Genomic DNA, 57,671 nt, shown 5'->3' on the forward strand with positions numbered 1-57,671 from the left:
ACCGGCGATTACGCCCGGCAAAAGGGTGCGACCACCGCCGGCGTGCGGCCCGAGCACCTGACGCTGTCGAAAGAAACCGGCCTGTGGCAGGGCAAGGTCACGGTTGCCGAACATCTCGGCTCCGACACCTTCCTCCACCTCGACGTCCCCGGCATCGGCCCCATCACCGCCAGAACCGACGGTGAATTCGAATGCAAACACGGCGATACCGTCTTCATCACACCAGATGATGCCAAAATCCACAGGTTCGATGACAAGGGCATCGCGATATGACGCCTTAAGTTCAGGCCTCGTCGATCCTGACACCGTTTCGGTCAAAAACATGAAGCCGTTCCTGCGGGAAACCGACCCGCAGGGACTTGCCCGGCTGCAACAGCGCCCGATCAGACGAAAACAGCTTGAAGGGCAATCCATGCACGGTCAGGTGCAGGATGATGCCGAGACCCGTCGGCTCGACGAGATCGACGGTCGCCTCGACAGCACCATCCGCAGGCGAGACTGTGACATGTTCCGGCCGGATACCGAGTGTGACCGGCTCACCATCGGCAAGCTTCACGTCGCGGCCGAGTTCGAGGCGTGTGCCATCGCCGAGCACGACGAAACTACCGCCATTCTCCCGTCCGAGCCGTCCTTCCAGAAAATTCATGCCCGGCGAACCGATAAATCCAGCGACGAACAGATTGGCTGGGCGATCGTAAAGATCGAGCGGTGCGCCGATCTGCTGCACATGGCCGGCATTCATCGCGACGATCCGGGATGCGAGCGTCATCGCCTCGATCTGGTCATGGGTGACATAAACCGAGGTAGCGCCGAGATCAGCATGCATGCGCTTGATTTCGGCCCGCATCTGCTCGCGAAGCCGTGCATCGAGGTTGGAGAGTGGCTCATCGAACAGAAAAGCCTTAGGCTGGCGCACGATGGCCCGGCCCATGGCGACGCGCTGGCGCTGGCCGCCGGAAAGCGCCTTCGGACGGCGTGCCAAATAGGGATCGAGACCGAGTTTCGCCGAAGCACCGGCCACGGCCGCCGCGATTGTTTCCTTGGTGCTGCGGCGCAGGCGCAGGCTGTAGCTCATATTGTCGGCGACGCTCATATGCGGATAAAGCGCATAGGACTGGAACACCATGGCGATATCCCGGTCCTTCGGCTTGCGGTCGTTGACGCGCTCACCGTCGATGGTCAATTCGCCTGCTGAAATCTCCTCCAGACCGGCAATCATTCGCAGCAGTGTCGATTTTCCGCAGCCGGATGGGCCGACGAGGACGATGAATTCGCCGTCCTCGATCTTGAGATCGACCCCGTGCAGGACCGCGAGGTCGCCATAGGTCTTGCCGACATTCTTCAGCTCGATGGAAGCCATGGGATTATCCTTTCACCGCGCCGGCCGTCAGGCCCTGCACGAGATAACGTTGAATGAGCAGGAAGAAGAGACAGGCCGGAATGAGCGCCAGAACACCCGCCGCCATCATCTGCCCGAAATCGACGGAAAATTTTGAAACGAAGGTCAACAGCCCGACCGGGAATGTGGCGCTCTGGTTGCCCGAAATCAGCATCAGCGCAAACAGCAACTCGCTCCACGCGGCGGTGAAGACGAAGCCCAGCGTCGCAGCGATGCCCGGCAATGTCAGCGGCAGGATGATCTGGCGGAATGCCGTGAAGCGGCTTGCCCCGTCGATCATCGCCGCCTCTTCCAGATCCTTCGGAATACCGTCGAAGAATGACTGCATGAGGAAAGTGGCAAACGGCACGTTGAAGGCGGTGTAGACGATGACGAGACCCGTCAGGCTGTTGGTGAGGCCGAGCGGCGACAGCATCTTGAAGATCGGCGCGACCAGCATGACCAGCGGAAACATCTGGGTAATCAGCATCAGCGCCACGATCCAGTATTTGCCCTTGAAGCGGAACCGCGACAGCGCATAACCGGACAGTGACGAGAGTACCGTAACGGCAAGTGCCGTGGAGCCGGCAACGATGACGCTGTTCTTAAAAAATGTCGGGAAGGCACTGTTTTCTATGACATATCGATAATGATCCAGCGTCGCGTGCGACGGCCACATTCGCACGCCTTCGCTATAAAGCAGGTCATTCGGCGTGACCGAGACCTTGAGCAGCCAGAACAGCGGAAACAGCGCAAAGACGATATAGGCGAGGATCGCCAGGCGATGGGCAAGGGTGAGGAATATCCTTGATGTCATCGGTCAGTCCTTCTCGATAAGGCGTTGGCGCAGGAGCACGATGAGCATGGAATAGGCCAGAAGCAGCACCAGAAGTACCAGCGCGATGGCCGAGGCATAGCCGAAATCAAGCCGCCGGAAGGCCTGCGTGAAGATGTAGCTCGCAACGATCTGGGTGCGGTCTGCCGGTCCGCCATTGGTCATGACGATGATGAGATCGGCAAAATTGGCGATCCAGACGGTGCGCAGCAAAACGGTGATGGCGATGGTGGGTGCGAGAAATGGGAGGGTGATGGAGGTGAAGCGCTGCAACGGGTTTGCCCCATCGATGGAAGCGGCCTCGTAAAGATCACGCGGGATCGCCTGAAGTGCGGCAAGCAATGTGATGGCGAAGAAAGGAATGCCCCACCAGACATTGGCGATGATCGGCCCCCACATGGCAAGCTGCGGATCGGCAAGAATATTGTTGGGCGCGGAGAGAAGCCCGAGCGAGACCATCCAGTGCGGCAGCGGTCCTATGACCGGATTGAACAGCCACGCCCAGTTGAGACCGGCAAGAAAGGTTGGCACGGCCCATGGAAGAAACACCAGCGCCTGGGCCAGCCCCCTGCCCGCGAACGGCTTGTCCAGCAGCAGCGCCAGAATGAGACCGAAGAAAAACTGCAGGAATACCGAAGCCCCCGTCCACCACAGCGTATTTTTCAGCGCCCGGTAAAAGGCCGCATCCTGCGACAGTGCCTCCAGATGTTTCAAGCCAACGAAACCGCCGGAAAAAGGATTGAGCAGCTGCACGTCGCGAAACGCATAGGACAGGCCGAGCACCAGCGGCACCAGCATGACGGCAACAATGAGTACGAGAACCGGCGCACTATAGAGCCAGGGTTCGGCCCAGTCGGCAAAACGCTGCATTGCCGGCTTGCCGGCGCGGTTGCGCGCGGCCACGGGTCCGGCGCCATGGGCATAGGACATGATTGATCGCTCCTGATCGGACGGCGGGGCGGACAGGTTTTTCTAACGCTTCTGGCCAGCCGGTCCGCACGTTTTGAAATGGGGCCTGCCGTTGGTGACAGCCCGCAAGAACGGCCGCGCGGGTTCAAACCTCGCGCGGCCAACCGTGTGGTTTATTTGGAGGCGAGGAACTTCTGCTGCGCCTTCGTCATGTAGTCAGCCCATTGCTTGGCGAGGTCTTCCGGTGAGATATCACCAAGAAGCGCTTCCTGCGATGTCTTGATAACCAGTGAATCCTTGAAGAATGCGAATTCCTCAAGATAGGTCGGCATCTTCGTCGGCACGGCGTTCTTGTCCGCCAGTTCGTCGAACCAGCCCTTGAACTGCTCGCTGGCGTAGAAGGGGTCCTTCTCCGCCGACTTGTGCACCGGCAGCGCACCCGTCTTCTTGTTCCACTCGATATTGCCTTCCGGACCTTCCAGCGTCTCGACCAGTTTCCAGGAGAGGTCCTTATTGGCGGATGCCGACATGATCGACCAGCCGGCGAAACCGATGGTCGGGAAGGTCTTGCCGTCAGGTCCCTTCGGCATGGTCATGACGCCGAAATCTTCCGGCTTCATGCGCTGGGCAATGGCGATAAGGGCGTCCGGATCCTGATCGAGGAAAGCGCAGGTGCCGGAATAAAATCCCGCGACGATCTCGTTGAAGCCCCAGTTGACGCTGTCTTTCGGCGCCAACCCGTTCTTGTAGAGATCGATCACATAGGTCAGGCCTTTCACCCAGCCAGGGCTGTCAAAGGTGGAGGTGCCGTCCTTGGTGAAGAACTCGTTCGATCCCGCCATGGACGCGCCGAACATGACCCAGCCGTTAAGTCCGCCCGGCCCGCCACGCAGGCAATAACCGTATTTGCCGGGAAGTGCTGCAACCTTCTTGGAGGCATCGGCGAATTCGTCGAGCGTCTTCGGCGGCTCCTTCACTCCAGCCTGTTCCAGCAGTTTCTTGTTGTAGAACATGGCCCGGAGATAAAAGCCGTAGGGAAGCATATAGGCCGTGTTCTTCACATCACGGCCGAGTTCCAGCGTGCGTTCACTCAGACCCTTGGTGTATTCCCATTTGGCGAGGTAGGGTTCGAGACTTTCGAGCATGCCGTTATTGGCATAAAGCGAAAGCCAGGTGTCGGGCATTTCCATGACATCAGGCACATCGCCGGCGGAGACCATCGTGGCGAATTTCTGGAAGGCCTCGCTCCAGGGCAGCGAGATGATCTCCACCTTGGTGCCGGGATTGGCGCTTTCGAACTTCGAGACGATGCCCTTCAGCGTTTCCGTCCGTTCGGGACTTGTAATGACCTCGACCAGTTTCAAGGTCGTATCCGCCAGCGCCGTTCCGGTCATCAGGGCGGTAAAGATTGCTGCTGCTACCAGTTTTTTCATGTCGTTCTCCCCTTTTTGTCGTCAGTTTTAAGACGCGTCAGACGGACGAGGCCGCCTTGATCGCGGGTTCGAGATCGTTCCAGAGCGCTTCTGTGCCCTCCAGTCCGACATGCAGGCGCACGGAACGCGCGCTGATGCCGAACGTGTGGGCGGAGTTTGGCTGCGCCTTCTGTTCAAGCACCACTTCACCCGGGACGATCAGGCTTTCATGCCCACCCCAGGAAACACCCAGTTTGAAAAGTTTGAGGCGGTCGGCAAAAGCGCGCACATCCACCCCTTCCTTGAAAATGAAGGAAAACAGGCCAGACGTACCGTTGAGGCCGGGCGGCAGGCGGTTCGCCAATCCCGGATGGCAAACCTTTTCCACCACATCGAGCGCCTGCAGGCGGCTGGCAATATCCAGCGCCGATGCCTGATGCGCCTTCATGCGCAGCGGCAGGGTGCGCAAGCCGCGGATGAGCAACCACGCATCGAAGGGCGACATCTTGCCACCGAGATAAGGATAGGTCTCTGCACGAATGCGGTCGATCATTGCCTTTGAACCGGCAACCACGCCGGAGACCACATCGCTGTGCCCGCCGAGATATTTCGACGCCGAATGCACGACGAGATCGACACCGAGCGAGATCGGCTGCTGGAAGACAGGGCTTGCCCAGGAATTATCGATGACGGTGACGGCGCCATGGCGCTTGCCGATCGCGGCGAGCGCACCGACATCATGGGCCTCCATCACCCAGCTAGTCGGGCTTTCCATGTAGAAGAGTTTCGCGCCGGGCATAGCCTTTTCAACCGCCGCCTCGTCGCGGCCGTCGACATAGACCACCTCGACATTCATGCGCTTCATGAAGGTGCCAAACAGGCGAAACGCATCGGGATAGACATGGCGCACCGCGACGATGCGGTCACCCGGCGAAACGAAGGAGAGAACGGTGGAGGAAATGGCCGACATGCCGCTGGCGAAGCCAAGCGCATCTTCCGCGCCCTCAAGCTTTGCCAGCATTTCCTCAAACATCCTGACGGTCGGGTTGAGCCCTCGCGTATAGACCGGCCGCACCTTTTCGCCGCGATAGGTGGAAACCATTTCGTCGTAGCTGGAAAAGGTGAAAAGCGAAGTCTGCACAAGCGGCGGGACCACAGCTTCGAAAGCGTGGGTCTCGTCATGGGCGACGATCAGGGAGGCGGGATCGAAGAGATCGTTGCCTTGGTTCATTTCGACATGTCCTTGATATCCTCCTCGACGACAGCGAGGATTTTCAGTGTTTCTTCACGGGCGGTCTCCGCATCGCCGGCGGCGATGGCGTTGAACAGCGTGCGGTGAAAGGGGAAGGAGCGGCTTGCAAAGTCCGGCCGGTCGAAAGGCTTCAGCCAGAAACGTTCGAAACCTTCGCGCATCTGCTCGAGCAGCTGCTTGAACAGCGAATTATGCGTGGCGTCATAGATGGAGAGGTGGAAGGCAAGGTCGGCCTTGCCGGACGTGCCTTCAGCCAGATGCACCCGCTCCATCTCATCGAGCCGCGCTTCCATCGTGGCGATATCCTCCACCGTGCGCCGGCGCGCCGCAGCCATCGAGGCCTCAACCTCGATGCCACGCCGGACTTCCAACGTCATTAACAACGCATCGCGCAGGCTTTCGGCATCGATGGAGATAGGCATATGCACGGTTGCGGCGGAAATCGGCTTAAGCAGATAATTGCCGCTGCCCTTGCGGCTGTCGATAACGCCCAGCGCCTGAAACTTACGGATGACCTCGCGAATGGTGGAACGGCCGACACCCAGCGCCACCATCAGCTCTCGCTCGGCCGGCAACCGATCTCCAGCCTTCAGTCCCGCCCTCTCGACGTAATCGGAGAGTGCCGCCTCGACCTGGCGCACACGGTCGCTGGGTGGAATAGGCTGCATCAGTTCGCGGCTGGATCTATCCAAGACTTACCCTTTGAATTGGTCTGACATCTTACCATTTCAAACGGTCGGTCGATTGTCAACGGGGAACGCAAGCAGCCTAAACAGGGAGATCACATCCCTGTTGAACCGCGTATTCGGGAAAAAATAGAAGGAAATTAGAGATTTGGGCGTTGGTAACGCTGGAGAAGGCTTACCGGCTGGGCAAAATTTGCGAGACGGCACAATCGACCGTGGGGCCTAGGACAGAAGGAAAAAACTTCTCCTCCGTCGCGCTCGGGCCTATCGCGAGCATCTGCCAGCTATTGATTTTACGATACGTGACTGGATCCTCGGAACGGGCCCGAGGATGACATCGAGTGTTGGGATACGTTAGTCAGGTGTCTGAGGGTGGCTGGTGCCACCCTCGCCCGTTTTGTCTTCTTACTGGCTAAGCACGGCCGCCTTGATGGTATCGATGTTGTGGTTGACCATATCGATATAGGTTGCGGCCGGGCCGTCGGCTGTCGAGAGCGCGTCGGAATAAAGCGTTCCGCCAACTTTCAGGCCGGTTTCCTTGGCAATCTGGTCCATCAACCGCTTGTCGGTGATGTTTTCGACGAAGATCGCCGAAGCCTTGTCGTGCTTGATCTGATCCACCAGCTTGGCGACGTCGGCGGCAGACGCTTCGGAATCCGTCGAGATACCTTCCGGCGCCAGGAATTCGAGACCATAGGCATGCTCGAAATAACCGAAGGCATCATGTGAGGTGATGATGTTGCGTTTTTCCGGCGGAATGGCGGCGATCTCGGTCTTCACCTTCTCGTTCAAAGCCGCGAGCTTGGCGATATAGGCCTGTGAATTGGCGGTGTAAGTTGCGCAACCGGCCTTGTCGACCTCGCAAAATGCGCCGGCGATGTTCTTCACGTATATTTCCGCATTCTTGATTGACTGCCAGGCATGCGGATCGAATTCACCGTGATTGTGTCCCTTATGGTCATGCGCTTCCTCTGCCTTGTGGTCGTGACCCGCCTCTTCCTCGGCTTCCGGATGTGCGTGACCGGCTGGCTCGTCGGAAATCCTGAGGGGTTTCACGCCCTTGGTCAGCTCCACCACCGGCGCCTTTGTGCCGCTGGTATCGATCAGCCGCTTCAGGAAGCCTTCGAATGCAAGGCCGTTCACCAGCACAACATCCGCCTTGCTGACGGCAACGGCATCGGCCGGGCGCGGCTCGTAGACATGCGCGTCGCCGTCAGGTCCGACGATCGTGGTGATTTCGACGCGGTTGCCGCCGACATTCTTCGCGAAGTCGGCAATGATCGAGAAGCTGGCCACGACCTTGAGTTCAGCCGCAGAAGCCTGCGCCATCAGGACTGGGGAAAGGGAGAGAAGGCTTACGCAGGTAGCAAGACGTAGGGTTTGGAACATGAAGGGTTCTCCTTTTTTCAAACGCTGTTTTCAGGCCGTTCTGTGACGACCGGAACCGAGAAGATCGCGAAGCACACCGCGTGTGCCGACGACGATGGACAGGACATAGATGACGCCTGCGGACAGGATGATCGCCGGACCTGATGGCAGCGACGCGTGATAGGACAGAAGCAGGCCTGCAAAACACGAGACCATGCCGATGCCGATCGAGATGAAGCACATTGGCGCGACGCGATTGGACCAGAAGCGGCTGGCGGCAGCGGGCAGCATCATCAGGCCAACCGAAAGCAGGGTTCCGAGCGCCTGAAACCCGCCGACCAGATTGAGGACGACGATGGCGAGGAAGAGGAAGTGCACGGGGCTCCCCCAGTTGCTGACCGAGCGCAGAAACAGGGGATCGAGGCATTCCGCCAGCAGCGCGCGCCAGAAAACCATCATCACCGTCAGTGTGACGACACAGATACCGCCGATCAGGCCGAGCGCTTCATTGTTCAGTGCCAGCACCGTGCCGAAAAGCACATGCATGAGATCGACACTGGAGCCGCGCCAGGAGACGAGCAGCACGCCGAGCGCTAGAGAAATGAGGTAAAAGGCTGCAAGCGAGGCATCCTCCTTCTGGATGGTGAAGCGCGAAACCGCACCGGCACCCAATGCCACCAGAAGACCGACGACCAGCCCGCCGATGGTCATCGGCAAAATCTCCAACCCGTAAAACAGAAAGCCCACCGCCGCCCCCGGCAAAATGGCGTGCGACATGGCATCACCCGTCAGGCTCATGCGGCGCAGCATCAGAAACACCCCGACCGGCCCGCAACTGACAGCAAGGATCAAGGCACCGGCAAGCGCACGCTGCATGAAGACATACTGGATGAATGGCTCGATGAAGAAATCAGACATGGATATGCGAATGCGCCTGCGAGTGTTTGGGGAAATCCTGCGGCTTTTCCGCCAGGTCGGCGTTCACCGTCGCTGCTGCGGGTTCGCACCATGGGGCGTCGCCGTCCCATGCCTCGTGAAACCGTCGTGCCTGCTGCATCATTTCGGGCCTTAAAACCTCCCGTGTCGGGCCAAAGCCCACCAACCGTCTGGCAAGCAGAAGCGTTTGCGGAAAATGCTGACGCACCAGCTCGTAGTCATGAAGAACGGCCAGAACCGTGCGCCCCTCGGCAACCCATGCTTTGATCAGCACCATGAGATCGGCGACGGTGCGCTCATCGACAGCGTTGAAGGGCTCATCCAGCAAAATCAGCTGCGCATCCTGCAACATGGCGCGGGCAAAAAGGGCGCGCTGCATCTGGCCGCCGGAGAGTGAATCGATATTGCGTTTTTCAAAGCCAGAAAGTCCGACCGCTTCCAGCACATGAGCCATGGCCGCCCGGTCCGACTGGCGATGGCGAGCGAGCAGGCCGCGTTTGGGCCAGAGACCAAGCGCGACCAGATCGCGCACCTGTGCCGGAAAGGAACGGTCGAGTTCAGACTGCTGCGGTAGATAGGCGACGGAAACGCCTGGAGTAACCCGGCATTCACCGCCAAGTGGCTTCAAAATGCCGGCGATGCCCTTCATCAGCGTCGACTTTCCCGACCCATTGGCGCCGACCACCGCCGTGAGCGACCCTTTGGCAATATCGCCATCCAGATGATGCACCGCCGCGCGGCCGGCATATCCGAGTGTCAGATTTTGAAAGGCAAGGCACGGATCGTTCATCGATCCCTCCGGGGCATGATGTCATTTGATGACCCCTCATATGTAATGTTATTACATTCGTCAAACGAATATGTAATGAAATAACATTAACTATCGGAAAGGTAGGTTCCATCTCACATTGGACGAAACCTCCAGGATCACCTCGGGGGTATGGTCGTGCCAGGTTCTGGATTCCCGGGACAAGCCGAAGGAAGCATCCGGCAAGCAATTTTTCTAAAGCCAGTTGACACGCTGCGCTTATGTAATGTTATTACGTTACAAACAACAAGCGAGGTGACCACTAGCCCCGTCGTTCTCTACCGCAAGTCGTGACGACGATGACTCCCACGCTACCACCGCTAATAAAACGAGGCCCGCATGTCGAAAAAACTTCCTGTCACTGTCCTCTCCGGCTTTCTTGGTGCCGGAAAAACAACGCTTCTCAACCATATTCTCGCCAACCGCGACGGTCTGCGGGTCGCGTTGATCGTTAACGACATGAGCGAGATCAATATCGATGCGGCACTTGTGCGAGATGGCGGCGCCAATCTTTCGCGCACCGAGGAACAGCTTGTGGAAATGACCAATGGCTGCATCTGTTGCACGCTGCGCGACGACCTTCTGAATGAGGTACGCGCGCTCGCCGAGCAGGGCCGGTTTGATTATCTGCTGATCGAATCCACCGGCATCGCCGAGCCGCTGCCGGTGGCCGCCACTTTCGATTTTCGCGATGAAAACGGTCGCAGCCTTTCCGATGTCGCGCATCTGGACACGATGGTGACGGTGGTGGATGCCGCCAATCTTCTCAACGACTACGGTTCCTCTGACTTTCTTGCCGACCGTGGTGATACGGCAGGCGAAGGCGACAACCGAACCATCGTAGACCTCCTGGTCGAGCAGATCGAATTTGCCGATGTCGTCGTCCTCAACAAGATCGGCACTGCCACGCCGGATGAGCGGGACGCAGCCCGCAAGATCATCGTCGGGCTGAACCCGGATGCGAAACTCATCGAGGCCGATTTCGGCAAGGTGGAACTGAAGGAGGTGCTGGGCACCGGCCGCTTCGATTTCGCCAAGGCCGAAGAACACCCGCTGTGGTTCAAGGAGTTGCACGGTTTCAAGGACCACATTCCCGAGACCGAGGAATATGGCATCCGCTCCTTCGTTTACCGCGCCAGGAAGCCTTTCGATCCCGTGCTGTTCCAGCGTTTTATCGACCGCGCCTGGCCGGGTGTGGTGCGCGCCAAAGGCTTCTTCTGGCTGGCCACGCGGCCAGCTTATGTCGGCGAGATAAGCCAGGCCGGCGCACTGGTGCGCACCGGCAAGATGGGCCTTTGGTGGTCCGCCGTGCCGAGCGAGCAATGGCCGCGCGAGCAGCAGTTCCTCGACATGATGAAGCCCTATCTCGACCCGGTCTTTGGCGACCGCCGTCAGGAAATCGTCTTCATCGGTTCCGATCCCATGAGCGAAGCGCGCATCCGCGCGCAGCTCGATGCGTGCCTGATCGACACAGATGCCTTCACCCCGGACGCATGGCGACACCTGCCCGACCCCTTCGCCAGCTGGGACAGGCAGGCGGCTTGATTGGTTCTCAACTCCGACCTTTTTGACCAGCGCATGCCTCTTTCGCCTTCTCCCCGCCGGGGAGAAGGTATCGGCAATGCAATTCAAAGAAAATTCAGTGTCACCAGCGTCAGCACAAGATAACGCCCAACCTTGGCAATGGTAACAAGCAGAAGGAAAACCGGCAGCGGCTCCTTCATGATGCCGGCCGCAACCGTCAGCGGATCGCCGATCAGCGGCGCCCAGCTGAGCAGCAGCGACCACTTGCCGTAACGCCTGTACCAGTTCTGGGCACGTTGCAGCGCGGCTTCCCCCACAGGAAACCACCGCCGATGCCGGAAGCGTTCGATGCCACGGCCGAGCAGCCAGTTGGCGAGAGATCCGGCGACATTGCCGGCGCTGGCAACAGTAACCAGCAGCCAGACCGGCTGGGACTTCAAAAGGATCAGGCCGGCAAGTGCGGCCTCCGACTGCATGGGCAGGATGGTTGCCGCGACAAAAGCCGTCAGAAACAAACCCGCATATACCGCCAGATCGGCCATTCCGTACCCTTCACCTTTAGCGAATCCCGCTGCTCCTGAAGTGCCGGATGACGACACCTGTCGTCAAGCGCCATGGCGTTCGATACAGATGGCCTTACGGCGGATTGGCGGCGACGGCTCTGACGATATCATCACGCTCTATATCCAGCAGCGCCTGGTGAATTGAGAATTGCCGGGTTTTGCCGGATGCGGACAAAACGAGGATTACCGTTTCCTTCGGCGGGCAATCCGGCTGTACGCAGGCAGTCTCGTTGACGGAAACGATCTCGTCTTCGCGGAGGGCAAGCAGTTCCCGCGTCCAGTGTTTCACAAGACGGGCCTTAGAGACTATCGCAGAGCCGCTGCGCGCAAGCGGATTTGCTCTTGCCGTCATCGGGAAACCTTCCTTGCTGCCTGCGAGGCCAATGCCTCGAAAAGATCGCGGATCGGCTGCTGCGGCATATCCATGCCGATGAGGACAACACGGGTTGCACGGTTGCCATCCGGCCAGCTTTCCAGACGGCTCAGCGGATAAAGCCGGTGCTGTACGGCATGGGCGACCACTGGACGGTCCAGATCATCCGTCGCACCGAAAATTCCCTTGAGCCGCAGCAGACCGGAATGCACGTTGCTGGTTACGAGTTCGAGAAAGGTAACGATCGCCTGCGGATCGAAAGCGCCATCGAACGTCAAATCGAACGCCTCGACCCCCGCACCATGACGATTGATATCGTGCCCGTGCGCCGCATGCAGGCTCAGCCTGTCGGCGGCAAGCCAGCCCGTCACGTCTTCGGGCTTGTTACGCAACGAATAATCCGCCGGCGCAAACAGCGACATCAGATTGAAGTCGCGCGCGTTGCGGTCATGCAGACGCGCGGCAGGATTGAGATCGGAGAGGCTCTCACAGCCCATCTCCGCCCCGTCAGTGAGATCGGTTTTGGTTAAAACAATGTGATCGGCAAAAGCAAGCTGTTTCCAGCCCTCGATGAAACTGTCGAGCATCGCCTGGCCGGAGGTAATGTCGAAAACAGTAACGACACCGGAGAGATGAAAGTGGCGGGCGACGATATGGTCGCGCAGGCCGGCGGCAGGCGTACCGCCGGGAATCAGGCTGTTGATGATCGGCGCAGGATCGGCAAGGCCGGTGGTTTCAATGACGACACGAGATATTTCCGGCACCACCCCTTCCAGAAAGGCCTGATGCAACTCGTAAAGCGAGGTGCGGATATCGCTGGTGGCGGTGCAGCAGATGCAGCCGGTCGTGGTCCTGAAATAACGCTCCGAACCGGTGCGGACCAGGCCGTGATCGATCGGCACCGAACCGAATTCGTTGACGATGACGGCGGCACCACGCATTTCCGGTTCGCTCAAAAGCTCGTTCAGAAGCGTGGTCTTGCCCGCCCCCAGAAAGCCGGTAAGCAGTGTGACAGGCACCGTTCCGGTGGATGGGGTGACGGACGAGACGTCTTCTGGTGCAACCGCCTTCTTCCGCTTCATTCCGAACACATCCGCACCTTTAAGCAACAAATCTTGGAGAGACTTAATACGTAATGTAATAACATATCAATGCCCCTTGTTAGAAGTTCCCCTTGAACATGGCCTCGGCAGACCGCTTCCGGTATCCCGTCCCGAGCCTTGCCCGCAAGCACACGAAAAAACCAAAGCGGACCCAAAATGGAATAATAAAACCGTTTCGTTCACTTTCGTTTTTTTCGTTCCACCGTCTATTGCATTTTCATTAGAGTTCGCTTTAAATCAGGCCGCTAATACAGAAAAGCTCGCCCGCAGCTATATCGAGGAGGATAGGCTGCAATAAGGGGCTGTATCTTTTACTGTTTTTAAAATGGGAGGAATCGCCTTGAAAAAACTCAGCTACCGTCTTGCTGCGGCATCTGCGCTTTCGTTTTTTGTCACATCGAACGCATTCGCCGCGACGGAAATTCAGTGGTGGCATGCCATGACCGGCGCCAATAACGAGGTCGTGGACGCGCTCGCGAAAGAGTTCAACGATAGCCAGACAAACTACAAGATCATGCCCGTCTTCAAGGGCACCTATCCGGAAACCCTGAATGCAGGCATTGCGGCCTTCCGCGCCAAGCAGCCGCCGGCGATCATTCAGGTCTTCGACGCCGGTTCCGGCGTGATGATGGGTGCTGCCGGCGCAATCAAACCGGTGGCGGAAGTACTGAAGGAGGGCGGCTACACCTTCAACAAGGACGAATATCTGGCCGGCATCGTCGCCTATTATTCCAAGCCTGACGGCACCATGCTGTCCTTCCCCTATAATTCGTCCTCACCGATCCTGTATTACAACAAGGACACCTTCCAGAAGGCAGGCCTTGACCCGGCAAATCCGCCGAAGACCTGGCCGGAGGTTTTCGAAGCTGCCAAGAAGATCAAGACAAGCGGCGCTGCCCAATGCGGCTTCACCTCAACATGGTTGACCTGGATCCAGACCGAAAACTTTGCCGCATGGAACAACGTCTCCTATGGCAGCAATGAAAACGGGCTGGGCGGCACCGATGTGAAGCTTGCCGTCAACGCGCCGCTCTTCGTCGAACACTTCCAGGCCATTGCCGACCTTGCGAAAGACGGCACCTTCCGTTACGGCGGGCGCACTTCGGAAGCCAAGCAGCTGTTCATGTCCGGCGAATGCGGCATCCTTACCGAATCCTCCGGCGGCCTTGGCGATATCATCAAGACCGGCATGAATTACGGTATCGGCCAGCTTCCCTATTACGAGGGTCATGGTCCGCAGAACACCATTCCCGGCGGCGCGAGCCTCTGGGTCTTCGGCGGCAAGAGCGATGCCGAATACAAAGGTGTGGCCGAGTTCTTCCATTTCCTTTCCCAGACCAAGATCCAGTCTCGTCTGCATCAGGTCTCTGGATACATGCCGGTAACGATCGCGGCCTATGAGGAAACCAAGAAATCCGGCTTCTATGACAAGAATCCCGGCCGAGAAACGCCACTTCTGCAGATGATGGGCAAGCCTCCGACAGAAAACTCCAAGGGCGTGCGCCTCGTGAACCTGCCGCAGGTCCGCGACATCATGAACGAAGAGTTCGAGGCGATGCTGGCCGGCAAGCAGGACGCGAAATCCGCACTCGACAAGATTGTCACGCGCGGTGATGCGGCCATCAAGCAGGCAACCGGCAACTAAACGATCCCTGCCCCCGCCCGCATCCTTACCCGGTGCGGGCGGTATTCCCATTTCATCAGGAGATCGCCGTGCAAAGCGTCGTATTCCCCAACAAGATCCTGCCCTATCTGCTGGTCGCGCCACAGATCATCCTGACGGTGATCTTTTTCTTCTGGCCCGCAAGTCAGGCGCTCTACCAGTCGACCATGCGCGAGGATGCCTTCGGGCTGAACAGCAATTTCGTCGGGCTGGCCAATTTTTCCGCCGTACTTTCGGATGAAAGCTATCTGAACGCGCTGCATGTCACGGTCATTTTCAGCGTCCTGACCGCACTCGTCTCGATGGGGCTGGCATTACTTCTGGCGACGGCGGCAGACCGCGTGGTGCGCGGCAAGGGTTTTTACCGCACCATGATGATCATGCCCTATGCTGTGGCACCCGCCGTGGCTGGCATGCTGTGGCTGTTCATGTTCAATCCGGCCATGGGAACCTTCTCCTATATCCTGCGCCGCAACGGCATCATGTGGGACCCGCTGCTCAACGGCAATCAGGCCATGCTGCTCGTGGTCGCAGCCGCCGCATGGAAGCAGATCAGCTACAATTTCCTGTTTTTTGTCGCAGGCTTGCAGGCAATTCCGAAATCATTGCTGGAGGCGGCCTCCATTGACGGCGCACGCGGCTCGCGGCGCTTCTGGACCATCGTTTTCCCGCTGCTGGCGCCGACAACCTTCTTCCTGCTGGTCGTCAACACCGTCTATGCCTTCTTCGATACGTTCGGCATCATCCACGCAGTTACTGGCGGCGGCCCTGCCAAGGCGACAGAAACACTGGTCTACAAGGTCTACAATGATGGCTTCGTTAACCTGAACCTCGGCTCTTCCGCCGCGCAATCCGTCATCCTGATGGTGATCGTCATTGCGTTGACCGCCTTCCAGTTCCGCTTCGTCGAGAAGCGCGTGCACTACGGCTGAGGATTTCCTGATGATTGAAAATCGCCCGGTCGCCCGCGTGATCGCCCATTTGATGCTGGTTCTCGGCATCATCATCGTGGCCTTCCCGATCTACTACACCTTCATCGCGTCATCCATGACGTCGAATGACATCATTCGCCCACCGATGTCGCTGCTGCCCGGCGACCATCTTGGTGAAAACTATACAGATGCCATGGTCGGCGGCGTCGAAAGAGTGGTCGGCGTCAGCCTTGAACGGCTGCTGTTCAACAGCTTCGTGGTGGCGCTCGCCATTGCCATCGGCAAGATCGTCATTTCTTTCCTGTCGGCTTTCGCAATCGTGTTTTTCCGTTTTCCCTTCCGCATGGGCTTCTTCTGGATGATCTTCATCACGCTCATGCTGCCGGTCGAGGTGCGTATCCTGCCCACATACAAGGTCATCGTCGACCTCGGGCTTATCGATACCTATGCGGGACTGACGCTTCCGCTGATGGCGTCCGCGACGGCGACGTTCCTGTTCCGGCAGTTTTTCCTGACCATCCCCGGCGAAATGGTCGAGGCGGCTCGTATCGACAATGCAGGGCCGTTCCGCTTCATGCGCGATATTCTGCTGCCGCTGTCGAAAACCAATATCGCCGCTCTCTTCGTGATCCTGTTCATCTATGGCTGGACCCAGTATCTCTGGCCGCTGCTCGTGACCAACGACGCCAAGATGAACACGATCATCATCGGCCTCAAGCGCATGGTGGACTTCACCGACGCTTCGACGCCCTGGAATTATGTGATGGTGACGGCGATCCTCGCCATCATCCCCCCGATTATCGTTGTGGTGCTGATGCAGCGCTGGTTCGTCAAAGGTTTGGTGGAGACCGAGAAGTAATGGCAAAAATTGCGCTGAAAGACGTCCGCAAGGTTTACGGCGGCAATGTCGACGCCATCAAGGGCGTATCGATGGATATAGCCGATGGCGAGATGATCGTATTGGTCGGCCCCTCCGGCTGCGGAAAATCGACATTGCTGCGCATGATCGCCGGGCTGGAAAGCATATCGGGCGGTGAGATCGTCATCGGCGACCGCGTCGTCAACGATCTCGAACCGTCAGACCGTGATATTGCCATGGTGTTCCAGAACTATGCGCTATACCCGCATATGACAGTGCGGCAGAACCTCGCCTATGGCCTCAAGAACCGCAACACGCCGAAGGACGAGATCGACCGGCGTATCACCGAGGCAGCCAAGGCGCTGGAAATCGAACAATATCTGGAGCGCAGGCCGCGCCAGCTCTCGGGTGGCCAGCGCCAGCGCGTGGCAATGGGCCGTGCCATCGTGCGCAAGCCCGCCGCATTCCTGTTCGATGAGCCGCTGTCCAACCTCGATGCCAAGCTGCGCGTGCAGATGCGCGTCGAAATCCGCCGCCTGCAACGCTCTCTCGCCACCACCAGCGTCTACGTAACCCATGATCAGATGGAAGCCATGACGCTGGCCGACCGCCTCGTTGTGCTGAATGCCGGCCGCATCGAGCAGATCGGCACTCCGATCGAGCTTTACGAAAAACCGGCCACCACCTTCGTCGCCACCTTCATCGGTTCGCCCTCCATGAACCTCCTGCCCTACGGCACCCCATCGGCAAACGGCGCATCCGGGTGGTCGGTGAATGGATCAGGCGCGCTGCCGCAAACCACCGCAACACTGGGCATCCGTCCGGAAGACATCACGCTCGCGGAAACAGAAGCTCCCGATGCCGCTTTCACTGGCACCGTGCGGGTGGACGCCGTGGAACTGGTGGGCGCGGAAAGCTACGTGCACGGCTCCTTCACAGACGGCACCACCATCGTCTTCCGCGTTCCCGGCCGCTCGCAGCTTGGCATCGGCGAGAACCTGCGGATTGCCGCCCAGACGAAGGACTTCCATCTGTTCGATGCGGCGGGGAAGCGGATTTAGGGTCTGTGTGTCGGCATTGCCGTTACCTGCGGCAATGCCCGGCCTATTTTACGCCGATGAGACCACCTCATGAGCAGACTGGCGGGACGCCAACTTCTTTCCGAACTTCTGGGACGGCAATTCAATGAAGTTATAGCTCAAATAAGCCATGACCACCGTTAGAACCCAAGCCAATACGATCATGACATGAACCGGATAGGGAGCCAGTTGTCTGTACGGAAGAATGTATTCCACGACAGGCTGGGCTACGGGCCCAAGTAGATAGACAGAATAGCTTATCGCGCCAAGCCAGACAAATATCGGATGCGTGATACGAAGTTTTGTCGTGAACAGAGCAAAAAGTGCCATTCCTGAATAATAGGCGATGGTATAGCGATACCAAGTCTCACCAAAGCCCATATCAACATTATAGCTCAGAAAACTGACGAGCGGCACCGTAAAGACCACAAGAAGGGAAGTGAATATGATAAGCCGCCGCATATACACATCAGCCTGATCAACGGCTCCGTGACGCCACAACAAACCCCAAAACATCACAGTAAGCCCAAGCGGAATAGCGACCGGTAACTTGATGCCCAAAGCATAACGCGCAGCACCCATGGCAACCGCGCACAGCAGGAAGAACACCACCGCGCCGACCGCACCCTCCGGCTTATGGAGGAGTCTAACATAAAACAGCATTGCGCTGACGACATAAAAAACGATTTCTATCTGTAGCGTCCAGTAAACACCGAGAATATTTTGCTGTCCCAGAAATTGCTGCAGCATCGTTACATTGGCGAGGATTTGGGTGATCGTAAAAAGATCTCCTCGCACGAGTGGAATGATTGCCACGGCAAGGGCTATCGACACCCAATATGCGGGATAAAGCCTGAAAAATCGGGAAAATGCAAAGCTGCGCAAGGGCGCTTTGCTCGCCTTCAGAAGAGAAAATGGGATAACAAAACCGGAAACAGCGAAGAACATGACAACGGCAATTTTTCCGATATCAAAGTATTCACTAAAAATATTAAACAAAAAATACTCAACCTCATTATTTGTGTAGTTATTTTTGTAAGCTACTTCTGCAATGTGAAAATACACCACTGCCAAAGCCGCTATACCGCGAATAGAATCGACATATAGCCAACGACCAGGAACACGATCTTCGCTCATAAATACCTCATTTAGAAAATATATAAAATATAATAAATGTATATTTATAACATACTACAATGCGCTCGAAACGCAAATAGCGGGCAGTCGTTTCTTTCATCTACTTCAGCGAATGACGACGTGCAGGCACTATCAAAGTCCACTCTCCACGGGCACAATGACATCAGCGACGCGAGTGTAGCACCTGTTGAATGCATCCCGGCCCACGACCGGAATGCAGTGCTATCCATGTTGGCCCAGCCTGTGAGGCATCACAACAGCCTATGCCCGTTTCCCTACCAGACCAGCTCAACCTGTGGCCTACCGTTGGAGGTTTTCTCCACCGTGCGTCCGGACGTATCGATATTGCAGTGGATACGCTGCCGGAAAGCCGAGAAGCTTTCGAAGGTCACCACATCCACGGGATCGTCGAGATGCAGGGTCAGCCGATAGCGTTCCGGGTCGCCGCCTAGCGTTTGCACGCCCAGAACGGAGGCTACGAAGGGTTGGCCTAGATAGAGGCCTTCCACCCGCGAACCAAGAAGATAGGGATTGAATGCGGGACGGTTTCCCGCCGTGGCATGCAGGGTGTTCCAGTCGCGGAAGCCATATTGCGCGGCGATGAGTTCCAGCGCCTTTGAATGGGTGATTGCCTGCCCCTGCCCTTCAAGGGCGGCGCGCAGCCGTTTTGCCTGCTCTTTCAGTCCCTCAAGCGCGGGAAGCGGTTTGGACACGTTCATAACGGTTCTCCAACATGCGCATGCCGTATTTTTCCGAAGGGGTCCGCGTTGCCATCGACGACATGCAAAACATGGGGATGACCGTTATTCCAAAAAGAGCTTCACCAAGGGCGTAAACGCCTGCGGACGGCCGGGGCTCTTCTGCCCGTGGCCGTCCATATAGCTTAGAAAGCGCCGCCCGTCAAAGGCAGCGACGGCGCGAGGCCAAGGGGTCAGAAGCGATAGGTGATACCCGCACCGATCAACCAGGGATCGAGTTTCGCTTTGCCACTGATTGGCGTGCCGCCAAGTTCTGCGGTCCAGTCGGTCTTCAGGAAAATCTTCTTCACGTCGAAGTTCACGCCCCAATGTTCGTCCAACATATAGTCGAAACCCACCTGCACGGCCGCGCCGAACTTGTTCTTGACATCAAGATTGCTGAAGCCGGGTTTTTCGGACTGGTTGTAGAACATCGAATAGTTCACGCCCGCGCCGATATAGGGCTTGAAGGCGCCGAAATCAGTAAAGTGATATTGCAGGGTCAGCGTCGGCGGCAGCAACCATGTCTTGCCCACCGGCGTGCCGGCCAGCACACCCTCGCCGTTGATCTTGGCGTATGTGGTGCCAAGGATGAGTTCGGCAGCGATATTCGGGGTGAAGAAATAGCTGATGTCGAGCTCAGGAATAACCGTATCCGAATAGGAGAGACCCGCACCCGGCACACCGTCAACGCTGCCGCTGTCATGGGTAATGACCCCGAGACCACGCACGCGCAGCATCCATGGACTCGCCGCCGCAATCGCCTCTTCAGCGGTGGGGGCTGGTGCCGGCGGGGCCAGATCTGCCGCCATCGCGTTGGCCGACATCAGCATCGCCGCGACACTCACCGTCACACTGGCAAGCAAGGCGGTTTTTTTCTTTCTGTTCGTCATTCCATCTCTCCTATCGCGCGCCGCAGCCGGGCAAGCCCGGCAAACCGGCTGATGGCGGCGGGCCTTCGCGAATCCTCGCTTGCCGCAGCCGCTACGGCCACTATCGCCAAGGGAGAGGTGAGCGGATTGAGATGGATCAAACCGAAAGGCGAACGATAAGCCCGGGCAGCTACCCGGTGCTTGGTGTGACAAATACGCAACGGATAGCCATGACAACGGTCAAAATAGCGGGGCCGGCAGTCGGAAGTTGGCCTGTTTCACAAGCCTTCTCCTTTGCAATCTCAGGCGGCCTGCGGTGCCAAAGTCGCGGAACCCGGCTTTTTGAGAAGCAGCACCGAGACAGCAGCGATCATGCACATCACGCCGGCAATCTGCAGTGCGGGCATGTATGTGTCGAAGTCGCTCTTGAAGAACCCTGCGCCAAAGGCAGCGGTGGCGGCCCCCAACTGATGCCCCGCAAACACCCAGCCGAAAACCAGGCCCGCTTTTTCGCGGCCGAAACTCTCAGCGGCAAGCTTCACCGTTGGCGGCACGGTTGCCACCCAGTCCAGCCCGTAAAATACGGCGAAGACCGAAAGCTCCACGAAGCTGAAGCCCGAGAAGGAGAGATAGATCAGGGATAGCCCGCGCAGACCGTAAAACCAGAAGAGCAGGAAGCGATTGTCGAAACGGTCGGAAAGCCAGCCGGCAAAGATGGTGCCGAAGAAATCGAAAATGCCGATCACAGCCAGCGTGCCGGCCGCCGTGACCGCCGCCATCCCGAAATCACCGCAGATGGAAATCCAGTGTGTCTGGATAAGGCCGTTGGTGGAAAGTCCACAGACGAAGAACGTGCCGAAAAGCACCCAGAAAACCGGGTTTCCGGACACGCTCTTCAACGTCAGTATCGGGGATGCCAGTGTTGCAAGAAACTTGTGGTCCTGCTTCGGCGGTTTTACCACCACCGTCTCGCCATAGGCTGGCAGGCCGACATCGGCGGGATGGTCACGCATCAAGAGCAGCACGAGAATCATGGCGATAGCAATCACCGCAACGGATAGCGTCAGCGCGGTGCGCCAGCCATAGGCCTCCGTCAGCGCCGCGAGCAAAGGCAGAAATACCAGCTGGCCGGTGGCGTTACTGGCCGTCATCAGGCCGATCACCAGTCCCCGGCGCTTTGAAAACCAGCGCGATGCCACGGTCGCGCCCAGCACCAGTGCCGTCATGCCGGTGCCAACACCGATCACCACGCCCCATAACAGCAACAGCTGCCACACCTCAGTCATGAAGAACGAGGCGACGATGCCGCCCATGATCAGCGCAAGGGCCGTCGACACGACCTGGCGAATACCGAAATGGTTCATGAAGGCAGCGGCAAAGGGCCCGAGCAGGCCGAAGAGCACCAGCCTGACCGCCATGGCAGATGAAATATCGGCAATATCCCAGCCGAACTCCTGATGCAGCGGCTGGATCATCACCCCGGCCGATCCCATCGCGCCGGCGGTTGCCAGCATCGTCAAAAAGGTGGTTGCAGCAACAAGCCAGCCATAATGTATGTTTCTGTCGGCCATCCAGCTGGCAAGGCGTGTGGAGAGCATGTTCAAAATCCCTTTCCAGCGGCCAGCGGCCGAAATTTTACGGGTATATACCCTATATTGCGGGCAGATACCCGTTTTATCATCAAAAAAATTACAGGGCTGCGAGTAGTTCCTGCAATTGAGCGGTTTTTTCCGGGCCAAGCCTGGCCTCGATTTCGTCCTGTACTCCGTCCCAGAGGGGCGCGCCTGTTTTCAGGATCTCCTGTCCCTGCTCCGTCACGGTCAGCATCGCTTCGCGCTGATCCTCGCCATGGCCGATGGCCACCAGCCCCATGCGGGCTAGCACCTTGGTATTGCGTCCAACGGTCGAGCGGTCCAGTTCCACCCGCGCGGCGAGATCGGTGAGCGACACCGGCGCCATGCGGTTGATGTTCCGCAACAGGCTGAACTGGCCGATATTGACGCCAAGCGGCGCCAGCGCCTCATCGTAATAGGACGAGACCTTACGGGACGCTTTGCGCAGCAGGATGCAGTGACAACTATCGTTTGGCATTTGTCTCGGGTATATACCCGCAAAATGCCGAATGCAAGAGGCACTATAAGATCATGCAGGGACAATGACCGACTACAGCGCCGCGGCACTTCAGAAACGCAGCCGGAGAAGACCGTAGACCGCCAGAACCGCACAAACAGCGGCTCCAATCAGATAGGGCATATGCAGCGCCTCGATGCGGCCGAAGGCCGGTTCGGCAATGGTGACCAGAACGCCAGCGGCAAATGCGCCGAACGACATCGCACCCCAACCGAAAAACCGATAGACGGAATTGACGCGTCCAAGCAACTCGTCCGGAATGAGCCGTTGCCTGTAGCTCACGGTCACCACATTCCACAACATACCCGCCGCAGCCTCGAGAAACAGGCCGACTGCTACCAGTGGCGCGGAACTCGAAAGGCCGAGCACCAGATTGAACAGCGCAAATGTGCATAGCGCCAGAACGAGGCTTGTCCTCGCGCCCAGTCTACGGGCGAACCACGGCGAGGCCAGCCCGCCAAGAACACCGCCAACCGCGCCGCATGTCAACAACACGCCATAGGCTATCGCGGAAAGATCGAGCACCTCCTGCGCGTAGAGAACGAGGACCGTCATTCCCCCAACGAATATGGCGTTGACTGCCCCCAGCATGATGGCAAGCCGCAGGATCATCGTATTGCGCCGCATCCAGCCAAGCCCCTCTCGCAATGCGGGCCAGAAAGAGACTATGCCGGACGGTTTGCGTGGCGGCAGCACGATAAGCCAAACCAATGCCGCCGAAACCGCGTAAAAACTGGCATCCAGACCAAAGGGAATGGCAATGCCCGCGGCAATCAGCAAGCCTGCCAGTGGCGGGCCGATGAATTGGCCAGTGACCTGTTCGGCGCTCCACATCTGACCATTGGCATGTTCGAGATCGCTCGGTGCGACAAGTGAAGGCAATATCGTCTGGGCTGCATTGTCCCGCACGACCTCAGCGCAACCGAGAAGGAAAGCGATTACCGCCAGTGAAAAAATAGCCGCCGATCCCGATTCTGCCGGTGACGGCAGGTTTGCAGTGGTGGAGATCATGCCGACCGCGCAGATCATCAGCGCCAGCCGAACCACATCGGCCCGCACCATAAGCAGGCGCCGGTCACTTCGATCCGCCCAGACACCGACGGGAAGCGCGAACAGCAGCCAGGGCAGCCGTTGCGCCACCGCAATCATAGAGATCAAGAGCGGATCGCTGGTCAGCAGGGTTGCAAGCCAAGGTATCGCCACCATCGAAATGCCATCGGCAAGATTGGATACGGCGCTCGCGGAAAACAGAAGACGGTAGTCACGGTTCGTTCTGAGTAGAGCTGCCTGCATAGCTGATCTCCGCTTTTGAAATCACGCGGGTGCAGACATACCCGATGCAATGTCCAAAAAAGCCAAATGCAACTTTGTCGCCGCCCGAACCGGTATCACGTCCGAACCCGCAGCTTTGCATAAAAGAACATTTTGCAGCAATCCAATTTCAGCCGGATCAACCCCGGCCGTTCAGCCGGGGCATTAGATACGGATATCGTCTCAGGCAGAGAGCCTGCGGCCGCTTGCGACCAGCATACCAGCCGCACCTTCCAGCCAGCCGGCTTTGAGTTCAAGCGCCAGAAAACGGCTGCGCTCGAACGGGCCGGGCATGATCAGGTGCTGGGCCTTATCGGCAAAAAAGCCGAAGCGCTCATAATAGGCGGCGTCGCCGACCAGAAGAATGCCGCCATGGCCACGTTTGGTTGCCTCGGAGATTGCCGCACGCATCAGCGCCGAACCGATGCCCTTGCCCTCATGGGCAGCATCAACCGCAAGCGGGCCAAGCAGCAGCGCTTCGACAGCGCGGCCTTCGCGCGAAATGCCAGCTTCGACATTCCACAGGCGCACCGTGCCGATGACATGGCCGTCCTCGTCACGGGCAACGAGCGCCAGACCTTCCGCTGGCACGCGGCCGGCGCGCAGCTTTTCGGAAGACTTGCGGCGGCGGCCAGCGCCCATGGCGCGGTCAAGCAGGTTTTCACGGGCAACGACATCGCCCGGATTTTCCTGATCGACATGAAATGTCTGCGGGGTGAAAAATGCACGTACCGAATTCATAAGAGCGGCCATCTCTCGGCCCTCCATCACACAACCGCCCACACGCGGCCCTTGATCAAAAATGGTGGAGCCGTTCCGGCCCGCCGACACGCTTTCCTCGGCTGGAAGAGGAGCAGCAAGCAGGGATTTGCGCAACAGCACAATCGGCAAAGCCGGAACGGAAGCTTGTTCGAGACGCCGCCTTACTCAGCGGGCGGCGTTCGGATCAGATGACGTAGGCTTTCAGCGGCTCGAAACCGTTGAAGGCAACCGCCGAATAGGTCGTCGTATAGGCACCTGCGCCTTCGATCAGAACCTCGTCGCCGATGGTCAGAGAGACTGGCAACGGGTACATGTTCTTTTCGTACAGCACGTCGGCGCTGTCGCAGGTCGGACCGGCCAGAACGCAAGGCTCCATCTCGTCCTGATCGCGCTCGGTGCGGATCGGGTAGCGGATAGCCTCATCCATCGTCTCGGCGAGACCGCCGAACTTGCCGATGTCGAGGAACACCCAGCGATGGTTGTCGTTGTCGGACTTGCGCGACACGAGAACAACTTCCGCCTTGATGACGCCAGCGTTACCCACCATGCCACGGCCCGGCTCGATGATCGTCTTCGGGATCTGGTTGCCGAAGTGCTTGCGCAGCGCCGTGTCGATAGCCTGGCCGTATTCTTCGGCAGCAGGAACGTCGCGCAGGTACTTGGTCGGGAAACCACCGCCCATATTGACCATCTGCAGGTGAATACCCTGCTTGGACAGCGAAGCGAAAACGCGCTTGGCATCGCCCAGCGCTGCATCCCATGCGTCGAGATTCATCATCTGCGAACCGACATGGAAGGAAACGCCGTAGGATTCGAGGCCCAGCTGATGTGCGTAGACCAGAACATCAACAGCCATCTGCGGTACGCAACCGAACTTGCGCGACAGCGGCCATTCGGCACCTTCACCGTCCGTCAGCACGCGGCAGAACACGCGCGCGCCAGGAGCGGCACGGGCAACCTTCTCGACTTCCTCATGGCTGTCGACGGCGAAGAGATCGATGCCGAGCGCGTAAGCGCGGGCGACATCGCGTTCCTTCTTGATGGTGTTGCCGAACGAGATCCGGTCGGACGTCGCACCTGCATCAAGCGCCATCTGGATTTCAGCCACGGAGGCGCAATCGAAGTTCGAGCCGAGCGAAGCAAGCAGCTTCAGGATTTCAGGAGCCGGGTTTGCCTTGACCGCATAGTAGATCGCGCTGTTCGGCAGAGAATGCCGGAACGCGTTGAAATTGTCGCGCACGACGTCGAGGTCGACGACGAGGCAAGGGCCTTCGGGACGTCGGGTCTTGATGAAATCGAGAATGCGTGCAGTCGTCATCGATATATTCCCTATAAAACCGGCTCCAGAAAATCCGGAGGACAAAGGACGCTCGAGATATGCATACGAATCAGCCGGTGGAGGCGCAGAATCGATAGCATACGCTCAAGGCGCAAATATGAATGACGCCCTGCCAGAGCATCATTCGGCTTTGTCTGCCATCGATTGGAGGGAATGACCCGACCGCACTTCAGGCAATGATGGTGTGCCTCTTCAGTACCCCGGCTGATGGAAAGCCGGCAGAGAACCAGAAAGGCCCGCACCGTCGTTGCTTCATATGTCCTCGCATTTCCCGGTTGGCCGGAATAGCGACTGGAGGGGTTAGTTCCAGGTACCTTACCGAACTCCTCACCACATCGAGGACTCGGCGGACACACATGGGCACGTGCGACTTTGGGCAGCACGGGAGATAAGAATATTCGCCGTCATAATCAAGAGGATTTTTTCACCATATAGCGGATTTTTTCGGCAACCATTTTACGGGTTGAACAGTCACGCCTCAGCGTTCAATTATATGGAACGAACCGGAGGATTTTTATGGACACTCTCACCCGCATCCGCGCCTTTATCGACGTTGTCGAAGCGGAGGGTTTTTCCGCCGCTGCCCGCAAGACCGGGCGTTCCAAGGCGCTTTTGTCCAAATATGTCCGGGAACTGGAAGATGATCTCGGTGCACTGCTTCTCAACCGCACCACCCGGCAATTCTCGCTGACGGAGGCCGGCCATACATATTACCGCACCGCCTCCGACATTTTGAAGGAGATCGACAACCTCGCCGATCTGGTGCGCGAGAAGAATGCCGATCTGAAGGGCAAGCTTAGAATATCCGTTCCGCGCACCTTCATCGACGCCGATGTTGGCCAGAGCCTCATCGATTTCGCCAAGGAAAATCCGGAACTGTCGCTGGAAATCGTCGCCGATGACCGATTCGTGGATCTGATCGAGGAAGGGTTCGACCTTGCGATTCGCATAACGCGTCTGGAAGATTCAGGCCTCATCGCCCGCAAGATCTCCGATTTCCGGGTCTATGCAGTAGCAACGGCGGATTTTGTCGCCAGACACGGCCCGCTCAATGGTCCGCAGGACTTTTCCCGCGTGCCCTTCATCATCGACACCAACACCCGCTTCCACAACACCGTGCGTTATCTTGAAGCGGATGGCGGCTCGAACTCCGTTACCATCAGTGGACCGATCGAGGTGAACAGCCCGCAGGCGACACTGCGCGCCGCCCGCGCAGGGCTTGGCATCGCCATGGTGCCGGACTTCATTGCAAGACCCTTCATCCAGTCCGGCGAGCTTGTGACCCTGTTCGACGACTATATTTCAAAAGACCGCGGCATATATGCCGTCTACCCCCACCGCCGTTACCTTCCCGCCAAAGTGCGCAGCTTCGTGGATTATCTCTCGGCGTGGTTCAGGAAAAATGGATGAAGAGCGGGGGAGCGGTATAGTTTCCGCCGACCTTCCCCTCGTCATGCCGTATTTAATCCGGCATCGAGCCGCGGCGCGCCCGCGCTATGAAGGACTCTATCGCGATCAACGACCTGATCGCGCTGCACCCCGAATCTGGTCCGGGGTGCAGGAGTGCGGATGCAACGCCTGCCTTTCAGCGGGCGTTGCTTAGCCGGAAACGGCTTATCAGAACGGCGAATCCGGGAAGTAGAACTGCTTGGCATTGTCCTTGGTGATGAGCGTAGCGTCGAGAATATACTCGCCAGCAACCGGCACCTGATCGTAAAAATGACCAGCCGTAAGCTGCATGGCGGTCGCCACCATCGCCGGCGGATAGAGCACGTCGACCGGAATTAGCTTGTCGCCGTCCATTACGCGCTTGATCATGTCCTTGGAACCGGCGCCAGCAACGATATACTTGATATCGGTGCGTTTCGCCTGCTGGATTGCCTCCAGCACGCCAACCGCCATGTCGTCGTCCTGACACCAGACCACGTCGATCTTCTTGTATTTGGTCAGGTAGTCCTGCATCACGCGGAAGGCGTCGTCGCGGTTCCAGTTGCCGTACTGGCGGTCGAGAACCTTGACGCTGGAGCCGGCAATACCCTTGTCGAAACCATCCTGGCGCTGCTGGTCGATCGGGATCGGCAGACCGCGAATGACCACCACTTCCGCATCAGGCGTGGTTTTCTTGATGTATTCGCCTGCCACTTGTCCGAGTGCCGGATTGTTACCCGCAACGTAGAGATCGCGGATCGAATTGTCGTTGACGCTCGGCGCGCGGTCGACGAGCGCGACAAAGGTGCCCTTGTCCTTGATCTCCTTGATGGCGTTGACGAGCGGATCGGGATCAGACGGTAGCACGACCAGTGCGTCCAGCCCCTGCACGGCAAGATCCTGAAGCGCGTTTGCCTGGTTGGCGGCATCCGGCGAGGTCTTGACGATGACGTTCAGACCCGGATGCTCCTTCATCAGAAGCTTTGCCACCCGTTCGGCATGGTAAACGACGCCCGCCGTCCAGCCGTGGTCGGCCGCCGGAATGGATACCCCGATCGTTACCTTCTTCTCCTGCGCATGGGCAGAACCCGCAAGAACGGCAGCCAGCGCGACAAATGCCACGCCGATGAATTTTCTACGCATAGTCTCTTCCTCCCAAGACCGGGGCGTTCCTCCTGTTTAAACCGCGCATGCCCCAGATTGCGCGGCCAGATGTCTCATCGATCGTCCGGCTATCTGCGGCTGAGCGAACGCTGCACCAGCATGGCGATGATGATGATCGCGCCCTGAATGGCACCGATCAGATATTCGCTGACGAAGTTCGACAGGATCATGATGTTGCCAACGATTTCCAGAATGAAGGCGCCGCAAATCGTACCCCAGATGCGGCCCACACCACCCCGTAGCGCCGTGCCGCCGACGACGACGGCGGTGATGGCCTGCAACTCCCACAACATGCCTGTAGTGGCCGAAGTGGAGGCAAGACGCGGCACGTAAAGCAGGACGGCAACGGCGACGCAAAGCCCCTGAACCACATAGGCAATCGTGCGGACTCGAACGACCGAGATACCGGAGTAACGCGCCACATCCTCGCTGGAACCTACCGCCGTCAGATGCCTGCCGTAACGGGTACGGTAAAGCACGAAAGCGGCGATGGCGGCAGTGACGAAGATGACGATGACCGGCACCGGCACACCGATCACATTACCGAAATAGACCGGGCGATAAAGCGTCTGGATTTCCGGGTTGCGCAGCGTGATCGCGCCACCCTGCGACAGCCAGGTGGTCAGCCCACGATAAATGCCCATGGTGCCAAGCGTGGCGATGAAGGGCTCGATGCGGCCGATGGTGGTGATGAGGCCGTTTGCAAGCCCGCAAGCGGCGCCGATGGCGATGGCCAGCGCCATGGCGGCCAGTAGCATCACCAGCGGATTGGCAATAACGCCACTGTTCATGAACAGGATCATCAGGCTGGCAACGAAAGCCACCATCGCGCCGACGGAGAGATCAAGTCCGCCGGATGTGATGATATAGGTGGCGCCGAGCGCAATGATGGCGATGAAGGCGCTGCGGGTAACCACGTTCAGCAGATTGTCGATACCGATGAAATTCGGATTGGCGACGGCGCCGAGAACCAGCAGCAAAGCCAGCGCCACAAAGGGCGCAACGGCGCGCAGGTCCCAGTCTTTCGAGGTCTTCGGCGTTTTGCCGTTATCAAGTGCGGCCTCAGTCATATTTCCCCTCAATTGTCTTTTCTTCAGGCCAATCTGCCGGGACATCAGCCCTCAGGCAAATTCCTGTGTGTGCACGCCAGTCGCGAGTGCCACGATATCGTTTTCGGTCATGCGTTCCCCCGTTACCTCGCCGACGATCCTGCCGGAGCGCATTACAAGGACGCGGTCGCAGATGCCGATCAGTTCCGGCATCTCCGAGGACACGACGATGATCGACCTGCCCTCGTCTGCAAGCTTTGCTATGAAACGGTAGATCTGTTCCTTGGTGCCGATATCGATGCCGCGTGTTGGCTCGTCGATGATGACGATCGATGGATCGAGCAGCATCATCTTGGCGAGCAGCAGCTTTTGCTGGTTACCGCCGGACAGCTGGCCCGCGAGCAAGTCCTTGCTTCCCGTGCGAATATCGAAATCACGCACCGCATCATCGAGCGCTGCCTTCTCTCGACGGATATCGATCTGGAACAGGCGGCTGAATTTCCTCAGCGAGGCGAGTGTGAGATTGACCCGCAAATCCTTCGTCAGCAGCAATCCCTTGCCCTTCCGATCCTCGCTAAGATAAACGATACCGGCCTTCAGACTGTCTTCCGCCTTTGCAAAATGCACAGGCTTTCCGAGATGGCGGATCGTCCCCCGCCCTGGACGCAGGCCAAGCACGCCCTCCATAAGCTCCGTTCTGCCCGCGCCGACGAGACCAGCAAAACCGAGGATTTCGCCCTTTCGCAGGCTGAAACCGGCATCCTGCGCATAGCCGGGAACGGTGAAATGCTCCACCTGCAAGACAGGCTCGTGCTCGCCGCCGGCGTTCCTGTCCGGATAGAGCTTGGCGAAATCGCGTCCCACCATCAACCGCGCCATATCGGCGGGCTCAAGCGCCGATATTGGGTGGGAGCCGACCAACCTGCCATCGCGCAGAACGGTGACACGGTCGGCAATCTCCTTCACCTCCGGCAGGCGGTGCGAAATATAGAGCACGGCCACGCCCTTTGCCCTTATGTCCCTGATAACGTTCAACAGCGCATCGGTTTCAATGGGCGTGAGGCTTGCGGTCGGCTCGTCGAAAATGACGACGCGATGCGGCACGAGCAGAACGCGGGCTATCTGCACCAGCTGGCGCTGGGCAATCGACAGGCTGCCGACGACGGCATCGGGATCGATCGTACCGCCGAGATCGGCGATAGCCCTCAGGGCGCCGGCACGCATGGCGCGGTCGTCCATCATCGGGCCTTTGCACAATTCGCGGCCCAGATAGATGTTCTGAGCCACCGTCAGATCCGGGGCCAGCAATATTTCCTGATGCACGAGAACGATGCCGCGATGTTCGGCGTCGACAGGTCCGCTCAGCGCAACTGCCTCGCCATCGATCCTGATTTCCCCACTTGAAGGCTTCTCATTGCCCGCAAGCAGTTTCATCAACGTCGATTTACCAGCGCCGTTCTCGCCAATGATGGCGTGAACTTCGCCGGCGCGCACGGCAATCTCTATATCCTTCAGAACCTGGACGGGACCGAAAGACTTGGACAACCCGACAGTCCGTATAAGGACCTGATCTGGAGATTCCTCAGCAAAAGCCATGTGTCGTCACCGGTACGCGGTGCGAATGAACGGAGCTTGCCCCTCGATTTTACTTGAAATCATCATGCACGAACTCCTCCCAAAGCTCTTGGGAAGAAGCTAACGTCCGTTTTGAGGTACGTAAAGCAAATTTCGCTGGTCTTTTAGAATACACTCAAATTTGACCAGGACGATGGTGCCTAAGGACTAAAAAATAGGCGGCCATGGTCCCGCAGAGCGTTGGAAATCCTCAGTGAGGCAAGGCACCCACGGGATGCCTGTGGCTAGAGAAGGCGCTTCAGGGAGCTGGCTTCGGTTTGCGGGGAGGCCTTCGTTGTGTCGCTGTTGTCGGCAGACCTGTTGCGCATCGCGGCGTAATAGGCATTTTTCTGCTCGTACATATGCATGTCGGCACGGCGCACCAGCGATTCCATCGTCTCGCCGGCCTCGCTGGTTGCCACGCCCAGCGAAAGACTAAGCGGCGCATTGGAGTAGAACTGGTTGTTGATCTTCAGCAGTTCGTAAATCGTATCCACCATCGCCGCGGCGATCTGCTTGTCTGCGCCGGGCAAAAGAATGGCGAATTCATCACCGCCAATGCGCGCAGCATGGTTCGGCGCAGTAACGACACCGTTCAGGACTTCGCCAAGGCGCCGCAACAGCGCGTCGCCTGCGTCGTGCCCCAGCTTGTCATTGGCGTCCTTGAGGCCATTGAGATCGATGACGATGGCCGAAACGGGCCGGATCGTGCTGCGTTCCAGCCTGTTCATTTCGTCCGAATAGAAGGCGCGATTGTGCAGCTTGGTCAGCACATCGTGCTTGCCGAGATATTCGAGATAGGCTTCCGCCTTTTTCCGCGCCGTAATATCAGTCAGCGCCACCTGCACCAGTGACCAGTCGCGTTCGTGGCCCGGAAAAACGGAGAAATGCAGCAGCACGTGCCGCTCTGAACCATCCAGCGCGTAGTTCACCACTTCGCGATGATGGTTAAGATTGCCGTTCCACAGTTCCATCAGCTGTTCGCGGAAGGGCTTTTCCATTTCACCACGGAAAATATCGCCAAGCCGCTGCAACAGAACCTGACGGTCCGGTGCACAAAACAGGTCCAGTGTCGCCCGGTTGACGTCGATCACGCGGATTTCGCTCATGCATTGGCGCACGAATTCGGGATGCACATCCATGAACACCCGGAAGTCGATGATGCCGCGTTCCCTGACCTCCTCGATCAGACGCCGAACCCGGCTGAAATCCTCCACCCACAGGGAAACGGGCGAATGTTGGAACATGCCTTCAGCATAACGGCGGTTGAAAAGCTCCTTGCGGCGAGCCTCCTCACGTTCCGTCACATCCTCTGTGGTCAGCAGCAACCGCCCGAGTGTCTGTTCGTAGCCGGGTATGACCGCACCGCGCAGCTGGATATCCAGCCGCTTTCCGCCAATCGAGTAATTGACGGCGTTGCTGATGAATTCGGTTTTTCCAGCCCAAAGCTCGGAAAGCTCGTTCACATGGCTTTCAAGCATGTCATCGCGGAAAATCCGGTGCAGATTATCGATCAGATGCGCCTTGTCCCGCGCTTCGAACAGTTCAAGTGTCTTGGCATTAACCTGCACGACGCGGATTTTCTGCGAGCACGCCGCCACCCGCGACAGATCTTCCAGCAAAAACGCCCGGATGTCCTCGACGCCCTGCGCCCGCCAGATATCGAACTGGCTTTTCACCTCGCTGAAATCCTCGATCCACATCGCCACAGGGGCAAGATTGAAGATATTGGTATCGATCGTTTCAATCATACGGGCAGTCTTCTTCAGGATAATAAGGGCGGATGCCGAATGCCGAAATCGTGCGAGACAGCGATGACTGACCGCATATCTGGATTTATTAGGGATATTCGATCCAACGCAAGCCTTTATCGCGCAAGCCAACGGATTGCGCGATAAATCTCGGTTTCGCCAAGATTCCGCCCGTTACCAGAGCTTCACGTGGCGGTTCACATCCTTGTAGAGCAGGTAGCGGAAACGGCCCGGCCCGCCTGCATAGCAAGCCTGCGGGCAAAAAGCGCGCAGCCACATGAAATCACCCGCCTGCACTTCCACCCAATCCTCGTTCAGCCGGTAAACCGCCTTGCCTTCCAGCACGTAAAGACCGTGCTCCATGACATGGGTTTCCATGAAAGGAATGGTAGCGCCCGGCTCCAGGCTGACGATGTTGAGGTGCATGTCGTAACGCACGTCGTCGGGATCGATAAACCGGGTGGTCGCCCATTTGCCGTCCGTATCGGGCATCGCCGACAGAGCGTGTTCATCTTCATGCGTGAAGATCGCCGGCGGCGGCTCCAGCCCGTCCACCGCCTGAAACGCCTTGCGGACCCAGTGGAACTTGACCGGTGCCGTGCCGGAATTGCGCAGCTGCCAGCGCGAGCCGGCGGGCAGGAAGGCGAAGGAGCCGGTCCGCAATGCATGCTGCACGCCCTCAAACTCCACGGTCATTTCACCATCAACGACAAAGATCGCCGCTTGCGCCCTTGCGTCCGGCTCCGGCCGCTCACTGCCGCCGCCAGGCTGCACTTCAACGATATATTGCGCAAAAGTCTCGGAAAAACCGGTCATCGGTCGGGCGATGATCCAGGCCCGCGTCCCGGTCCAGTGCGGGAGCACGCTCGTCACGATATCGGACATGACGGTTTTGGGGATGACCGCATAGGCAGTCTTGAAAACAGCCTTGCTCGACAGCAGTTCCGTCTGACCCGGCAGACCGCCCATATCCGAATAATATTTCTTCATTTCAGCCATTCCATTCTGCAACGCATTTCGCGCGAATTCTTAGGCCTGTAGCGACGTTTAATCAAATAATTATTGGCGTGCACAGGCCTTGCCGCCCGCATGGTAAAATGCGGGCGGCCTATTTCGCGCGGACATGCGAAACGAGGTTGGGCTCAGGCCTTTTTGCGCATCGTGGCATAGACGATATTGTGGTTTTCGCCGAAAAATACCTCCGCCTCGATACTTGCGGGATCGGCGCTGGCGTTGACGATCCGCCACATATCCGCCTTCGAACGCAACAGCAGCGCCCAGTTCATGAACGTCTCCATGTAGCCATCGACCACAATGTCTTCGGAGAAGTTGGCGAAGAGGAACATTCCGCCGGGCTTCAGCATCTCCATGCAGCGCCGCGTGAGCTTGATCGCCACCTTGTCGTTCAGGTAATCGTAAAGACCGGCGGCATATACCAGATCGAATTTGCCGAGCTCGTGCGAACGCAGGACGATGTCACGCACCGAACCGTCAATCGCCTCGATGCAGCTGCCGTTGAAATCGCGGGCAACGGAACCGACACTCAGGGGATCTTGATCAAGCGCCACCCAGCGCCGGATCTTGCCCTCTTTCAAGGCCACGGATGAATCCGCCTCGCGCAGATGTCCCGATGCAATGGTGAGGATTTCCGTTTCGCTTCCATGCCGGGCCGCAGCCTCGTCAACAAACCGGGTCAGCAAATCCCGCCGCTCGCGGACAGCGACCGAGGAGCTGGCGTCCTTCGTATAATCGTAGAGAGCCGCGCCAAGCGGCGTTGCGTTCTTCACCTTATCGGCAACGCTGTCGTGACCGTAGATGAAGTCGAGAAGCTGCGCATCGCCCGAATAGCCCCGCGGCTTTTCGAACGACCAGCGCGTGAAGGGATCTTCCAGAAAATAGTCCGACACGGAGTGATTCTGCACCAGAGGAATCAGTTCAGCCCACACGCTTGAGTGGAGCTTTTCGCGCAGGCCATGCAGTGCGCCAGCCGTTCGATGTATTATCTCATGTGCTGAAACACCATTTTCGAACTGCTGTTGTGCCAATTCGAGAATGATCGCGATCTCTGCTTTCGCAACTGCGAAATGCTCATCGAACGCTTCCGTTTTCCGTGCAAAAATCTCTTTTGCGACAGTATCAGGAGTGATCAGACTTGCCCCGTCCAGATTTCTTTTCTTTACCTGCCTCACTTCAGCCTCCAGTATTAACACATTGTTAACTATACGTTTCTGGGAGACGGAAGGCCACTCGCTTTCGATTTTTGAGCAGTGTAGGGATACATTAGTTTATTAGCGTATTTTTTTGGTCACACTCGTGGACCGGAGGAGAAAGCGGATACGCGATTTAGTGAAACTTAATGTTGCGAGCGTATGATGCGCTCTTGCTTTTCATGTTTCCGCCCGCATGGAGAGAAATCGGCAGGAAATCGCGCTTAGCGTGAAAGTACACGCAAAGGTCGAATAAGCAGTTACTTGATAAAGTATACGCAACACTATGGGAAAGTGCATGAAGCACACGTTAGGCGAGGTGAGTGGACAGCAAGAATATCGGCGGCCGGACGCCCGGTTTTCTGATGAACTTCTTGCCCTTTACCAGCAGGAAGGTGAGCGTAGCCGCCGGGGTTCGATCAGGCGGGGCCTGTGGACGGCTGTTTTCATCTATCTGCTATTTGCCATTACCGACATCATTCTGGTGCCCGACGTCGCCTTTTACACCATAATCGCAAGAGTTATCGTCGTCCTGACGTCCCTGCTGACGCTCGAAATTCAATTGCGCATGGGCGCGAGCACCGCAGCACTTGACCTCACCTGCGCCACAGCGCTCGTCATGGGCTATATTGGCTGGCTTGTGCCCTCGCTCTTGACCGACAATCTCGAAAACATGTCCTATTACATGGTTTTCGGGGCGATTTTCATGATGGGCGCCAATCTGTTTTTCACCTTCCGCTTCCATCTTTCGCTCGTGTCATCGGGCATCATTCTCGTCACCTACTTTCTGGCGGCGACTCAGTTTCCCGAAGATGCGTTCTACAAGCTCGCTTTCGGCACCTTCTATATCTCCTGCTTCGTCTTCACCTCTTACGTGAACTGGAACCTGAACCGGGAACGCTACCACGTCTTTCTCAACGCACTCGAGGCCAAGGCCCAGCAGAAAGCGGCGGACGAGCGCGGGCAGGCGCTGTTGCGGCTTTCAAATACCGATTCCCTGACAGGCCTGCAGAACCGCCGCGCCATCGACCAGCATCTGCGCCTGTTGTGGGACAATTGGAGCAAGAAGGGGGAAGGTTTCGCCGTCTTTCTGATCGACGTGGATTTCTTCAAGAAATACAATGATCGCTACGGCCACCAGGAAGGCGACAAGTGCCTCGTGACAGTGGGCAACGCCCTGCAGGACGCGATCATCGACCATGGCGCCTCCATCGGCCGTTATGGCGGTGAGGAGTTCATCGTACTCGCTCCGTTCAAGTCCAGACAGCAGGTGGGTGAGCTTGCCGAAACCATCCGCCACACCGTCGAAGACCTGTCGCTTTCGCACGATCAGCGCCGGGACGGAACCTTCATCGTCACCGTCAGCATTGGCGCGTCTTTCACCCGTCCCAATCCGGATGGCAAGCTCGAAAAGATCATCAACGAGGCCGACCGGGCGCTTTATATTGCCAAGGCCAATGGCCGCAATTGCATGAAGCTGTTCGATCCGGACGATCCGCAGACCAGCGACGAAACCGAAAATATCGCCGCACTTCTGAAAATCGCTGTCGCGGAAAACCTCGTTTCTCTCGTTTATCAGCCGATCCTCAACATATCGACCAACGAGACGGCGGGAGCCGAAGCGTTGATGCGGCTTCGCCTGCTCGACGGTGGCTCCGTTTCGCCCGGCACCTTTATCCCGATTGCCGAACGCACCGGCACGATAATGGAGCTCGGTCTCTGGACCATAAAGACCGCCTGCCGGCAGATACTCGCCGATGACAAGGTATCGGTGGTCAGCGTCAACGTATCGCCGATGCAGCTGAAGAATCCTGGTTTTGCCACTTCGGTCGCAGCGATCCTCGTTGAGGCGGGGATTGGCGGCGGCAGGCTGGCCTTCGAGATCACCGAGGGTCTGGATATGGAGATGCATTCGGATGTATTACGCTGTCTGAACGATCTGAAGACGCTCGGCATCAATATATGGCTGGATGATTTCGGAACCGGATTTGCGGGCCTCTCCTGGCTGCGGATGACGGATTTCGATACCGTAAAGATTGACCGCTCCTTCCTGCATGACAGCAAGACACCCCGCGGCCGGGCGATGTTGCAGGACATGATCCGTCTCATCCGCAATCGCGGCCACAAGATCCTGATCGAAGGCGTGGAGACGGAAGAGCAGCTGAGGCTCGTGCGCCAGCTCGAGATCGATTATGCGCAGGGTTATTATATCGGACGCCCGGTCGTCGCCGAAAGGCTGAACGTGGCGACTACCCCCTACCCGCAGCCCAAAATGCTACAGCGCCCCGCCTGACGATGCGATGGCGGCGGCAAGCGCCGTCACCGACACGCCCCGTCTTAGTGATATGCGGGCGGAATGATCGAGAATTTTGCCGCAAGTTCCGAAAACGCAGCACGCGTGACGGGATCGACAGGTGCGCCTTCCCTCTCCCGCTTTGCCGCTACCGCCCATTCCCGATCGCCCGGCGCCATGACCTTGCAGTCCTCCCGCGCTGGCGATCCCCGTAGTACCTCGAGATAGCGTTTCATGCCCTCGTCGAATACTTCGCGCTCAAGGAAGGCTTCGGGCTTCAACGCCAGGACGAAGGCCCCAAGCCCGCGCGGCTTGGAAAAATCTGGCCCCGACATTGGGGCGATATCGAAACTGAGCTTCATGCCGCTGAGAACGGCGCTAAAGATTTCCACCATTCCCGCAAGCGCCGCTCCCTTGAAACCAAAGGCACCGCCCAGCGGAGCCAGCATTTCAACGGCATTGGGGTTCTGCGTGTCGATACCGTCGCCATCAGACGCAACTCCTTCCGGCAATTGCTGTTCCAGGCTGCGGTAAAGCAGAACCCGGTTATAGGGCACGGCGCTGGTGGCCATGTCCAGAAGCCAGGGCATGTCATCGGCTGCCGGCACGCCGACTGCAATGGGGTTGGTGCCGTGGAAACGCATCGCGCCGTCATGCAGGCGCACGAAACTGTCGGAGTTGCAAAAGGCAATGCCGATATACCCCTGCCGCGCCGCCTCCAGCACGTAAGCGCCAGCGGGGCCGAAATGCGAGGAATTCCTGATCGCAACGGCGCCGATGCCGAATTTCCCAGCAAGCGCCATGGCGCTGTCCATGGCCGCATAGGTAGCGCGGGCGCCATGGGCATGGTCGGCATCGATCGTCTCCACTGCGCCGAAGCCGGACACGCGGCTGATCTGCGGCCGCGGATTGAGACGCCCGCCTTCAAGTCCTGCGATGTAGTGAGCAAGAAGCCGAACGCCGTGGCTGTCTACGCCCAGCCGTGTGCCATGCATCATGGCGCGGGTCGCCGCATCGGCGGTTTCATCATCGGTGCCGACAGCCAGGAAAACGGAACGGCAAAACCGCTCCAGTTCATCCAGCCTTGCGAGGACAGTGATATTTTCATTGCTGTGCGACATCAGGGGAACCTCCCGATTCCAGAATCCATGCCGCACAAGCTAGTCACGGGGCGCGTTTTTGCAATCGAATATCGCGCCCCGAATGGATCAATCAGTCGTCGCCGCCAATCGCCTCGTAGGTGTCGCGCTCACCGGCGATGATGGCGCGCTTGCCGACATGGTTGGCGGGACCGACAATGCCTTCCTGCTCCATACGCTCGACCAGGGAGGCGGCACGATTGTATCCGATCGACAGGCGGCGCTGGATATAGGAGGTGGAGCATTTCTTGTCGCGCATCACCACCTTAACGGCCTTTTCATAGAGATCGTCGCTATCGTCGTCGCCCATCGATGTCTTGTCGAAGACCGCCGTTTCCTCTTCCGCCTCGTCGTCAGCCTCGTCGGCGTCTTCCGTAACGGTACCGAGATATTCAGGCCGACCTTGGGTCTTCAGATGCGCCACGACCTTTTCCACTTCCTCGTCCGACACGAACGGACCATGGACACGGGAGATGCGGCCGCCACCCATCATGTGCAGCATGTCGCCCTGGCCGAGCAGATGTTCGGCACCCTGTTCGCCAAGGATGGTGCGGCTGTCGATCTTCGAGGTCACCTGGAAGGAAATGCGGGTGGGGAAGTTGGCCTTGATCGTGCCGGTGATGACATCGACCGAGGGGCGTTGGGTGGCCATGATGAGATGGATACCGGCAGCGCGCGCCATCTGCGCAAGACGCTGGATCGCGCCTTCGATCTCCTTGCCTGCGACCATCATCAGGTCGGCCATCTCGTCGACGATGACGACGATATAGGGCATGGCGGTGAGGTCCATTTCCTCCTGCTCGTAGACAGCTTCGCCGGTTGCGCGGTCGAAGCCGGTCTGCACGTTGCAGAACACCGTCTCCCCTTTGGCGCGGGCGGCAGCGGCCCTTGCGTTGTAACCGTCGATATTGCGCACACCGAGACGCGACATCTTGCGATAGCGGTCTTCCATTTCGCGTACGGCCCATTTCAGTGCCATGACCGCCTTCTTCGGATCGGTGACGACAGGGGTCAGAAGATGCGGAATGCCGTCATAAACCGAAAGCTCGAGCATCTTGGGATCGACCATGATCAGCCGGCATTCCTCCGGCTTCAACCGGTAGAGCAGCGACAGGATCATGGTGTTGATGGCGACCGACTTACCCGAACCGGTGGTACCGGCAACGAGCAGATGCGGCATCTTCGCCAGTTCGGCGATGACAGGTTCGCCGCCAATGGTCTTGCCAAGGCAAAGGGCCAGCTTCTGGCGGGTCTCGCTGTAATCGGTCGCTTCGATAAGCTCGCGCAGATAGACCGTCTCGCGCACCGGATTGGGAAGCTCGATACCGATGACATTGCGGCCGGGCACGACGGCGACACGCGCCGAGAGTGCCGACATCGAGCGGGCGATATCGTCCGACAGGCCGATAACGCGCGAGGACTTCACGCCGGGGGCGGGCTCGAATTCGTAAAGCGTCACAACTGGGCCGGGGCGGACATCGATGATCTCACCCTTGATGCCGAAATCCTCCAGCACGCTTTCCAGCAGGCCGGCGCTTTGCTCGAGCGCCTCCGGCGTCATGGTCGTGGTCTGCTGGACGCGGGCCTGCTGCAGAAGATCGATGGAGGGGTATTCATATTCGCCGTCTGCAAAGACCGGCGCTTCCCGGAACATCGGCTGCGAGGCCTGTATGGGCGCGCGGGGCGTGAAACGCGGCTCGGCAACGATTCTTTCCGCCAGCTGAACCTGCTCAACAGGTCTCTGCGGCTCAGCAACTGCGACCGTCTCCACGACCGGCTGCGGAACGATCTCTGGTTCAACGACCTGAGTTGGGACTGGAATTGCAGGATGATGCACGCCGATTTCGCGGTAAAGCCTGATCGCTGAACCACCCGGAATCCTGATGACGGGCGGTACGGCCGAAAGCCGGATTGCCGGAGCGACCGGAGATGCGGATGCCAGCGTCGGGGCAATCGCAGGCGCTGTCAGCAACGGGTTTGCGAGAACGGTGCGCGCAGATGCGGGAAGGCCTTCGCCGGCGTCATCCGGCAGATCGAGCGTCATCACTTCCCAGAAAAGCTCATCCGGCAGATGGGCGGCAAAGGCGGGAATGGATGCCTGCGGCGTTACAACTTGTTCGACAGATGCAACCGACGCGGCGGGCAGCGCCTGAACAGGTGAATCGGTTCCCGGTACCGGCGCTTCGAAGACGGCGGCTGCGTCAACCGGCTGAGGCGGCATCAGCGCTGCTGCAGCGGCTTCTTCCGCCTGTTTGCGCGCAAGCTCCAGTCGCAATTTGTAGGTCAGCGCCCTTGCGCCCCGCGCATCCGGCGGCTGCGGCAGAAACGGCATGCGTGGCGGTTGAATGCGCGGCTCCGGCGACTTTACCACCGTAGCAAGTTCAGGCTCCCGTACAGCAGCCTCCGGCTGCACGACCATCTCAGGCTCGGCAGCTTCAGACAGGATGTCGGCGGGTGCCTCCTCTTCCGCAAGATGCGGCGTCTCGACCGGCATTCGCCGGCTAAAGGCGCTTTCCGGCGTGCGGGTGAAACGCACATTCGGGCCAAGCACGAAAGCATTCTGCCAGCCCGGCATTTCAGCGCGGCCTTCGATGGCGTCCGCAGCGCTGACATCGGCATTCGGCCGGGGCACAACACCCGCCTTCATTGCCGCGGCCTGCTCCTGACCGGCAACGGCCTTGCCGCCGGCATGACGAGCCTTATCGCTCCCCTCCCCTACGCTATTGGACGAATTCTGGAATCTGGATCGGGAGAAGCTCATGGCAGCGTGCACACTCATCATAAACGTACATATTTCGGTCTCCCTGAAATAGAAAATAAAGGTTAATTACCCCTTTCCAAACCGGGTCACGCAGGCAGAATTTCGCTTTAGCCACAGGTGAGACGTGACATGCACCAGCAAGGAATCGGCACTCCAAGCCTCTATATTTATTGCGTTAAATCAGTTTTTCATCGCCGTTTTACGGCAACCGGCGCGGCTTAAGAAAAGGGGAGTGACGCCTTGAAGCATATTGTTTCCGCAAGCGGTCGCGCAACGTAAAATCATTGCTGTAAAGCCCGTGAATTAACGTGGACACTGCTGCGGTTGCAGTCTTAAGATCGGGCAGGCCGCGGCCCAGCGGAAAGGCCCGCCCGCCCTCATTCCGGAGTGAACCTCATGTCGCCTGTCCACCTGTCCCGCCGCTCGCTTCTCAAGACCTCGCTCCTTCTTGCCGCAACCACCGGACTTGCGGGCATTGCCGCCGCGCAGCAGTCAAAGCCCGGTGGGCGGTTGATCGTTGCGGCCGATTCGGAGCCGAAGAACCTCAACCCGGCCATCGTTGCCTCCAACGGCGTGTTCTATATCTCGAGCAAGATCGTTGAGCCGCTGGCGGAAGCCTCCTTCAATGGCAGGGACGGGCTGGAACCAAGGCTTGCGACGGAATGGCATGGATCGGAGGACGGTTTGAGTGCCACGTTCAAGCTGCGCGAAGGCGTGACCTGGCATGACGGCAAACCCTTCACCTCCGCAGATGTGGCCTTTTCCGCACTTTCGGTTTGGAAGCCGCTGCAAAACCTTGGGCGGCTGGTCTTTGCCAATCTTGAAAAAGTGGATACGCCTGATGACCACACGGCCATTTTCCGCTTCTCCAAGCCGACACCCTTCCAGCTCATCCGCAACGCTTTGCCGGTTGTCACCAGCGTCGTGCCGAAACACCTTTATGAAGGCAGCGATATCGCCACCAATCCGGCCAATACGAAACCAGTCGGCACCGGACCTTTCGTTTTTGCGGAATATAAGCCCGGCGAATATTACCGCCTGACCCGCAATCCCAATTACTGGGGCAAGAACCAGCCGCAACTCGATGAGATCATCTATCGCGTTCTGCCCGACCGGGCGGGCGCCGCTTCTGCGCTTGAAGCCGAAGAAACCCACCTCGCAGCCTTTTCCGCCGTGCCGCTTGCCGATCTTGCCCGCATCGCGAAGGAGCCGGGCATCAAGGTCATCCCGGAGGGTTACGAAGCCCTCACCTATCAGCTCGTCGTGGAGATCAACCACCGCCGCAAGGAGCTGGCCGACCTCAAGGTCAGGAAGGCGATCGCCCACGCCATCGACAAGAAATTCGTCATCGACAAGGTGTTCCTCGGTTACGCCACAGCATCGACCGGCCCCGTACCGAAAAATGCACCCCAGTTTTACACGGGAGACGTTGAAACATACGATTTCGACGTCGCCAAGTCGAACGCCCTGCTGGACGAGGCGGGTTATGCACGTGGAGCGAACGGAACGCGATTTTCACTGAAGCTTCTGCCGGCGCCTTACTTCAATGAAACCAAGCAATTCGGTTCCTATCTTCGCCAGGCGCTACAGGAAATCGGCATCGATGCTGAGCTGGTCAACAATGATGCCGCCGCGCACCAGAAGGCCGTCTATACCGACCATGCCTTCGATCTCGCCATCGCGCCGCCGGTCTTCCGTGGCGATCCGGCGATCTCTACCACCATTCTCGTGCGCTCCGGCATTCCAGCCGGCGTCGGCTTCTCCAATCAGGGAGGCTATGAGAACAAGGCGCTCGATGCACTGATCGACAAGGCGGCGGAAACCGTGGACACGGCAGCCCGCACGGTACTCTACAAGGATTTCCAGAAGCAGGTCGCCGCCGATCTGCCGCTGATCAATGTCGCCGAATGGGGTTTCATCACGGTTGCGCGCGATACTGTCAAACACGTCGCCAGCAATCCACGCTGGGCCGTTTCCAACTGGGCGGATACGGTGGTCGGCACCTGAGGAAGCGCCGTGAGGCGCGCGGCGACATTGCTACGGCGAAGGGTGATCAGCGCCATTCCAGTGCTGCTGATCGTTCTGGTCTTTACCTTCGTGCTGCTTGAAAACGCATCCGGTGACGCGGTTGACGCCTATCTCGTCTCCATCGGCGGCGGCGACGCCGGACTGCGGGATGCCCTGCGCGAGCAATATGGTCTGAACGGTTCGGTGTTGGCCCGTTTCTGGCTTTACGCCAGCTCGGTGCTGCGACTTGATTTCGGCTGGTCGCTTGCGTTTGACCGACCGGTGCTGGGGCTGATCCTCGAACGGCTGCCGAACACGCTGCTCCTGATGGGCAGTGCCACCGCGCTTGCTTTCATTACCGGCACCGCGCTCGGCATCCTGGCAGGCGCCCGTCCCGGCGGGTTGACCGACCGGGTACTCTCGGCCCTGTCGCTGGCGCTTTACGCCACGCCGGGCTTCTGGCTCGGCCTTGTGCTCGCCATCGTCTTTGCCGTGCAACTGAGGTGGCTGCCAACATCCGGCATCGAAACCATCGCATCCGGAAAACAGGGATTTGCAAGGGCGCTCGATATTGCCCGCCATCTTGTCCTGCCGGTCGCCAGTCTCGGGCTGATCTATCTGGCGCTTTTCCTGCGCGTCATGCGTACTGCCATGGCGGCGGTCTGGCCGCTGGATTTCGTACTCTTCGCCAAGGCCAAGGGGCTTTCGAGACGGCGGATCGTGCTGCGCCATGTCGCACGCAACGCCGCACTGCCCCTCGTCACCGTGCTTGGCCTGCAAGCGGCTACCATGCTCGGCGGCAGCGTGGTGATCGAGAGCGTTTTTGCGATTCCCGGTTTTGGCCGGCTTGCGCAGGAAGCCGTCAGCGGCCGCGACACACCGCTCTTGATGGGCATTATTCTGACAAGTGCCGTTTTCGTTATCCTGATCAATCTCGTCGTTGATATTCTCTATGCCGTGTTCGATCCGCGCATCGGCAGCGGGGAGCAACAGACATGAGTTTCACCCTCCGGCTCCTGCGCAGTTTCGAAGGTGCGGCAGGTGCCATCATCCTGACACTGCTAGCTGTGACGGCGCTCGCCGCTCCCCTTCTGTTTCCCGGTGACCCGCTGTCGATCGTCGGTGAGCCGCTCATCGCGCCCTTCTCCGACGCCGCCTCCCCCCTCGGCACCGACCGGTTGGGCCGCGATGTACTGGCGGGACTTGCCCACGGTGCGCAGGCATCCCTGCTCGTCGGCATCGGCGCTGCCGCTGCCGCCCTCATGATCGGCACCGTCGTCGGCACAATTGCCGGATTTGCCGGTGGCCTCGTAGATGAGGCGCTGATGCGTGTTACCGACGCCTTCCAGATCGTGCCGAATTTCCTTCTGGCGCTCGCCTTCGTCAGCACCATCGGCCCATCCATGCCCATCGTCATCCTTGCGATTGCGCTTGGCGCCTGGGCGGATCCAGCACGACTGATGCGGGCGCAGGTGTTGAGTATCCGCGAGCGGGATTACGTGCAGTCCGCCCGCGCCATCGGCATGTATCCGCTGGAGATCGCGTTTCGGCAAATACTTCCCAATGCGCTGCCGCCGGTTCTGGCGCTCGCCGCCATCATCGTCGCTGCCGCCATCCTCACCGAGGCGGCATTGTCCTTCCTCGGCCTCGGCGATCCGAATATCGTCACCTGGGGTTCGATGATCGCGGAAGGACGCAACGTCCTGCGCTCGGCGGCGTTTCTCTCCGTCATCCCCGGCATCGGTCTTCTGGTCACGGTTCTCGGCGTTTATCTTCTCGCGGAGGGAATCAACAAAGCGATGGCGACGAGGAAAGAAACGCCATGAGCGGCAATGCACTCTGCAGGATCGACGATCTCAGCGTCCGCTATGCGGCCGGCGACGGACCGGCGCTGCAGGATATTTCGCTGACGATCCGGCAGGGACAAAGGCTGGCGATCATCGGCGAAAGCGGTTCGGGCAAATCGACGCTCGCCAAGGCAATTGCCGGGCTTCTGCCTGTGAGCGCACGGGTTTCCGGCGATATTTCCTGGAGCCGCGACAGCGGTCTTTTCACAGACAGGCCGCAGCCGGGTCGCGATATCGGCTATATTTTCCAGGATACCGGTGCGACGCTGAACCCGGTTCTCACCATCGGTGAACAGGTGGCGGAAGGCGCTGTGCGGCATCTGGGCCTTTCATGGAAGCAGGCACGAGATCTTGCCCGCGATCTTCTGGAACGGGTGCGGTTGCCGCATCCCACCCATCTCCTCGGCGCCTATCCGCACCAGCTTTCCGGCGGGCAAAGACAGCGTGTGGCGATTGCAGCCGCCATTGCCGCGCACCCCGCAATCCTGATCGCCGACGAGGCGACAAGCGCGCTCGACACGGTAAGCCAGGCCGCGATTGCCGCACTGCTGGATGGGCTGGTGCGTGAAGAAGAAAGAACGCTGGTCTTCATCACCCATGATATTGGTCTTGCTTCCGGCCTTGCCGACGAGATCGCCGTTCTGCATGCCGGACGGCTGGTGGAGCACGGCACCACCAGGCGGGTGTTATCCGCGCCTGCGCACGACTATACGCGCGCACTGCTCTCCGACTATCTCGACCTTTCGACACCGCCTCTGATCAATGAAGCCGCATCATGAACGAAGCCCTTCTGAGCGTAGAGAACCTCTCGAAAACCTACCGGACCGGCGCACGCACGGTGGAAGCACTGTCCGATATATCCTTTTCGCTTCAGCCCGGCGAGACGCTTGGGCTTGCCGGCCCCTCCGGCTGCGGAAAATCGACACTGGCACGCATCCTGATCCGGCTGATCCCGGCCGACGAAGGCACGGTCCGTTTTGAAACTCGCGACTGGCTGGCGCTTGATGGCGGCGAATTGCGCGCGGCGCGGCGGCATATGCAGATGGTGTTTCAGGATACGCATGGCGCGTTCAACCCGCGCGCCAGCGTCGAGGATGCCATAGGCGAACCGCTTCGTATTCATCGCATCGTCGAACGACGCGAACGCCCGGCAGAAATCCGCCGCCTTCTCGAGCGAGTCGGGCTGCCCGCCAGCTATACTGACCGCTCGGTGTTCGAGCTTTCCGGCGGCCAGCGGCAGCGCGTGGCAATTGCCAGAGCCATCGCGCTCAAACCATCCCTTCTCATTCTGGACGAGGCCGTTTCAGCGCTCGATGTCTCCGTACGCAGGCAAATTCTAGAACTGCTGGTCGAAATACAGCGAGAGACGGCCGTCGCCTGTATTTTCGTTTCCCACGACCTCGCGGTCATCCGCGCCGTCTGCCACCGCGTCGCCATCATGGAGGCGGGTCGGATCGTCGAGATCGGCAGGACAGCAAACATCGTTTCCACGCCGCAATCCTCGACTGCCAGAATCCTGATCGAGGCTGCGCCGCGCCTGACCACCACCACGCAAGGATAAGACATGCCCGCCCCGGATTACGCATTGCTGCTCGACCCGCCCGCCTTTCCAGCAGACCGTTACGCCGCTCTCGCCGACCGGCTGGCGACGCTGATGGGCACGAAGAACGATGTACTTCTGATACAGGCGGAAGCAGTGCTTGCGCTTGAAGCTGCGGCCACCAGCCTCGCGCGGCCTGGTCTGACAGCGCTCAATATCGTCACTAGTCCCTATGGCGCGTGGTTTGGGGGCTGGCTGGAGCGTGGCGGCGCAACGGTTCGCAACCTGACCACCGCTCCGGCAAAGCCGATATCACTTCACGAGGTCGAGAGAGCGCTGGACGAAGGGCCAGGTTTTGATCTTCTCGCTATCGTGCACGCGGAATCCGCAAGCGGCATTCTCAACCCCCTGCCCGCCATTGCCGCGCTCGCCAACGACAGAGGCATCGTCACGGTCGTCGATGCCGTCGCTTCCATCGGCGGCCATGCCTTCGAGGTTGACCAGCTCGGCATAGATATTGCGGTCATCGGCCCGCAAAAGGCGCTGGCAGGCCCGGCGGGCTTATCCGCCATCTCCGTCAGCGAAAGTGCCTGGAAACTTCTTTCACATGGCAATGCACCTGAGAACTCCATGCTTTCACTTCTCGACCAGAAGAAACTCTGGCTCGATACCGGCCGCGGCGCGCTCCCGGGAACACCTGCGCCGCTGGAATTCTATGCGCTGGAGGCGGCGCTCGACCGGATAGAGGCAGAGGGTCTGGCATCCGCCAATGAACGCCACGAACGAGCGGCGACAGCCACTCGTAACGGCATCAAGGCCCTTGGCATGTCGACGTGGGTGGAGGAGACTGACGCGTCTGCTCTGGTTTCGACAGCGATCTTGCCGGAAACGTTGGATACCGGCGCATTTCTGGCGGCTGCGTCCAGGGAGCAAGGTGCGGATGTCTCGGGCGGTGTCGGTCCCGGTGCGGAACGGCTGATAAGGCTCAATCACACCGGCCGGCGCGCCAACCCGGATTCGGTGCAAGCCAATATAACCGCTGTTTCAAGCGCCCTGAGAAGCCTCGGCCATGCCGCAGATACCGATTCCGCGCTGGAAGCGGTCGAAAAAGGCTATTCCGGCACCTCCTCGAAGGGTCTCTGACAGCGCCGATAAACGTTCGTTGCGCGAAATCGGGTGCTGGCGGAACGTCAGTCACGCCATTGTTGTTAAAAATGGTAGACAAATTCCTTGGTCAATCTTGACGAAATCATGGCAACGCGCGAAACTTAACGCACTGTTAACTCGCGTGAAGAAGGGAAATGGCCATGGTAGCAGGGTTCAACATGCTCTCCTTTGACCTCTTTGGCATCGGCCGAAGAACGCCCACCATAAACGAGCGGGTCGAGAAGGATTTGCAGGACAGGACGCCACGCAGACCGGACGACCAGTCCAACGATGACGACCGTGATCAGGAATACGAACTGTTCTTCTGGTCGCTTTATCCTGTGATTTAAGTTTTTAAGCGCAGGCTGACGGGGCGGTTGAAACGTCGTTTTCCCGTCCTGCGGCCTTGAGCCGAAATGTGTTCAGCGTAGCCTCAAACACGGTGAAACAGTCGATCCGTGACGTACACTTTAAACATGCGACGTCATCCTCGGGCTTGACCCGAGGATTTACAAAATCTCGAACAATCAAATATTTGCAGATGCTCTGGACAAAGCCCGGGAATGACGATGGAAAGGGCAAAGCCCTTTCCATCAAAGAGCCGTAAACGACCCTGCCTTAGTGGTTGTCGCGCGGCAGACCCTTGGTCTGGGCAATGCGCTGATACTTCACGGCCGGTTCCAGAACCGCGCCGGTTTCCATCTGACTGACGATGCCGCGCTGGATTTCCTGCCATGGCGTCTGGTGATCGGGGTACTTGAAGCCGCCCTCGGCGGAGAGCGTTTCGTAACGCTTGGCCAGTTCCTCGCCGGAAATAAGGATGTCGGCCTTGCCACGACCCACATCGATACGAACGCGGTCACCCGTCTGCAAGATGGCCAGACCACCGCCTGCCGCTGCTTCCGGAGAAGCGTTGAGGATGGACGGGCTGCCAGACGTGCCGGACTGGCGGCCGTCACCGATGCAGGGCAGCGAATTGACGCCTTCCTTCAAGAGATAGTCCGGCGCACGCATGTTCACCACTTCTGCCGCACCCGGATAACCGATCGGACCGGCACCGCGCATGAAGAGAACGGTGTTGGCGTCGATCTTCAGCGACGGATCGTCGATGCGGTGATGGTAATCTTCCGGACCGTCGAACACCACGGCACGGCCTTCGAAGGCTTCCGGGTCGTTCGGGTTGGAGAGATAACGCTTGCGGAATTCTTCCGAGATCACGCTCGTCTTCATGATGGCAGAGGAGAACAGGTTGCCGCGCAGAACACGGAAACCGGCGCGCTCCTTGAGCGGCTGGTCATAGGGACGGATGACCTTTTCGTCTTCGATGATGGCACCACGGCAATTGTCGCCGATGGTTTTGCCATTCACGGTCATGGCGTCTTCCATGATGAGCCCCTGGGTCATCAACTGGTTGACGACAGCCGGAACGCCGCCGGCATGGTAATAATCCTCGCCGAGATATTCACCGGCCGGCTGCAGGTTGACGAGCAGCGGCACGTCTTCACCGTAGGTCTGCCAGTCATCGACCGTCAGTTCAACGCCGACATGGCGTGCAAGGCCGTTCAGATGGATCGGCGCGTTGGTGGAGCCACCGATGGCCGAGTTGACGCGGATGGCGTTGATGAAGGCATCCTTGGTCATGATGTCGGAAGGCTTAAGGTCTTCCTTGACCATTTCGACGATGCGAAGGCCGGTGAGATAGGAGATTTCCTGACGGTCGCGGTAAGGCGCCGGAATGGCGGCCGAGCCGGGCAGCTGCATGCCGAGTGCTTCGGCAAGCGAGTTCATCGTCGTCGCCGTGCCCATGGTGTTGCAATAGCCGGTGGAAGGTGCGGAAGAAGCGACGAGCTTGACGAAGCCCTGATAATCGATCTCGCCCTTGGCCAGCAGTTCACGCGCTTTCCAGACGATGGTGCCGGAACCGGTGCGCTCGCCACGGAACCAGCCGTTCAGCATGGGGCCGACGGAAAGGGCGATGGCCGGAATGTTGACGGTGGCCGCCGCCATAAGACAAGCAGGCGTGGTCTTGTCGCAGCCGATGGTCAGAACAACGCCGTCGAGCGGATAGCCGTAAAGCACTTCCACGAGGCCGAGATAGGCGAGGTTGCGATCGAGACCCGCCGTCGGGCGCTTGCCGGTTTCCTGGATCGGATGCACCGGAAATTCAATGGCAATGCCGCCCGCTTCACGAATGCCTTCGCGCAGGCGATGCGCCAGCTCCAGATGGTGGCGATTGCAGGGCGAAAGGTCCGAGCCGGTCTGCGCGATGCCGATGATAGGGCGATCGGACTGAAGCTCGGCCTGGCTGAGACCGAAGTTCATGTAACGCTCGAGATAAAGCGCGGTCATATCAGCGTTTGCGGGGTTATCGAACCACGCGCGCGAACGAAGCTTGCCTTGGGTTGCGGGCAGATTGTCGGATTTTGTCATGATGCGGTCTCCAGCCGGAAGTGGCCAACGGTAAAATATTACGAAATGCGACAAGCTTATGTTGTGCGCAAGGAAAATGGAATCAGCTTCTCGGAAGCACGCATAACCGACAGACGAGCGCCAGACGAGTGACCTGGAGCCGTTCTTCAGCTTTAGCCGAATATTTTTCGGTGTTTACGACCATACCGACGTTGCGCAATGGCCTCTTCCCTCCCTGCCTTGCCGGATTGTAACTGACCCCGAGGCCCCACATTCCGTCACGACCTGACTTGCTTATTTGTATTACTATTAGATGGCGGCGCGGCCTGTCAAGCCGGATCAGACTATATTGCGGGCGAGTTTTGCGCGGCGCAGAAATTAGAATACACACAATAAGCCATTGATTTACTACAGTTTAATTCTGTACCTCCATAAAATCGACATGACGTGAATTGGAAATCCGCTAAAAAACCCCTTTTCAAGAGTATTACTATATGCTCATAGTGACGTCGTCACGCTGACATCATTTCTGGGAGGATAAGATGAGAAAAGCTCTTGCGGCAATCACTGTCGCCGTTTCCGCATGCCTTGCATCCAGTGTTTCCGCACAATCGCTGACCGTCGGCTTCTCGCAGATCGGCTCCGAATCCGGATGGCGCGCCGCTGAAACCACTGTCACCAAGCAGCAGGCCGAAAAGCGCGGCGTTACGCTGAAATTCGCCGACGCGCAGCAGAAGCAGGAAAACCAGATCAAGGCCGTTCGCGGCTTCATCGCGCAGGGCGTCGATGCGATCCTGATCGCACCTGTCGTCGCAACCGGCTGGGACGCCGTGCTGAAGGAAGCAAAGGAAGAAAAAATCCCTGTCATCTTGCTCGATCGCCAGATCGAAGCGCCGGATGATCTTTACCTGACCGCGGTCACCTCGGATCAGGTTCACGAAGGCAAGGTTGCCGGCGACTGGCTCGTCAAGGATGTCGGCGCGAAGGACTGCAAGGTTGTCGAATTGCAGGGCACGACCGGCTCTTCGCCCGCCATCAACCGTAAGAAGGGCTTCGAAGAAGCCATCGCTTCGCACAAGAACATCAAGATCGTGCGCTCGCAGACGGGTGACTTCACCCGTACCAAGGGCAAGGAAGTGATGGAAAGCTTCATCAAGGCCGAAGGCGGCGGCAAGGATATCTGTGCCGTGTACGCTCATAATGACGACATGGCCGTCGGCGCGATCCAGGCGATCAAGGAAGCCGGCCTGAAGCCGGGATCCGACATCAAGGTCGTGTCCATCGATGCCGTACCTGACATCTTCAAAGCCATGGCCGCCGGTGAAGCCAATGCGACGGTGGAACTGACACCTGACATGGCCGGTCCTGCCTTCGACGCTCTCGAAGCCTATCTGAAAGACAGAAAGGCACCGGCGAAGTGGATTCAGACCGAATCCAAGCTCTACACAGCGTCTGACGACCCGATGAAGGTCTACGAGGCGAAGAAGGGTCTGGGTTACTAATAGACCCCTTATCTTCGGAAGGAGCGGCATGTCATGCGTGCCGCTCCGTCACAGCTTCTTTCATGCAGGGCCTGCGCAATGTCCGAAACGGCACCACTTCTGGAAGCACGCGCCATCGGTAAATCCTTTCTCGGGATAACGGCGCTGGACGGCGTCGATTTTTCGCTCGGGCGCGGTGAAATTCACGCGCTTCTCGGCGAAAACGGCGCGGGGAAATCAACACTCATCAAGATACTGACCGGCGTTTACCACCGCGACAGCGGCTCCATCTTTCTGGAAGGTAGCGAGATATCGCCCACCAATGTCGGCGAAGCGCAGGCCCTCGGTATCGGCACCGTCTATCAGGAAGTAAACCTTCTCGAAAATCTGACCGTTGCCGAAAACCTCTTTCTCGGCCGCCAACCGCATCGCTTCGGGCTCATTGACAGAGCCTCGATGCAGAGACAATCGCAGGCGCTGCTGTCCCAATACGGGCTTACGATCGACGTCAACGCCCTGCTTTCCAGCTATTCCGTGGCTATCCGCCAGATCATCGCCATTGCCCGCGCCGTCGATCTTTCCGGCAAGGTTCTGGTGCTGGACGAGCCGACCGCCAGCCTCGATGCCCATGAGGTCGAGATGCTGTTCGGTGTGCTGCGGAACTTGCGCGCGCGGGGTATCGGCATCGTCATCATCACCCACTTCCTAAACCAGGTCTACGATATCGCAGACCGTGTCACGGTTTTGCGCAACGGCCGCCTCGTTGGCACGCGCGACATCGGCAACCTGCCGAGGTCCGAACTCATCGCCATGATGCTGGGCCGCGAGCTTCAGCACATCACCCACGAGCATCAGGCCACTGACGACACGGTTGCCGAGGGCGAACCGCCGATCCGTTTCGAGGGGTACGGCAAACGCGGCAGCATCGCCCCCTTCGACCTCGGCATTCGTCCGGGAGAGATCGTCGGCGTCGCCGGTCTTTTGGGGTCGGGACGAACGGAAACGGCTTTCCTGCTGTTCGGCATCGACAAGCCCGATACCGGCAAGGCCACGATAGACGGAAAGACCATCGCTCTTTCTTCGCCTGAGGCCGCAATCACGGCCGGCTTCGGTTTCTGCCCGGAGGAGCGCAAGACTGACGGTATCATCGGCGACTTTTCCGTGACCGACAATATTGCTCTGGCTCTCCAGGCCCGCCAGGGGTGGGCGCGGCCGCTTTCGCGCCGGCAGAAGGTGGAACTGGCCGAAAGCTTCATCAAATCCCTCGACATCCGCCCGGCCGATCCTGACCGGCCGATAAAATTCCTGTCCGGCGGCAACCAGCAGAAAGCCATTCTGGCGCGCTGGCTTGCAACCCATCCCCGGCTTCTTATCCTCGATGAGCCGACCCGTGGTATCGATATCGGCGCCCATGCGGAAATCCTCAAAATGATCGAAAAACTCTGCACCGAGGGCATGTCGCTCGTCGTCATCTCGTCCGAACTGGAAGAACTGACCTCCGTTGCCCACCGGGTCGTCGTGCTGTCCGACCGCCGGCATGTCAGCGAATTAAAGGGCGGCGAGGTGACGGCCGACAACATCATGCGGGCAATTGCGGATGCGGCCAGAACGGAGGCGGCATGATGGTGGCTGTGACAAGGCGCCTGAAAAGGCTTGCTCCCCAACTGATCGCCCTCATCGTCATTCTGGCAGCGATTACAATCGTTTCGCCGGGCTTCCTGCATGTTTCGTTCCAGAACGGCAGGCTATACGGCAGTCTGATGGATATTCTCGTGCGTGCCGCACCCGTGGCGCTCCTGACCATTGGCATGACGCTGGTGATCGCTACCAAGGGCATCGATCTGTCGATCGGTGCTGTTATCGCCATTTGTGGCGCGGTGGCTGCAACACTCATCAGCAACGGCCATTCCATCCCAACCGTCATCGCCATCTCGCTTGCTGTCGGCATTGCCTGCGGCCTGTGGAACGGGGTGCTGGTCGCCCTTCTCGACATCCAGCCGATTATCGCCACGCTGATCCTGATGGTGGCGGGGCGCGGCATCGCCCAGCTCATCACCGAAGGCGTCATTCTCACCTTCAACGACGACAGCTTTTCCGCCATCGGCTCCGGCTCCTTCGCAGGCATTCCCCTGCCCGTCATCATCTGGATGGCGGCGGCGCTGGTAATCGGCCTTCTGGTGCGCAAGAGCGCGCTCGGTTTTCTGATCGAGGCAACCGGCATCAATCGCCGCGCGGCGGCACTTGCCGGTGTGCGGGCACGGTTCCTGCTGTTTTTCGTCTACGCCGTTTCCGGTCTCTGCGCGGCCATCGCCGGCATGATCGTGACCGCCGACATTCGCGGCGCGGATGCCAACAATGCCGGGCTGTGGCTGGAACTGGACGCCATATTGGCGGTGGTGATCGGTGGTACATCGCTGAATGGCGGCCGCTTCTCCATCACCGCATCGCTGATCGGCGCGCTCATCATCCAGACCATCAATACCGGCATTCTGGTCTCCGGTTTCCCGCCGGAATTCAACCTCATCATCAAGGCTGGCATCATCATGGTGGTGCTCACGCTGCAGTCGCCGGCAATCATGGCGGTTCTGGGCTTTGTCAAAACGCCAAAGCCACACGCAAAACCGGCCACGGCTAACGGAATGACCAAGGAAGGTACCGCGCGATGATCCACAGCCGCAATCTTCCGTTCCTCACCACACTGACGATCTTCCTCATCGCCTATCTTCTGTGCGTGCTGCAATATCCAGCGATCCTGTCGACGCGGGTGATCGGCAATCTATTGACCGACAATGCCTTTCTCGGCATCGCTGCCGTTGGCATGACTTTCGTGATCCTGTCGGGTGGCATCGATCTGTCCATCGGCTCCGTCATCGCCTTCACCAGCGTTTTCGTGGCTGTCATGGTCGGCACCTATAATATTCACCCGCTGCTGGCCTTCGCCATCGTGCTCGTGATCTCAACGCTGTTCGGCTGCTTGATGGGGGCGATGATACGCTTCCTGTCGATCCCGCCATTCGTGGTGACGTTGGCGGGTATGTTCCTGGCGCGTGGCGCGGCCTATCTGATCTCGACGCAATCCGTGCCGATCTCGCATCCCTTCATCGATGCGATACAGGGATTTTATTTCCGCTTTCCCGGCGGCGGCAGGCTGACAGCACTTGCTATTGTCATGCTTCTCGTCTTTGCCGCCGGCATGCTGATTGCCAGCCGCACCCGCTTCGGCGCGAATGTCTACGCACTTGGCGGTAACCCGCAATCGGCCGAACTGATGGGGGTGCCGATCGGTACAACGACAATCGGCATCTACGCACTTTCCGGGTTCCTGTCCGGCCTCGCCGGCATCGTCTACACGCTCTACACCTCGTCGGGTTATTCCTTGGCGGCGGTGGGCGTGGAGCTGGACGCTATTGCAGCTGTTGTCATTGGCGGAACGCTTCTGACGGGTGGAATGGGGCTGGTGGCGGGAACCTTCGTCGGACTGCTGATCCAGGGGTTGATCCAGACCTACATCGTTTTTGACGGAACCCTGTCATCCTGGTGGACCAAAATCGTTATTGGCGTGCTGCTTTTTGTCTTCATCGTGTTGCAGCGCGCAATCATCTGGTATTCAAACAGGAGACTGGCCGGACCACATCCGGCATAACCAACACGGAGGCTTTATTGGGGCTGCTCGAAACGACGATAAGCGGGCGAAAACGCCGGAACAGCCACGCGCATGTGGTCTCCGAACTCGGCAGCGCCATCGTCTCGGGCAGGATTGCGGAAGGATCCCTGCTGCCTAACGATGCCGAACTGTCTCTCCGTTTCGGGGTCTCGCGCACCGTGTTGCGCGAGACGATGAAGACGCTGGCGGCCAAGCGGCTGGTCGAACCCAAGGCAAAGGTCGGCACCCGCGTTCTCGACCGTTCGAGCTGGAACTTCTTTGACCCGGATGTGCTGGGCTGGCGCTGCGAGGCCGGAATAGACCAGGAATTCGTGACACATCTGGCGGAAATCCGCCTCGCGCTCGAACCGGCGGCAGCGGCAGCTGCCGCGCTTCAGGCATCGAATGACGATATCGTTTCCCTTTATGTGATTGCCGCCAAATTCGACAATCCGCAGCATACGCCGGAAACCATCGCCAAGGTCGACCTCGAATTCCACCTCGCCGTGGCGCACATGTCCGGCAATCCCTTCATGCGTTCGGCAAGCGGGCTGATCGAGGCCGCCCTTGCGATCTCATTCCAGCTTTCATCCCCGGCCTCGTCGCCCGGAACCATCGCCGAGATCGCCGCAAACCATCTGCGGATCGTGCACGCCATCGCCGCCCGTGATGCGGACGCCGCCGTGAAAGCCATGCGCCATGTAATCGAGGTCGGCAAGGACCGGACGCGAAAGGCAATCAAGACGCCTTGAAGGCGAAAAGCCTATCGACATCCCTTCTGTCACCCCGGGCCTGATGCCAGCATGACGGAGGCGGGGTTTGCTTTTCATCATAAAATTCGGGCCCGCACGGATGCGGGCCCTTTTTCTTCCGGCAACTATCTTACCCCTGCGACGCTTCAATCTGCGGCACCACGCCACGGCGCGATGCCATGAGCGATGCGCCGAGGAGTGCTGCAATGCTGACGAAAACGAAGACCATGGTCGCACCCTGAAGGTCGATCAGCAGTCCGCCCAGAACAGCGCCGCTGGAAATGGCTATCTGGAAGGTGGTGAGCAGCAACGCGCCCGCACTTTCGGCCTCGTCTGAGGCGACGCGGGTGATGAAGCTCTGTACGCTGACAGGAAGCGCACCGAAGGCGAAACCCCAGGAGGCAATGGCAAAGCCAGCGACAACGGGAGATGCACCGGCAATCACCAGCACGGAAGCGGATGCGGCAATCAGGGTGGCAGCAAACGTCACGGCCCATGCCGTGTTTTTCTCGGCGAGGAAGCCGCCGAAGAGATTACCGAAAAAACCGCCCACGCCGTAAGCCAGAAGAACGAGCGAGATCGCTTCGACGCCAAGCTGCGGCACGTCTTCGAGGAAGGGGCGAACATAGGTGAAGCCGGCGAAGTGACCCGCAACGATGAATAGCGTCGTCAGAAGGCCGATCCTGACCTGCGGGCGCTGCAATAGCCGGAACATGGTGGACAGGCCGGGCGCACCGGCCGGCGGCAGCGAGGGAACGGTGAGCAACTGCACGACAAGTGCGATGACACCCAGCACGCCGGCGACGACAAAGGCCGCACGCCAGCCAAGCGTCGCGCCGATCCACGCTCCGACAGGGGCTGCGCAAACGGTGGCAACCGAAACGCCGGTTAGGATGATGGCCATGGCGCGCGGCATCTTATCCAGCGGAACAAGCCTTAGCGCCAGCGCCGCCGACATGGCCCAAAAGCCGCCAAGGCCGATGCCGAGCAAAACGCGCGATGTAAACAGCATGAAAAGACCGTTGGCAAAAGCGGCCAATGTGCTGGAAATGATCAGCAACGTCGTGAGGCCAAGCAGGGTCCACCGGCGATCAATGCTGCGCGTGCCGATGACGACGCCAGGACCGGCAACCGCTGCGACCAGTGCCGTGACGGTGATGGATTGGCCGGCAATGCCGGAGCTGATGGAGAGATCGGTCGACAGTGGCGTCAGAAGGCTGACCGGCAGGAATTCCGCCGTTACCAGCCCGAAGACACCGAGCGAAAGCGAAACCACCGCCGCCCACTTCGCATCCGGCTCTTGTCTGTGTGGCGCATATTCAAGTTCGTTGATTGTTCGGTTATTCATGAAAATCTCCTGATGCGCATTCTGGGAACGAGCCCTGAAACGGAATGGCAAAACGATGAAGCCGGTGGGAGCCCGGTGCGTCGCCTCACAAATCGATGGTCGTAAGCTACGCGTGACAGCTCGG

The 57,671-nt window shown here is 58.8% G+C and carries 50 protein-coding genes; 20 read left to right on the forward strand and 30 right to left on the reverse strand.

The annotated features are described in order from the left end of the window. A partial coding sequence (locus F617_RS26890; RefSeq protein ID WP_034501911.1) for a TOBE domain-containing protein occupies positions 1-273 on the forward strand: 273 nt, incomplete at its 5' end. Positions 274-283: 10 nt separating this feature from the next. On the opposite strand, the gene F617_RS0104770 is transcribed toward F617_RS26890, so the two are convergent. The 9 genes from F617_RS0104770 to aztA form a co-directional block, all read right to left on the reverse strand. Continuing rightward, a complete protein-coding gene (locus tag F617_RS0104770) occupies positions 284-1,360 on the reverse strand; it encodes an ABC transporter ATP-binding protein (RefSeq protein ID WP_003510617.1) in 1,077 nt (358 codons plus the stop codon). 4 nt (positions 1,361-1,364) lie between these two features. Further along, positions 1,365-2,195, reverse strand: a complete 831-nt coding sequence (locus tag F617_RS0104775) for a carbohydrate ABC transporter permease (protein WP_003510396.1) — start codon at positions 2,193-2,195, stop codon at positions 1,365-1,367. Between the two features lie 3 nt (positions 2,196-2,198). Further along, entirely contained in the window at positions 2,199-3,143 is a 945-nt protein-coding gene (locus tag F617_RS0104780) for a carbohydrate ABC transporter permease (protein ID WP_003510618.1), read from the reverse strand. 152 nt (positions 3,144-3,295) lie between these two features. Continuing rightward, on the reverse strand, positions 3,296-4,555 hold the full coding sequence (locus F617_RS0104785) for a sugar ABC transporter substrate-binding protein (RefSeq protein WP_019564577.1): 1,260 nt from the start codon (positions 4,553-4,555) through the stop codon (positions 3,296-3,298). Positions 4,556-4,592: 37 nt separating this feature from the next. Beyond that, positions 4,593-5,765, reverse strand: a complete 1,173-nt coding sequence (locus tag F617_RS0104790) for a PLP-dependent transferase (protein WP_019564578.1) — start codon at positions 5,763-5,765, stop codon at positions 4,593-4,595. Continuing rightward, complete coding sequence (locus F617_RS0104795; protein ID WP_003510624.1) at positions 5,762-6,454, reverse strand: FadR/GntR family transcriptional regulator; 693 nt, start codon at positions 6,452-6,454, stop codon at positions 5,762-5,764. The genes F617_RS0104790 and F617_RS0104795 overlap by 4 nt, the downstream gene beginning before the upstream one ends. A gap of 423 nt (positions 6,455-6,877) precedes the next feature. Further along, positions 6,878-7,861, reverse strand: coding sequence for a zinc ABC transporter substrate-binding protein AztC (aztC, locus tag F617_RS0104800; protein WP_019564579.1), 984 nt, complete (start codon positions 7,859-7,861; stop codon positions 6,878-6,880). Between the two features lie 30 nt (positions 7,862-7,891). Next, positions 7,892-8,758: a zinc ABC transporter permease AztB gene (gene aztB / locus F617_RS0104805; RefSeq protein ID WP_003510628.1), complete on the reverse strand. Its 867-nt coding sequence runs from the start codon at positions 8,756-8,758 to the stop codon at positions 7,892-7,894. Then, the gene (gene aztA, locus F617_RS0104810) at positions 8,751-9,566 is read right to left on the reverse strand and encodes a zinc ABC transporter ATP-binding protein AztA (protein WP_019564580.1); all 816 of its coding nucleotides are present in this window, start codon (positions 9,564-9,566) and stop codon (positions 8,751-8,753) included. The genes aztB and aztA overlap by 8 nt, the downstream gene beginning before the upstream one ends. Before the next feature lie 357 nt (positions 9,567-9,923). Here aztA and zigA point away from each other — a divergent pair, with 357 nt between their 5' ends. Next, positions 9,924-11,129 carry a zinc metallochaperone GTPase ZigA gene (gene zigA, locus F617_RS0104815; protein WP_019564581.1) on the forward strand — a complete coding sequence of 402 codons (1,206 nt, stop codon included), beginning with the start codon at positions 9,924-9,926 and terminating at the stop codon, positions 11,127-11,129. Positions 11,130-11,212: 83 nt separating this feature from the next. Here zigA and F617_RS0104820 read toward each other — a convergent pair whose 3' ends face one another. The 3 genes from F617_RS0104820 to F617_RS0104830 all read right to left on the reverse strand — a co-directional run bounded on the left by F617_RS0104820 (position 11,213) and on the right by F617_RS0104830 (position 13,126). Further along, positions 11,213-11,650 carry a YqaA family protein gene (locus F617_RS0104820; RefSeq protein WP_003510639.1) on the reverse strand — a complete coding sequence of 146 codons (438 nt, stop codon included), beginning with the start codon at positions 11,648-11,650 and terminating at the stop codon, positions 11,213-11,215. 94 nt (positions 11,651-11,744) lie between these two features. After that, positions 11,745-12,023, reverse strand: a complete 279-nt coding sequence (locus tag F617_RS0104825; RefSeq protein WP_003510641.1) for a hypothetical protein — start codon at positions 12,021-12,023, stop codon at positions 11,745-11,747. Then, a complete protein-coding gene (locus F617_RS0104830; RefSeq protein ID WP_019564582.1) occupies positions 12,020-13,126 on the reverse strand; it encodes a GTP-binding protein in 1,107 nt (368 codons plus the stop codon). The genes F617_RS0104825 and F617_RS0104830 overlap by 4 nt, the downstream gene beginning before the upstream one ends. A 355-nt stretch (positions 13,127-13,481) precedes the next feature. On the opposite strand from F617_RS0104830, the gene ugpB reads away from it, so the two are divergent. The 4 genes from ugpB to F617_RS0104850 all read left to right on the forward strand — a co-directional run bounded on the left by ugpB (position 13,482) and on the right by F617_RS0104850 (position 17,662). After that, positions 13,482-14,792 carry a sn-glycerol-3-phosphate ABC transporter substrate-binding protein UgpB gene (gene ugpB, locus F617_RS0104835; protein WP_025595901.1) on the forward strand — a complete coding sequence of 437 codons (1,311 nt, stop codon included), beginning with the start codon at positions 13,482-13,484 and terminating at the stop codon, positions 14,790-14,792. Between the two features lie 68 nt (positions 14,793-14,860). Then, positions 14,861-15,742, forward strand: a complete 882-nt coding sequence (gene ugpA, locus F617_RS0104840) for a sn-glycerol-3-phosphate ABC transporter permease UgpA (RefSeq protein ID WP_003510646.1) — start codon at positions 14,861-14,863, stop codon at positions 15,740-15,742. A gap of 10 nt (positions 15,743-15,752) precedes the next feature. Beyond that, on the forward strand, positions 15,753-16,601 hold the full coding sequence (gene ugpE / locus F617_RS0104845) for a sn-glycerol-3-phosphate ABC transporter permease UgpE (protein ID WP_003510648.1): 849 nt from the start codon (positions 15,753-15,755) through the stop codon (positions 16,599-16,601). After that, positions 16,601-17,662, forward strand: coding sequence for a sn-glycerol-3-phosphate import ATP-binding protein UgpC (locus tag F617_RS0104850; RefSeq protein ID WP_013761452.1), 1,062 nt, complete (start codon positions 16,601-16,603; stop codon positions 17,660-17,662). Before ugpE ends, F617_RS0104850 begins: the two co-directional genes overlap by 1 nt. A gap of 48 nt (positions 17,663-17,710) precedes the next feature. Here the strand turns inward: F617_RS0104850 and F617_RS0104855 are convergent, their stop codons facing one another. The 8 genes from F617_RS0104855 to odc2 form a co-directional block, all read right to left on the reverse strand. After that, complete coding sequence (locus tag F617_RS0104855; RefSeq protein WP_019564583.1) at positions 17,711-18,817, reverse strand: acyltransferase; 1,107 nt, start codon at positions 18,815-18,817, stop codon at positions 17,711-17,713. 275 nt (positions 18,818-19,092) lie between these two features. Next, positions 19,093-19,536, reverse strand: a complete 444-nt coding sequence (locus F617_RS0104860; RefSeq protein WP_003510652.1) for a glyoxalase superfamily protein — start codon at positions 19,534-19,536, stop codon at positions 19,093-19,095. A 212-nt stretch (positions 19,537-19,748) separates the two neighbouring features. Beyond that, entirely contained in the window at positions 19,749-20,447 is a 699-nt protein-coding gene (locus F617_RS0104865; RefSeq protein ID WP_019564584.1) for an OmpW family protein, read from the reverse strand. 281 nt (positions 20,448-20,728) lie between these two features. Next, positions 20,729-22,024 (reverse strand): MFS transporter, encoded by a 1,296-nt coding sequence (locus tag F617_RS0104870; RefSeq protein ID WP_013761455.1) that lies wholly within the window; start codon positions 22,022-22,024, stop codon positions 20,729-20,731. A gap of 91 nt (positions 22,025-22,115) precedes the next feature. Then, positions 22,116-22,517: a MarR family winged helix-turn-helix transcriptional regulator gene (locus F617_RS0104875; RefSeq protein ID WP_003510658.1), complete on the reverse strand. Its 402-nt coding sequence runs from the start codon at positions 22,515-22,517 to the stop codon at positions 22,116-22,118. 90 nt (positions 22,518-22,607) lie between these two features. Then, on the reverse strand, positions 22,608-23,849 hold the full coding sequence (locus F617_RS0104880) for an MFS transporter (protein WP_019564585.1): 1,242 nt from the start codon (positions 23,847-23,849) through the stop codon (positions 22,608-22,610). Positions 23,850-24,050: 201 nt separating this feature from the next. Further along, a complete protein-coding gene (locus F617_RS0104885) occupies positions 24,051-24,620 on the reverse strand; it encodes a GNAT family N-acetyltransferase (RefSeq protein ID WP_026330671.1) in 570 nt (189 codons plus the stop codon). Positions 24,621-24,813: 193 nt separating this feature from the next. Then, positions 24,814-25,947 (reverse strand): ornithine/lysine decarboxylase, encoded by a 1,134-nt coding sequence (gene odc2 / locus F617_RS0104890; protein ID WP_003510663.1) that lies wholly within the window; start codon positions 25,945-25,947, stop codon positions 24,814-24,816. 537 nt (positions 25,948-26,484) lie between these two features. On the opposite strand from odc2, the gene F617_RS0104895 reads away from it, so the two are divergent. After that, on the forward strand, positions 26,485-27,378 hold the full coding sequence (locus F617_RS0104895; RefSeq protein ID WP_003510664.1) for a LysR family transcriptional regulator: 894 nt from the start codon (positions 26,485-26,487) through the stop codon (positions 27,376-27,378). Between the two features lie 207 nt (positions 27,379-27,585). Here the strand turns inward: F617_RS0104895 and F617_RS0104900 are convergent, their stop codons facing one another. The 6 genes from F617_RS0104900 to F617_RS0104925 all read right to left on the reverse strand — a co-directional run bounded on the left by F617_RS0104900 (position 27,586) and on the right by F617_RS0104925 (position 35,163). Continuing rightward, complete coding sequence (locus F617_RS0104900; RefSeq protein ID WP_003510665.1) at positions 27,586-28,539, reverse strand: substrate-binding domain-containing protein; 954 nt, start codon at positions 28,537-28,539, stop codon at positions 27,586-27,588. A gap of 89 nt (positions 28,540-28,628) precedes the next feature. After that, positions 28,629-29,630 carry an ABC transporter permease gene (locus F617_RS0104905; RefSeq protein ID WP_019564587.1) on the reverse strand — a complete coding sequence of 334 codons (1,002 nt, stop codon included), beginning with the start codon at positions 29,628-29,630 and terminating at the stop codon, positions 28,629-28,631. A gap of 51 nt (positions 29,631-29,681) precedes the next feature. Further along, on the reverse strand, positions 29,682-31,205 hold the full coding sequence (locus F617_RS0104910; RefSeq protein ID WP_026330672.1) for a sugar ABC transporter ATP-binding protein: 1,524 nt from the start codon (positions 31,203-31,205) through the stop codon (positions 29,682-29,684). A gap of 263 nt (positions 31,206-31,468) precedes the next feature. After that, the gene (locus tag F617_RS0104915; RefSeq protein WP_019564589.1) at positions 31,469-32,974 is read right to left on the reverse strand and encodes a sensor domain-containing diguanylate cyclase; all 1,506 of its coding nucleotides are present in this window, start codon (positions 32,972-32,974) and stop codon (positions 31,469-31,471) included. A 174-nt stretch (positions 32,975-33,148) separates the two neighbouring features. Continuing rightward, positions 33,149-33,973, reverse strand: a complete 825-nt coding sequence (locus F617_RS0104920; RefSeq protein ID WP_019564590.1) for a bifunctional allantoicase/(S)-ureidoglycine aminohydrolase — start codon at positions 33,971-33,973, stop codon at positions 33,149-33,151. 143 nt (positions 33,974-34,116) lie between these two features. Next, positions 34,117-35,163, reverse strand: a complete 1,047-nt coding sequence (locus F617_RS0104925; RefSeq protein ID WP_019564591.1) for a class I SAM-dependent methyltransferase — start codon at positions 35,161-35,163, stop codon at positions 34,117-34,119. 316 nt (positions 35,164-35,479) lie between these two features. Here F617_RS0104925 and F617_RS0104930 point away from each other — a divergent pair, with 316 nt between their 5' ends. After that, positions 35,480-37,474: a bifunctional diguanylate cyclase/phosphodiesterase gene (locus F617_RS0104930; RefSeq protein ID WP_019564592.1), complete on the forward strand. Its 1,995-nt coding sequence runs from the start codon at positions 35,480-35,482 to the stop codon at positions 37,472-37,474. A gap of 44 nt (positions 37,475-37,518) precedes the next feature. Here F617_RS0104930 and F617_RS0104935 read toward each other — a convergent pair whose 3' ends face one another. Next, the gene (locus F617_RS0104935; RefSeq protein ID WP_019564593.1) at positions 37,519-38,595 is read right to left on the reverse strand and encodes an Ldh family oxidoreductase; all 1,077 of its coding nucleotides are present in this window, start codon (positions 38,593-38,595) and stop codon (positions 37,519-37,521) included. Positions 38,596-38,686: 91 nt separating this feature from the next. Then, positions 38,687-41,395 (reverse strand): DNA translocase FtsK, encoded by a 2,709-nt coding sequence (locus F617_RS0104940; RefSeq protein WP_019564594.1) that lies wholly within the window; start codon positions 41,393-41,395, stop codon positions 38,687-38,689. Between the two features lie 375 nt (positions 41,396-41,770). Here F617_RS0104940 and F617_RS0104945 point away from each other — a divergent pair, with 375 nt between their 5' ends. The 7 genes from F617_RS0104945 (at position 41,771) to F617_RS0104975 (ending at position 48,264) form a co-directional block, all read left to right on the forward strand. Continuing rightward, positions 41,771-43,381: an ABC transporter substrate-binding protein gene (locus F617_RS0104945; protein ID WP_019564595.1), complete on the forward strand. Its 1,611-nt coding sequence runs from the start codon at positions 41,771-41,773 to the stop codon at positions 43,379-43,381. A gap of 9 nt (positions 43,382-43,390) precedes the next feature. Further along, positions 43,391-44,380: an ABC transporter permease gene (locus tag F617_RS0104950; RefSeq protein WP_026330673.1), complete on the forward strand. Its 990-nt coding sequence runs from the start codon at positions 43,391-43,393 to the stop codon at positions 44,378-44,380. Continuing rightward, positions 44,377-45,207 carry an ABC transporter permease gene (locus F617_RS0104955; protein ID WP_019564597.1) on the forward strand — a complete coding sequence of 277 codons (831 nt, stop codon included), beginning with the start codon at positions 44,377-44,379 and terminating at the stop codon, positions 45,205-45,207. The genes F617_RS0104950 and F617_RS0104955 overlap by 4 nt, the downstream gene beginning before the upstream one ends. Continuing rightward, entirely contained in the window at positions 45,204-46,007 is an 804-nt protein-coding gene (locus F617_RS0104960; RefSeq protein WP_019564598.1) for an ABC transporter ATP-binding protein, read from the forward strand. The genes F617_RS0104955 and F617_RS0104960 overlap by 4 nt, the downstream gene beginning before the upstream one ends. Next, positions 46,004-46,789 (forward strand): ABC transporter ATP-binding protein, encoded by a 786-nt coding sequence (locus F617_RS0104965; protein WP_019564599.1) that lies wholly within the window; start codon positions 46,004-46,006, stop codon positions 46,787-46,789. Before F617_RS0104960 ends, F617_RS0104965 begins: the two co-directional genes overlap by 4 nt. Before the next feature lie 3 nt (positions 46,790-46,792). Continuing rightward, a complete protein-coding gene (locus F617_RS0104970) occupies positions 46,793-47,911 on the forward strand; it encodes an alanine--glyoxylate aminotransferase family protein (RefSeq protein WP_019564600.1) in 1,119 nt (372 codons plus the stop codon). A gap of 158 nt (positions 47,912-48,069) precedes the next feature. Next, positions 48,070-48,264 (forward strand): hypothetical protein, encoded by a 195-nt coding sequence (locus F617_RS0104975; protein ID WP_003510693.1) that lies wholly within the window; start codon positions 48,070-48,072, stop codon positions 48,262-48,264. A 268-nt stretch (positions 48,265-48,532) separates the two neighbouring features. Here the strand turns inward: F617_RS0104975 and F617_RS0104980 are convergent, their stop codons facing one another. Next, complete coding sequence (locus F617_RS0104980) at positions 48,533-50,344, reverse strand: IlvD/Edd family dehydratase (protein ID WP_003510695.1); 1,812 nt, start codon at positions 50,342-50,344, stop codon at positions 48,533-48,535. Between the two features lie 521 nt (positions 50,345-50,865). Here F617_RS0104980 and ytfQ point away from each other — a divergent pair. The 5 genes from ytfQ (at position 50,866) to F617_RS0105005 (ending at position 56,199) form a co-directional block, all read left to right on the forward strand. Then, positions 50,866-51,825, forward strand: coding sequence for a galactofuranose ABC transporter, galactofuranose-binding protein YtfQ (gene ytfQ, locus F617_RS0104985; protein WP_019564601.1), 960 nt, complete (start codon positions 50,866-50,868; stop codon positions 51,823-51,825). Between the two features lie 78 nt (positions 51,826-51,903). Then, a complete protein-coding gene (locus F617_RS0104990; RefSeq protein WP_019564602.1) occupies positions 51,904-53,427 on the forward strand; it encodes a sugar ABC transporter ATP-binding protein in 1,524 nt (507 codons plus the stop codon). Continuing rightward, the gene (locus tag F617_RS0104995) at positions 53,427-54,470 is read left to right on the forward strand and encodes an ABC transporter permease (RefSeq protein WP_019564603.1); all 1,044 of its coding nucleotides are present in this window, start codon (positions 53,427-53,429) and stop codon (positions 54,468-54,470) included. The genes F617_RS0104990 and F617_RS0104995 overlap by 1 nt, the downstream gene beginning before the upstream one ends. Beyond that, entirely contained in the window at positions 54,467-55,447 is a 981-nt protein-coding gene (gene yjfF, locus F617_RS0105000; RefSeq protein WP_019564604.1) for a galactofuranose ABC transporter, permease protein YjfF, read from the forward strand. The genes F617_RS0104995 and yjfF overlap by 4 nt, the downstream gene beginning before the upstream one ends. 17 nt (positions 55,448-55,464) lie before the next feature. Continuing rightward, positions 55,465-56,199: a FadR/GntR family transcriptional regulator gene (locus F617_RS0105005; protein WP_013761497.1), complete on the forward strand. Its 735-nt coding sequence runs from the start codon at positions 55,465-55,467 to the stop codon at positions 56,197-56,199. Positions 56,200-56,329: 130 nt separating this feature from the next. Here the strand turns inward: F617_RS0105005 and F617_RS0105010 are convergent, their stop codons facing one another. Next, entirely contained in the window at positions 56,330-57,547 is a 1,218-nt protein-coding gene (locus F617_RS0105010) for an MFS transporter (protein ID WP_019564605.1), read from the reverse strand. Between the last annotated feature and the right edge of the window lie 124 nt (positions 57,548-57,671).

Origin of the sequence: Agrobacterium sp. 10MFCol1.1 (assembly GCF_000381165.1) — a bacterium.
Taxonomy (GTDB): domain Bacteria; phylum Pseudomonadota; class Alphaproteobacteria; order Rhizobiales; family Rhizobiaceae; genus Agrobacterium; species Agrobacterium tumefaciens.

Bases quoted from the DNA above. Each gene is read 5' to 3' on its own strand.
- F617_RS0104770 (WP_003510617.1), bottom strand. From the start codon at position 1,360: ATGGCTTCCATCGAGCTGAAGAATGTCGGCAAGACCTATGGCGACCTC.
- F617_RS0104775 (WP_003510396.1), bottom strand. From the start codon at position 2,195: ATGACATCAAGGATATTCCTCACCCTTGCCCATCGCCTGGCGATCCTC.
- F617_RS0104780 (WP_003510618.1), bottom strand. From the start codon at position 3,143: ATGTCCTATGCCCATGGCGCCGGACCCGTGGCCGCGCGCAACCGCGCC.
- F617_RS0104785 (WP_019564577.1), bottom strand. From the start codon at position 4,555: ATGAAAAAACTGGTAGCAGCAGCAATCTTTACCGCCCTGATGACCGGA.
- F617_RS0104790 (WP_019564578.1), bottom strand. From the start codon at position 5,765: ATGAACCAAGGCAACGATCTCTTCGATCCCGCCTCCCTGATCGTCGCC.
- F617_RS0104795 (WP_003510624.1), bottom strand. From the start codon at position 6,454: ATGCAGCCTATTCCACCCAGCGACCGTGTGCGCCAGGTCGAGGCGGCA.
- aztC (WP_019564579.1), bottom strand. From the start codon at position 7,861: ATGTTCCAAACCCTACGTCTTGCTACCTGCGTAAGCCTTCTCTCCCTT.
- aztB (WP_003510628.1), bottom strand. From the start codon at position 8,758: ATGTCTGATTTCTTCATCGAGCCATTCATCCAGTATGTCTTCATGCAG.
- aztA (WP_019564580.1), bottom strand. From the start codon at position 9,566: ATGAACGATCCGTGCCTTGCCTTTCAAAATCTGACACTCGGATATGCC.
- zigA (WP_019564581.1), top strand. From the start codon at position 9,924: ATGTCGAAAAAACTTCCTGTCACTGTCCTCTCCGGCTTTCTTGGTGCC.
- F617_RS0104820 (WP_003510639.1), bottom strand. From the start codon at position 11,650: ATGGCCGATCTGGCGGTATATGCGGGTTTGTTTCTGACGGCTTTTGTC.
- F617_RS0104825 (WP_003510641.1), bottom strand. From the start codon at position 12,023: ATGACGGCAAGAGCAAATCCGCTTGCGCGCAGCGGCTCTGCGATAGTC.
- F617_RS0104830 (WP_019564582.1), bottom strand. From the start codon at position 13,126: ATGAAGCGGAAGAAGGCGGTTGCACCAGAAGACGTCTCGTCCGTCACC.
- ugpE (WP_003510648.1), top strand. From the start codon at position 15,753: ATGATTGAAAATCGCCCGGTCGCCCGCGTGATCGCCCATTTGATGCTG.
- F617_RS0104850 (WP_013761452.1), top strand. From the start codon at position 16,601: ATGGCAAAAATTGCGCTGAAAGACGTCCGCAAGGTTTACGGCGGCAAT.
- F617_RS0104855 (WP_019564583.1), bottom strand. From the start codon at position 18,817: ATGAGCGAAGATCGTGTTCCTGGTCGTTGGCTATATGTCGATTCTATT.
- F617_RS0104860 (WP_003510652.1), bottom strand. From the start codon at position 19,536: ATGAACGTGTCCAAACCGCTTCCCGCGCTTGAGGGACTGAAAGAGCAG.
- F617_RS0104865 (WP_019564584.1), bottom strand. From the start codon at position 20,447: ATGACGAACAGAAAGAAAAAAACCGCCTTGCTTGCCAGTGTGACGGTG.
- F617_RS0104870 (WP_013761455.1), bottom strand. From the start codon at position 22,024: ATGCTCTCCACACGCCTTGCCAGCTGGATGGCCGACAGAAACATACAT.
- F617_RS0104875 (WP_003510658.1), bottom strand. From the start codon at position 22,517: ATGCCAAACGATAGTTGTCACTGCATCCTGCTGCGCAAAGCGTCCCGT.
- F617_RS0104880 (WP_019564585.1), bottom strand. From the start codon at position 23,849: ATGCAGGCAGCTCTACTCAGAACGAACCGTGACTACCGTCTTCTGTTT.
- F617_RS0104885 (WP_026330671.1), bottom strand. From the start codon at position 24,620: ATGGCCGCTCTTATGAATTCGGTACGTGCATTTTTCACCCCGCAGACA.
- odc2 (WP_003510663.1), bottom strand. From the start codon at position 25,947: ATGACGACTGCACGCATTCTCGATTTCATCAAGACCCGACGTCCCGAA.
- F617_RS0104895 (WP_003510664.1), top strand. From the start codon at position 26,485: ATGGACACTCTCACCCGCATCCGCGCCTTTATCGACGTTGTCGAAGCG.
- F617_RS0104900 (WP_003510665.1), bottom strand. From the start codon at position 28,539: ATGCGTAGAAAATTCATCGGCGTGGCATTTGTCGCGCTGGCTGCCGTT.
- F617_RS0104905 (WP_019564587.1), bottom strand. From the start codon at position 29,630: ATGACTGAGGCCGCACTTGATAACGGCAAAACGCCGAAGACCTCGAAA.
- F617_RS0104910 (WP_026330672.1), bottom strand. From the start codon at position 31,205: ATGGCTTTTGCTGAGGAATCTCCAGATCAGGTCCTTATACGGACTGTC.
- F617_RS0104915 (WP_019564589.1), bottom strand. From the start codon at position 32,974: ATGATTGAAACGATCGATACCAATATCTTCAATCTTGCCCCTGTGGCG.
- F617_RS0104920 (WP_019564590.1), bottom strand. From the start codon at position 33,973: ATGGCTGAAATGAAGAAATATTATTCGGATATGGGCGGTCTGCCGGGT.
- F617_RS0104930 (WP_019564592.1), top strand. From the start codon at position 35,480: ATGAAGCACACGTTAGGCGAGGTGAGTGGACAGCAAGAATATCGGCGG.
- F617_RS0104935 (WP_019564593.1), bottom strand. From the start codon at position 38,595: ATGTCGCACAGCAATGAAAATATCACTGTCCTCGCAAGGCTGGATGAA.
- F617_RS0104940 (WP_019564594.1), bottom strand. From the start codon at position 41,395: ATGATGAGTGTGCACGCTGCCATGAGCTTCTCCCGATCCAGATTCCAG.
- F617_RS0104945 (WP_019564595.1), top strand. From the start codon at position 41,771: ATGTCGCCTGTCCACCTGTCCCGCCGCTCGCTTCTCAAGACCTCGCTC.
- F617_RS0104955 (WP_019564597.1), top strand. From the start codon at position 44,377: ATGAGTTTCACCCTCCGGCTCCTGCGCAGTTTCGAAGGTGCGGCAGGT.
- F617_RS0104960 (WP_019564598.1), top strand. From the start codon at position 45,204: ATGAGCGGCAATGCACTCTGCAGGATCGACGATCTCAGCGTCCGCTAT.
- F617_RS0104965 (WP_019564599.1), top strand. From the start codon at position 46,004: ATGAACGAAGCCCTTCTGAGCGTAGAGAACCTCTCGAAAACCTACCGG.
- F617_RS0104970 (WP_019564600.1), top strand. From the start codon at position 46,793: ATGCCCGCCCCGGATTACGCATTGCTGCTCGACCCGCCCGCCTTTCCA.
- F617_RS0104975 (WP_003510693.1), top strand. From the start codon at position 48,070: ATGGCCATGGTAGCAGGGTTCAACATGCTCTCCTTTGACCTCTTTGGC.
- F617_RS0104980 (WP_003510695.1), bottom strand. From the start codon at position 50,344: ATGACAAAATCCGACAATCTGCCCGCAACCCAAGGCAAGCTTCGTTCG.
- ytfQ (WP_019564601.1), top strand. From the start codon at position 50,866: ATGAGAAAAGCTCTTGCGGCAATCACTGTCGCCGTTTCCGCATGCCTT.
- F617_RS0104990 (WP_019564602.1), top strand. From the start codon at position 51,904: ATGTCCGAAACGGCACCACTTCTGGAAGCACGCGCCATCGGTAAATCC.
- F617_RS0104995 (WP_019564603.1), top strand. From the start codon at position 53,427: ATGGTGGCTGTGACAAGGCGCCTGAAAAGGCTTGCTCCCCAACTGATC.
- yjfF (WP_019564604.1), top strand. From the start codon at position 54,467: ATGATCCACAGCCGCAATCTTCCGTTCCTCACCACACTGACGATCTTC.
- F617_RS0105010 (WP_019564605.1), bottom strand. From the start codon at position 57,547: ATGAATAACCGAACAATCAACGAACTTGAATATGCGCCACACAGACAA.